The 55,286-nt window shown below is 62.0% G+C and carries 59 protein-coding genes and 1 pseudogene (2 of these 60 running past the window's edge); 29 read left to right on the top strand and 31 right to left on the bottom strand.

Features of this window, described 5'->3' with window-relative positions; genetic code table 11:
- The 5 genes from cydB to AYM40_RS36440 form a co-directional block, all read left to right on the top strand.
- Positions 1 to 543 carry the final stretch of a cytochrome d ubiquinol oxidase subunit II gene (cydB, locus tag AYM40_RS36420; protein ID WP_063501019.1) on the top strand. It extends 594 nt beyond the left edge of the window, so 543 of the gene's 1,137 nt are visible here — the last part of the coding sequence; the start codon falls outside the window, past its left edge; its stop codon occupies positions 541 to 543.
- 56 nt (positions 544 to 599) lie between these two features.
- A complete protein-coding gene (gene cydX / locus AYM40_RS36425; protein WP_063501020.1) occupies positions 600 to 731 on the top strand; it encodes a cytochrome bd-I oxidase subunit CydX in 132 nt (43 codons plus the stop codon).
- A gap of 330 nt (positions 732 to 1,061) precedes the next feature.
- Positions 1,062 to 2,852, top strand: coding sequence for a PHA/PHB synthase family protein (locus AYM40_RS36430; RefSeq protein ID WP_063501021.1), 1,791 nt, complete (start codon positions 1,062 to 1,064; stop codon positions 2,850 to 2,852).
- Between the two features lie 9 nt (positions 2,853 to 2,861).
- Positions 2,862 to 4,265: a bifunctional enoyl-CoA hydratase/phosphate acetyltransferase gene (locus tag AYM40_RS36435; protein ID WP_063501022.1), complete on the top strand. Its 1,404-nt coding sequence runs from the start codon at positions 2,862 to 2,864 to the stop codon at positions 4,263 to 4,265.
- Entirely contained in the window at positions 4,262 to 5,398 is a 1,137-nt protein-coding gene (locus AYM40_RS36440; protein ID WP_063501023.1) for an acetate/propionate family kinase, read from the top strand. The genes AYM40_RS36435 and AYM40_RS36440 overlap by 4 nt, the downstream gene beginning before the upstream one ends.
- Here AYM40_RS36440 and AYM40_RS36445 read toward each other — a convergent pair.
- A complete protein-coding gene (locus AYM40_RS36445) occupies positions 5,380 to 6,726 on the bottom strand; it encodes an IS4 family transposase (protein WP_063495219.1) in 1,347 nt (448 codons plus the stop codon). The genes AYM40_RS36440 and AYM40_RS36445 overlap by 19 nt on opposite strands.
- A 197-nt stretch (positions 6,727 to 6,923) precedes the next feature.
- Here AYM40_RS36445 and fabI point away from each other — a divergent pair, with 197 nt between their 5' ends.
- Entirely contained in the window at positions 6,924 to 7,697 is a 774-nt protein-coding gene (gene fabI, locus AYM40_RS36450) for an enoyl-ACP reductase FabI (RefSeq protein WP_063501024.1), read from the top strand.
- Between the two features lie 149 nt (positions 7,698 to 7,846).
- On the opposite strand, the gene AYM40_RS36455 is transcribed toward fabI, so the two are convergent.
- The 6 genes from AYM40_RS36455 to AYM40_RS36480 form a co-directional block, all read right to left on the bottom strand.
- Complete coding sequence (locus tag AYM40_RS36455; protein ID WP_063501025.1) at positions 7,847 to 10,201, bottom strand: HAD-IC family P-type ATPase; 2,355 nt, start codon at positions 10,199 to 10,201, stop codon at positions 7,847 to 7,849.
- Between the two features lie 55 nt (positions 10,202 to 10,256).
- Positions 10,257 to 10,706, bottom strand: coding sequence for a CBS domain-containing protein (locus tag AYM40_RS36460; protein ID WP_063501026.1), 450 nt, complete (start codon positions 10,704 to 10,706; stop codon positions 10,257 to 10,259).
- A 240-nt stretch (positions 10,707 to 10,946) separates the two neighbouring features.
- Positions 10,947 to 12,089 carry an ABC transporter permease gene (locus tag AYM40_RS36465; RefSeq protein ID WP_063501027.1) on the bottom strand — a complete coding sequence of 381 codons (1,143 nt, stop codon included), beginning with the start codon at positions 12,087 to 12,089 and terminating at the stop codon, positions 10,947 to 10,949.
- Positions 12,086 to 13,525 carry an efflux transporter outer membrane subunit gene (locus AYM40_RS36470; protein ID WP_420488534.1) on the bottom strand — a complete coding sequence of 480 codons (1,440 nt, stop codon included), beginning with the start codon at positions 13,523 to 13,525 and terminating at the stop codon, positions 12,086 to 12,088. The genes AYM40_RS36465 and AYM40_RS36470 overlap by 4 nt, the downstream gene beginning before the upstream one ends.
- Positions 13,526 to 13,611: 86 nt before the next feature.
- Positions 13,612 to 14,697, bottom strand: a complete 1,086-nt coding sequence (locus tag AYM40_RS36475) for an HlyD family secretion protein (RefSeq protein ID WP_063501028.1) — start codon at positions 14,695 to 14,697, stop codon at positions 13,612 to 13,614.
- The gene (locus tag AYM40_RS36480) at positions 14,694 to 15,401 is read right to left on the bottom strand and encodes an ABC transporter ATP-binding protein (protein ID WP_063501029.1); all 708 of its coding nucleotides are present in this window, start codon (positions 15,399 to 15,401) and stop codon (positions 14,694 to 14,696) included. Before AYM40_RS36480 ends, AYM40_RS36475 begins: the two co-directional genes overlap by 4 nt.
- A 561-nt stretch (positions 15,402 to 15,962) precedes the next feature.
- Here AYM40_RS36480 and AYM40_RS36485 point away from each other — a divergent pair.
- Complete coding sequence (locus AYM40_RS36485; protein WP_063501030.1) at positions 15,963 to 16,451, top strand: hypothetical protein; 489 nt, start codon at positions 15,963 to 15,965, stop codon at positions 16,449 to 16,451.
- A 120-nt stretch (positions 16,452 to 16,571) separates the two neighbouring features.
- Here the strand turns inward: AYM40_RS36485 and AYM40_RS36490 are convergent, their stop codons facing one another.
- Complete coding sequence (locus AYM40_RS36490) at positions 16,572 to 17,120, bottom strand: hypothetical protein (protein ID WP_063501031.1); 549 nt, start codon at positions 17,118 to 17,120, stop codon at positions 16,572 to 16,574.
- Positions 17,121 to 17,458: 338 nt separating this feature from the next.
- Here AYM40_RS36490 and AYM40_RS36495 point away from each other — a divergent pair, with 338 nt between their 5' ends.
- Positions 17,459 to 18,040, top strand: coding sequence for a lipocalin family protein (locus tag AYM40_RS36495; protein ID WP_063501032.1), 582 nt, complete (start codon positions 17,459 to 17,461; stop codon positions 18,038 to 18,040).
- Between the two features lie 215 nt (positions 18,041 to 18,255).
- Here AYM40_RS36495 and AYM40_RS36500 read toward each other — a convergent pair whose 3' ends face one another.
- From AYM40_RS36500 to AYM40_RS36540, 9 genes are all read right to left on the bottom strand, one after another.
- Positions 18,256 to 18,906 carry a BON domain-containing protein gene (locus AYM40_RS36500; RefSeq protein WP_063501033.1) on the bottom strand — a complete coding sequence of 217 codons (651 nt, stop codon included), beginning with the start codon at positions 18,904 to 18,906 and terminating at the stop codon, positions 18,256 to 18,258.
- A gap of 275 nt (positions 18,907 to 19,181) precedes the next feature.
- Positions 19,182 to 19,796, bottom strand: coding sequence for a LemA family protein (locus AYM40_RS36505; RefSeq protein ID WP_063501034.1), 615 nt, complete (start codon positions 19,794 to 19,796; stop codon positions 19,182 to 19,184).
- 64 nt (positions 19,797 to 19,860) lie between these two features.
- Positions 19,861 to 20,367, bottom strand: coding sequence for a TIGR01841 family phasin (gene phaP, locus AYM40_RS36510; protein WP_063501035.1), 507 nt, complete (start codon positions 20,365 to 20,367; stop codon positions 19,861 to 19,863).
- 44 nt (positions 20,368 to 20,411) lie between these two features.
- Positions 20,412 to 21,101, bottom strand: a complete 690-nt coding sequence (locus AYM40_RS36515; protein ID WP_063501036.1) for a CBS domain-containing protein — start codon at positions 21,099 to 21,101, stop codon at positions 20,412 to 20,414.
- A 220-nt stretch (positions 21,102 to 21,321) separates the two neighbouring features.
- Entirely contained in the window at positions 21,322 to 21,588 is a 267-nt protein-coding gene (locus AYM40_RS36520) for a hypothetical protein (RefSeq protein ID WP_063501037.1), read from the bottom strand.
- A gap of 51 nt (positions 21,589 to 21,639) precedes the next feature.
- Positions 21,640 to 22,680 carry a zinc-dependent alcohol dehydrogenase family protein gene (locus tag AYM40_RS36525; RefSeq protein WP_063501038.1) on the bottom strand — a complete coding sequence of 347 codons (1,041 nt, stop codon included), beginning with the start codon at positions 22,678 to 22,680 and terminating at the stop codon, positions 21,640 to 21,642.
- A 268-nt stretch (positions 22,681 to 22,948) separates the two neighbouring features.
- Positions 22,949 to 23,695 (bottom strand): beta-ketoacyl-ACP reductase, encoded by a 747-nt coding sequence (locus AYM40_RS36530; protein ID WP_063501116.1) that lies wholly within the window; start codon positions 23,693 to 23,695, stop codon positions 22,949 to 22,951.
- 256 nt (positions 23,696 to 23,951) lie between these two features.
- Positions 23,952 to 24,410, bottom strand: a complete 459-nt coding sequence (locus AYM40_RS36535; protein ID WP_063501039.1) for a universal stress protein — start codon at positions 24,408 to 24,410, stop codon at positions 23,952 to 23,954.
- 74 nt (positions 24,411 to 24,484) lie between these two features.
- Positions 24,485 to 24,820 (bottom strand): hypothetical protein, encoded by a 336-nt coding sequence (locus AYM40_RS36540; protein ID WP_063501040.1) that lies wholly within the window; start codon positions 24,818 to 24,820, stop codon positions 24,485 to 24,487.
- 399 nt (positions 24,821 to 25,219) lie between these two features.
- Between AYM40_RS36540 and AYM40_RS36545 the strand changes: the two genes are divergently transcribed.
- Positions 25,220 to 26,344 carry a PAS domain-containing sensor histidine kinase gene (locus AYM40_RS36545; RefSeq protein WP_063501041.1) on the top strand — a complete coding sequence of 375 codons (1,125 nt, stop codon included), beginning with the start codon at positions 25,220 to 25,222 and terminating at the stop codon, positions 26,342 to 26,344.
- On the opposite strand, the gene AYM40_RS36550 is transcribed toward AYM40_RS36545, so the two are convergent.
- Entirely contained in the window at positions 26,310 to 27,140 is an 831-nt protein-coding gene (locus AYM40_RS36550; RefSeq protein WP_063501117.1) for a potassium channel family protein, read from the bottom strand. The two genes, AYM40_RS36545 and AYM40_RS36550, sit on opposite strands and share 35 nt — an antisense overlap.
- Positions 27,141 to 27,493: 353 nt before the next feature.
- Here AYM40_RS36550 and AYM40_RS36555 point away from each other — a divergent pair, with 353 nt between their 5' ends.
- Positions 27,494 to 29,098, top strand: a complete 1,605-nt coding sequence (locus AYM40_RS36555; RefSeq protein ID WP_063501118.1) for an oleate hydratase — start codon at positions 27,494 to 27,496, stop codon at positions 29,096 to 29,098.
- 58 nt (positions 29,099 to 29,156) lie between these two features.
- Here AYM40_RS36555 and AYM40_RS36560 read toward each other — a convergent pair whose 3' ends face one another.
- The 10 genes from AYM40_RS36560 to AYM40_RS36605 form a co-directional block, all read right to left on the bottom strand.
- Positions 29,157 to 30,002 carry a F0F1 ATP synthase subunit gamma gene (locus AYM40_RS36560; protein WP_063501042.1) on the bottom strand — a complete coding sequence of 282 codons (846 nt, stop codon included), beginning with the start codon at positions 30,000 to 30,002 and terminating at the stop codon, positions 29,157 to 29,159.
- Positions 29,999 to 31,567: a F0F1 ATP synthase subunit alpha gene (locus AYM40_RS36565; protein WP_420488529.1), complete on the bottom strand. Its 1,569-nt coding sequence runs from the start codon at positions 31,565 to 31,567 to the stop codon at positions 29,999 to 30,001. Before AYM40_RS36565 ends, AYM40_RS36560 begins: the two co-directional genes overlap by 4 nt.
- The gene (locus AYM40_RS36570) at positions 31,554 to 32,303 is read right to left on the bottom strand and encodes a F0F1 ATP synthase subunit delta (RefSeq protein WP_063501044.1); all 750 of its coding nucleotides are present in this window, start codon (positions 32,301 to 32,303) and stop codon (positions 31,554 to 31,556) included. Before AYM40_RS36570 ends, AYM40_RS36565 begins: the two co-directional genes overlap by 14 nt.
- Positions 32,304 to 32,312: 9 nt before the next feature.
- Complete coding sequence (locus tag AYM40_RS36575; RefSeq protein WP_012427417.1) at positions 32,313 to 32,561, bottom strand: F0F1 ATP synthase subunit C; 249 nt, start codon at positions 32,559 to 32,561, stop codon at positions 32,313 to 32,315.
- Entirely contained in the window at positions 32,558 to 33,256 is a 699-nt protein-coding gene (locus AYM40_RS36580; protein WP_063501045.1) for a F0F1 ATP synthase subunit A, read from the bottom strand. Before AYM40_RS36580 ends, AYM40_RS36575 begins: the two co-directional genes overlap by 4 nt.
- Entirely contained in the window at positions 33,253 to 33,531 is a 279-nt protein-coding gene (locus AYM40_RS36585; RefSeq protein ID WP_063501046.1) for an ATP synthase subunit I, read from the bottom strand. Before AYM40_RS36585 ends, AYM40_RS36580 begins: the two co-directional genes overlap by 4 nt.
- Entirely contained in the window at positions 33,524 to 33,841 is a 318-nt protein-coding gene (locus AYM40_RS36590; protein ID WP_063501047.1) for an AtpZ/AtpI family protein, read from the bottom strand. Before AYM40_RS36590 ends, AYM40_RS36585 begins: the two co-directional genes overlap by 8 nt.
- Positions 33,838 to 34,296 carry a F0F1 ATP synthase subunit epsilon gene (locus tag AYM40_RS36595; protein WP_063501048.1) on the bottom strand — a complete coding sequence of 153 codons (459 nt, stop codon included), beginning with the start codon at positions 34,294 to 34,296 and terminating at the stop codon, positions 33,838 to 33,840. Before AYM40_RS36595 ends, AYM40_RS36590 begins: the two co-directional genes overlap by 4 nt.
- Positions 34,293 to 35,771 (bottom strand): F0F1 ATP synthase subunit beta, encoded by a 1,479-nt coding sequence (gene atpD, locus AYM40_RS36600; protein ID WP_063501049.1) that lies wholly within the window; start codon positions 35,769 to 35,771, stop codon positions 34,293 to 34,295. Before atpD ends, AYM40_RS36595 begins: the two co-directional genes overlap by 4 nt.
- A gap of 157 nt (positions 35,772 to 35,928) precedes the next feature.
- Positions 35,929 to 36,441 (bottom strand): flavodoxin family protein, encoded by a 513-nt coding sequence (locus AYM40_RS36605; protein WP_063501050.1) that lies wholly within the window; start codon positions 36,439 to 36,441, stop codon positions 35,929 to 35,931.
- 306 nt (positions 36,442 to 36,747) lie between these two features.
- Here AYM40_RS36605 and AYM40_RS36610 point away from each other — a divergent pair, with 306 nt between their 5' ends.
- From AYM40_RS36610 to AYM40_RS36650, 10 genes and pseudogenes are all read left to right on the top strand, one after another.
- The gene (locus tag AYM40_RS36610) at positions 36,748 to 36,987 is read left to right on the top strand and encodes a hypothetical protein (protein ID WP_063501051.1); all 240 of its coding nucleotides are present in this window, start codon (positions 36,748 to 36,750) and stop codon (positions 36,985 to 36,987) included.
- 36 nt (positions 36,988 to 37,023) lie between these two features.
- Entirely contained in the window at positions 37,024 to 38,484 is a 1,461-nt protein-coding gene (locus tag AYM40_RS36615) for an MBL fold metallo-hydrolase RNA specificity domain-containing protein (protein ID WP_063501052.1), read from the top strand.
- A gap of 33 nt (positions 38,485 to 38,517) precedes the next feature.
- Complete coding sequence (gene arcD / locus AYM40_RS36620) at positions 38,518 to 39,999, top strand: arginine-ornithine antiporter (protein WP_063501053.1); 1,482 nt, start codon at positions 38,518 to 38,520, stop codon at positions 39,997 to 39,999.
- A gap of 29 nt (positions 40,000 to 40,028) precedes the next feature.
- Positions 40,029 to 41,246 (top strand): arginine deiminase, encoded by a 1,218-nt coding sequence (locus AYM40_RS36625; protein ID WP_063501054.1) that lies wholly within the window; start codon positions 40,029 to 40,031, stop codon positions 41,244 to 41,246.
- A 38-nt stretch (positions 41,247 to 41,284) separates the two neighbouring features.
- Positions 41,285 to 42,283 carry an ornithine carbamoyltransferase gene (argF, locus tag AYM40_RS36630; protein ID WP_063501055.1) on the top strand — a complete coding sequence of 333 codons (999 nt, stop codon included), beginning with the start codon at positions 41,285 to 41,287 and terminating at the stop codon, positions 42,281 to 42,283.
- 9 nt (positions 42,284 to 42,292) lie between these two features.
- Positions 42,293 to 43,204: a carbamate kinase gene (gene arcC / locus AYM40_RS36635; protein ID WP_063501056.1), complete on the top strand. Its 912-nt coding sequence runs from the start codon at positions 42,293 to 42,295 to the stop codon at positions 43,202 to 43,204.
- 25 nt (positions 43,205 to 43,229) lie between these two features.
- Positions 43,230 to 43,480 (top strand): annotated as a pseudogene (locus AYM40_RS39700) (SDR family oxidoreductase); the annotation flags it as partial.
- A gap of 139 nt (positions 43,481 to 43,619) precedes the next feature.
- Positions 43,620 to 44,456: a universal stress protein gene (locus AYM40_RS36640; RefSeq protein WP_063501057.1), complete on the top strand. Its 837-nt coding sequence runs from the start codon at positions 43,620 to 43,622 to the stop codon at positions 44,454 to 44,456.
- Positions 44,457 to 44,498: 42 nt separating this feature from the next.
- Complete coding sequence (locus tag AYM40_RS36645) at positions 44,499 to 45,002, top strand: universal stress protein (RefSeq protein WP_063501058.1); 504 nt, start codon at positions 44,499 to 44,501, stop codon at positions 45,000 to 45,002.
- Entirely contained in the window at positions 44,999 to 45,826 is an 828-nt protein-coding gene (locus AYM40_RS36650; protein ID WP_063501059.1) for a universal stress protein, read from the top strand. The genes AYM40_RS36645 and AYM40_RS36650 overlap by 4 nt, the downstream gene beginning before the upstream one ends.
- A gap of 111 nt (positions 45,827 to 45,937) precedes the next feature.
- Here AYM40_RS36650 and AYM40_RS36655 read toward each other — a convergent pair whose 3' ends face one another.
- Complete coding sequence (locus AYM40_RS36655; RefSeq protein WP_335341247.1) at positions 45,938 to 46,462, bottom strand: universal stress protein; 525 nt, start codon at positions 46,460 to 46,462, stop codon at positions 45,938 to 45,940.
- 274 nt (positions 46,463 to 46,736) lie between these two features.
- On the opposite strand from AYM40_RS36655, the gene AYM40_RS36660 reads away from it, so the two are divergent.
- The 5 genes from AYM40_RS36660 to AYM40_RS36680 all read left to right on the top strand — a co-directional run bounded on the left by AYM40_RS36660 (position 46,737) and on the right by AYM40_RS36680 (position 52,258).
- Entirely contained in the window at positions 46,737 to 48,881 is a 2,145-nt protein-coding gene (locus tag AYM40_RS36660) for a CHASE domain-containing protein (protein WP_082855554.1), read from the top strand.
- Positions 48,878 to 49,525, top strand: a complete 648-nt coding sequence (locus tag AYM40_RS36665; RefSeq protein WP_063501060.1) for a response regulator transcription factor — start codon at positions 48,878 to 48,880, stop codon at positions 49,523 to 49,525. Before AYM40_RS36660 ends, AYM40_RS36665 begins: the two co-directional genes overlap by 4 nt.
- A gap of 184 nt (positions 49,526 to 49,709) precedes the next feature.
- Positions 49,710 to 50,141, top strand: a complete 432-nt coding sequence (locus tag AYM40_RS36670) for a response regulator (protein WP_063501061.1) — start codon at positions 49,710 to 49,712, stop codon at positions 50,139 to 50,141.
- Positions 50,134 to 50,916, top strand: a complete 783-nt coding sequence (locus tag AYM40_RS36675) for a helix-turn-helix domain-containing protein (RefSeq protein WP_082855555.1) — start codon at positions 50,134 to 50,136, stop codon at positions 50,914 to 50,916. Before AYM40_RS36670 ends, AYM40_RS36675 begins: the two co-directional genes overlap by 8 nt.
- 310 nt (positions 50,917 to 51,226) lie before the next feature.
- The gene (locus AYM40_RS36680; RefSeq protein WP_063501062.1) at positions 51,227 to 52,258 is read left to right on the top strand and encodes an Acg family FMN-binding oxidoreductase; all 1,032 of its coding nucleotides are present in this window, start codon (positions 51,227 to 51,229) and stop codon (positions 52,256 to 52,258) included.
- A 27-nt stretch (positions 52,259 to 52,285) separates the two neighbouring features.
- Here the strand turns inward: AYM40_RS36680 and AYM40_RS36685 are convergent, their stop codons facing one another.
- Positions 52,286 to 52,561 (bottom strand): DUF1488 domain-containing protein, encoded by a 276-nt coding sequence (locus AYM40_RS36685; protein ID WP_063501063.1) that lies wholly within the window; start codon positions 52,559 to 52,561, stop codon positions 52,286 to 52,288.
- 348 nt (positions 52,562 to 52,909) lie between these two features.
- Between AYM40_RS36685 and AYM40_RS36690 the strand changes: the two genes are divergently transcribed.
- From AYM40_RS36690 to AYM40_RS36700, 3 genes are read left to right on the top strand one after another with little or no spacing between them, the layout of a single operon-like run.
- The gene (locus AYM40_RS36690) at positions 52,910 to 53,203 is read left to right on the top strand and encodes a c-type cytochrome (RefSeq protein WP_063501122.1); all 294 of its coding nucleotides are present in this window, start codon (positions 52,910 to 52,912) and stop codon (positions 53,201 to 53,203) included.
- Between the two features lie 46 nt (positions 53,204 to 53,249).
- Complete coding sequence (locus AYM40_RS36695) at positions 53,250 to 53,624, top strand: DUF3564 domain-containing protein (protein WP_063501064.1); 375 nt, start codon at positions 53,250 to 53,252, stop codon at positions 53,622 to 53,624.
- A gap of 42 nt (positions 53,625 to 53,666) precedes the next feature.
- Entirely contained in the window at positions 53,667 to 54,137 is a 471-nt protein-coding gene (locus AYM40_RS36700; RefSeq protein ID WP_420488530.1) for a hypothetical protein, read from the top strand.
- Positions 54,138 to 54,180: 43 nt separating this feature from the next.
- On the opposite strand, the gene AYM40_RS36705 is transcribed toward AYM40_RS36700, so the two are convergent.
- Entirely contained in the window at positions 54,181 to 54,372 is a 192-nt protein-coding gene (locus tag AYM40_RS36705; protein WP_063501123.1) for a DUF2964 family protein, read from the bottom strand.
- Between the two features lie 290 nt (positions 54,373 to 54,662).
- On the opposite strand from AYM40_RS36705, the gene acs reads away from it, so the two are divergent.
- A protein-coding gene (gene acs, locus AYM40_RS36710; RefSeq protein ID WP_082855556.1) for an acetate--CoA ligase crosses the window boundary here: on the top strand, positions 54,663 to 55,286 show its start. The gene runs 1,353 nt beyond the window's last position; only the first 624 of its 1,977 coding nucleotides appear in the window; it begins with the start codon at positions 54,663 to 54,665; the stop codon falls past the right edge of the window.

Consider the following 55,286-nt stretch of genomic DNA (forward strand, 5'->3'; position numbering starts at 1 on the left):
GCCTCGATAGCGTTGCGCATTGCGTCGCTTGCCGGGGTGGTGTTGTTTCTGATTGCCGGCGTGCTGATCGCAACCATGATCGGCGGCTATCGGATCGTCGACGCGGCGCCGTTCGACACGGTTGCCAACCCGCTGCTGAAGAACGTGATCGGCGCGCCCGGCCTGTGGCTCACCAACTACTCCACCTATCCGTGGATGATCGCGGCGCCAGTGATCGGCGTGCTTGGCGGCGTGCTGGCGTTGGTGCTCGCCAGCTCGCGCTTTGAAAAGAGCGTGTTTATTTCGACCGGGTTGATGATCGTTGGCGTGATCCTGACGGCGGGCTTCTCGATGTTTCCGTTCATCATGCCGTCGTCGCTCGACGAACGCAGCAGCCTCACGGTGTGGGATTCGACCTCGAGCCGGATGACGCTGCAGATCATGCTGATCGCCGTCATCATCTTCCTGCCCATCGTGCTGATCTACACGAGCTGGGTGTACCGCGTGATGCGCGGCAAGGTCACGGCGGCCGCCCTCGAAGAGAACAGCCACTCGATGTATTGAGGCGTTCCGGACATCGCGTCGCGCACGTCACTAACCAGACATCAAAGGAGCACATGATGTGGTATTTCAGCTGGATTCTTGGCATTGGTGTGGCACTTTCGTTCGGCATTATCAACGTGATGTGGCTGGAATCGCGTCGTTTCGATGAAACGGCCGCGCCGCATCCAGCGCCTGCGCCACGGCGATGATCTGAAGCCGCGCCAGAAGCGCGGCCAACCGACTCTCGCAGCTAAGCTGCCGCGCGCGAATAGGCGCCCGTGACTCGCTTGACTCAGATCAATCGCGGCGGCCATCGGAAAGCTACAGTCCTCTACGGAAGCGCTTGCTGCTGCGCACAATCCAGACGGAGGCGCCGCAACAAAGTGCATCAAATCCGTGCACTGAAACACACTTCGCCGTCGGCACCCTGCGTGCCGTGGAGGTTGTCGCACCGGAGGTGCGTTCTATGCCAGAAGCGAGCGCGCCGACACAGCCGTTTCATTGTAAGCCAAGCGCCGTAGAACCCTGAGGAACCTGAAATGGACACCCGCGCCACGCCGGCCATCGCTGAAAATCCCGCGTTTTTTGACAGACCTGCGGTTTCCACCGCCACCGAATCCTTTCGTGCGCTCGATCATGCGAAAGAAGCCATGATCGCGCGCATGACCGGGGGTCTGTCGCCCGCGTCACTACGAGCAGCGCTTGCCGACTGGCTCATTCATCTCGCGGCGGCGCCTGGCAAGCAACTGGAACTGGCGTCGCTGTGCGCCCAGAACGCGCAGCGCATCACTGAATACATGGTTCGGACCGCGCTCGGTTGCTACGCCAAGCTGTTGGCAGAACCGTCTGCAGGCGATAGCCGGTTTCTCGCCGAATCATGGCAAACCGAACCTTACCGGTTCTGGCAACAGGCCTTTCTGTTGACCGAACAATGGTGGAATGTCGCCACCCGTGACGTGCCGGGCACAACTCACCATCATGAGGACGTGGTGTCGTTCAGCGCCCGCCAGTTGCTCGATATGGTCGCGCCGACGAATTTCCCGTTCACCAATCCCGAGGTCTCGCAGCGCGCCGCTTCGACGCTCGGCGTGAGCCTTATCGACGGGGTGCGCAACGCGCTCGAAGACGCGTCCCGGCAGGCGGGCGGCCAGCCGCCGATAGGACTCGATCAGTTCAAGGTCGGGGTCAATCTCGCCGCCACGCCCGGCAAGGTCGTGTTTCGCAATCACCTGATCGAACTCATTCAGTACAGCCCCGTCACCAGCACGGTGCTGGCCGAGCCGGTCCTGATCGTGCCGGCGTGGATCATGAAGTACTACATCCTGGATCTCTCCCCGCACAACTCGCTGATTCGCTATCTGGTCGAACAGGGACACACGGTGTTCTGCATCTCATGGCGCAACGTGGATGCCGAAGACCGCGAACTCGGCCTCGATGATTATCGGCAACTCGGCGTGATGGAGGCGCTCGACGCCGTCTCAAGCATCGTCCCGGACAGCAAGATTCATGCGACTGGCTATTGCCTCGGCGGCACCTTGCTGTCGATTGCCGCGGCAGCGATGGCGGGGTCGGGCGACGACCGGCTGGCATCGGTCACGTTATTTGCCGCGCAAACAGATTTCACCGAGCCAGGCGAGTTGCAGCTTTTCATCGACGACAGCGAAGTGTATTTCCTCGAAAGCATGATGTGGTCGCAGGGCTATCTTTCCGCCGATCAGATGTCGGGGGCATTCCAGCTATTGCAATCAAACGACCTCATCTGGTCGCGCATTGTCCACGACTATTTGCTGGGCGAGCGCGCACCGATGATCGATCTGATGGCATGGAACGCCGATACCACGCGCATGCCGTACCGGATGCATTCCGAGTACCTGCGCCGCCTCTTCCTGAACAACGATCTGGCGTGCGGCCGGTATGAAGTCGACGGCCGTCTGCTATCGATCCGCAACATTCGCGCGCCGCTGTTCGTGGTTTCGACGGAGCGCGACCATATCGCGCCGTGGCATTCGGTCTACAAGATCCACAACCTGTCGGATACCGAAATTACGTTCGTTCTCACCAGTGGCGGCCACAATGCCGGGATCGTCAGCGAGCCAGGGCACGCACATCGCTATTTCCGGATCCATCGCACTGCCGCGGACGATCTGCGCGTGAGCGCTGACGAATGGCTCGCTGCGAGTGCATCGCAGCAAGGCTCATGGTGGCCCGCGTGGGCCGACTGGCTGAAGGCTCTTTCAAGCCCGCAGCGCGTCGCGCCACCCGTTGCCGCGTCCGATGCGCACGGAGGACCACTCGGCGATGCGCCCGGCACCTATGTCTTCCAGCACTGAGGGGCTCAAATGAACGACATCCTGTTGCGCAATCGAACCTTCGACCAGCTTGAAATCGGCGAGTCCGCTTCGCTCGTCAGGCTAGCCGAGCAAACCGACATCGACCTGTTTGCCGCCATGTCAGGCGATGTCAATCCGGCCCATACCGACGCCATCTTTGCATCGGGCGATCTGTTCGGGCACGTGGTCGTGCAGGGGATGTGGACAGCCAGCCTCATTTCGGCCGTGCTCGGCACGAAACTGCCAGGTCCCGGCACCATCTACCTCGATCAGAATCTGCAGTTCAAGCGTCCGGTCGTGCCAGGCGATGTCATCACCACCACGGTTACCGTGAAGGAGAAACGCGTCGAGAAGCACATCGTCCTGCTCGATACACGCTGCACCAACCAGAAGGGCCAGGAGGTGCTGCTCGGCACCGCCACCGTGATCGCGCCGAGTACGCCGGTCGCCTGGGCGCAAACGCTCCGTCCGGATATCGCGGTGCGCCGTCACGACCGGTATGAGGCATTCATCCGCAACGCCCGATCAAGTCCCGCGCTACGCACGGCGATTGTGCATCCGTGTTCGGTGGATGCGATCAGGGCCGCTATCGAGGCACGTGACGAAGGCTTGCTCGATCCGCTGCTGATTGGGCCGGAAGCCAGGATCCGTGCCGCCGCTGAGGCTGCTCACATCAGCCTCGAGGGTGTAACGATCGAAGCCGTCGAGCACAGCCATGCAGCTGCTGCCCGCGCGGTCGAACTGGGCGCCGCTGGCAAGGTCGACGCGTTGATGAAAGGCAGCCTCCACACTGACGAACTGCTTTCCGCAGTGGTTGCATCATCGTCGAACCTGCGAACTGGACGAAGGATCAGTCACGCGTATGCGATGGACGTGCCGGCGTATTCGAAGCCGCTGATCGTCACCGATGCGGCCATCAACATTGCACCGTCGCTGGAACAGAAACGCGATATCTGCCAGAACGCGATCGACCTTTTGCATGTGCTGGGCGTTGAAGTGCCGCGCGTCGCCGTGCTGGCCGCTGAGGAAACGGTTAACCCCAGAATGCCGACGACTCTCGACGCCGCCGCCCTCACTGTGATGGCCGCGCGCGGACAAATCACCGGTGCCCTGGTCGACGGGCCGCTCGCCTTCGACAATGCGATCAGCCTCGCCGCAGCACAAGTCAAGGGCATCAACTCGCCCGTGGCCGGTCAGGCTGACATACTGCTCGTCCCCGATCTGGAAGCCGGCAACATGCTGGCCAAGCAATTGATGTACTTCGCCGGCGCCGACGGCGCTGGCATTGTGCTTGGCGCGCGTATTCCGATCATCCTGACCAGCCGTGCCGACACCCTGCGAGGACGCCTGGCTTCCGCCGCCCTCGCCAAGCTAGTCGCCAGGCATACCCGCGGAGGGCCGGTCCGATCATGAGCACCCCACTCCTGCTTACATTCAACCCGGGCTCGTCGACGATCAAGATCGGGCTGTTCAGCGTCACCGCGGGTGAAGCCACGAGAATCGGCCAGGGCATGATCGATTTCCGGCAGCAGCCGCTGCGGCTCCATCTCAGCAATGGCAGCAAAACCGGCGAGATTCCCCTGAAAGCGGCTGTCACCGAAGATCTGCACGACGTCCTTGACGAGACATTGGGATGGTTTGCCACGCACTTCCCGCTCGACGATCTCGTTTCGGTCGGCCATCGTGTCGTGCACGGCGGCGATCGCTTTGCCGGACCCGTTGCAATCGACGGCGACACGCTCACCGCCATCGCCGAGCTCGTGCCACTCGCGCCGTTGCATCAACCGCAGAGTGTCCGGCTCATCCGCGCCATCCGGCATCTGCGGCCCCATCTCGTTCAGTCGGCATCCTTCGACACCGCGTTTCACCGCACGCAGACAGATCTCGTGCGCCGCTTTGCCATTCCGCGCGAGTTTTTCGACAAGGGTGTCAAGCGTTATGGCTTTCATGGCCTCTCCTATCAGTTCGTGATCGGCCAGCTCGCCCGTCAGTTCCCGCAACTCGCCCGCGGCAAGGTCGTCGCGGCGCACCTGGGCAGCGGTGCGAGCCTGTGCGCCTTCGAAGCTGGCAAGAGTTGCGACACGAGCATGGGCTTCTCGACGCTCGACGGCATTCCGATGGCCACCCGCTGCGGCGCACTCGACGCCGGTGTCGTGCTGCACCTGGTTGAACAGCAGGGCCTCGGCATCAAGGAGGTCGAAAAAATGCTGTATGAGAAGTCCGGCTTGCTCGGCGTCTCGGGTATCAGCGCCGATAGCCGTGAACTGCAGGCCAGTGACCGGCCCGAGGCTCGCGAAGCACTGGCGCTGTTCGCGTTTCGTGTTGCGGGCGAGACTGCGCGGCTCGCGACCAGCCTCGGCGGTCTGGATAGCCTCGTGTTCACGGCGGGAATCGGCGAACATCAGCCAGAGACACGCCGCGCCGTCTGCGAGCGGCTCGCGTGGTTAGATATCGAACTCGATCCCCAAGCGAACAACGGCAACGCACGTCTCATCAGCAGCGCCCGCAGCCGGGTAGCCGCATCTCGTTATACAGAAGTGTCGTAGCCGTCGCGCAAGATCTGGATGGTGCTCACAGCATCCATGACTCGCTGCATGCCAATCCACAACGTCTTCGCGCCCGGTTCACCATCGCTCTTGCGCCCGAGGAATCCACCCAGTGACGCGATCATCCGTATCATCTGGTTCAGTGTCGGTGGTTTTTTCGGACGCGCCTTCTTGCAGAGCACGTGAGCACCATGTATCTCGTCAGCCGCGAAGAATAGCGACGCGTTTAGCTCCGGACACGTTCTGCCCACACGCATGAGCCGTGCAATACGCCACGATACGACCATGTACAGCGCAAGTGCCTTCTCTACCCGTTCCATCTGCGAGAGCTGCAGCGCCTCAACCCGGCAGGCGTTCTTCAGGACATTGAAGAACATTTCTATTTCCCATCTCGCGCGGTACCAGTCGATGAGTTCGATGAGCGCATCCGCATCACCCGCTTCGCGGTTGGTCACAAGACGCCAGATGACTGGCTTTACGCCCGCTGGCGCATCCACCTCATACGCCTCGACGCAGGTGAGCGTGACGCTGACGCGACCGGGCAGCGTAATGCGCTGGCTGCGCAGTTCCTGCTTCACTTCACGTGCCTTCTGGCCACTGCGCCCGGGCAGCACGAAACTGATACGGCCGAGCACGTTACCCGCGTGCACCTTGTCCCACAGCTTTTCTTCGTCCTTCAAGGCACGGTTGTGCTGCGAGCGGATCAGCCAGTCCGCCGGTTCACCCAATTCCTGCGCACGCTGCATGAGCGCCGCGATGTCGCCTTCACGATCGGCCACATACACCAGCCGCGCGTCTGGCAGGGCCCGTGCCTGTTCGGCCACGATCTCATAGCTTTCGATCCACCGCGCACTTTCCCTGACTCCGCCACGCCTGCCGTTTGCATCGCGTGACTCGCGCGCCCACATCCAGGCATTCATCACACCCAGCGGCTCCCGATCCGGTGTCACCGCATAAGTCGCGTGAAGATACATGCCCACCTGTGCTTCATAACTGAGTGGGCCGGCCCCTTCGATGTCCTGACCGTTAAAGTTCAGCTCTGTCGTATCGGCAATGCACAGCACCACCGGCAACGCTCCCATGCGCGCCGTGGTGCGATCCCAATGCGGCTGCATCATGTCGCGCCAGTCGATGCGCTCATTGCCTAGAAAGCGATATGCTGCCATCGTCTCGGCCCAGCCTTCGCACGCGCCCGGAATGCTGGCCGTGGGCCGGCTGGCAAACCGTTTGATCAGTTCCTTCGCGCGCCGGTCTCGCCGTGGATCGCCCAAATCCAGAGTCTCAAATTCTTCGTCCACCCATGCTCCCGCGTCGTTTCGGATCTTCATGCTGAAAATCCGAGAGTAAACGCGAAATCCGCATTGTTAACAACCCCCTTCCGGCTACTTTGCTATCCAACATCGTCTCCGGAACTGTCGATTTGTGTATAACGAGATGGGGTAGCCGTGCTCGTGCTGCCAACCGACGAAGAGCAGATCATCGCCAACGAGGCGGTTTCGGTACTCCATCAGGAAGAGGCGAAAACATGAAGCCGATCATCGATCTGGCCGGCAAACGCGGACTGGTCGTCGGCATTGCCAACGAGCACAGCATCGCCACGGGCTGCGCCACCGTGTTTCGCGCGGCCGGCGCAGAGCTGGCGGTCACGTACCTGAACGACAAAGCCGAGCCGTTTGTGCGCCCTGTTGCACAGGCGCTTGAGTCGTGCATCGTTTTGCCCTGTGACGTGCGCATTCCCGGTCAACTGGAAGCGGTATTCGAGCGGATCGAGAAAGACTGGGGGCGGCTCGACTTCGTACTCCATTCGATCGCCTTCGCGCCGGCCGGCGATCTGCACGCCAGCCTGGCTGACTGCTCGGCCGAAGGCTTCGCGCTCGCGATGGACGTTTCCTGCCACTCCTTCATCCGCATGGCCAGGCTCGCGCTGCCTCTCATGACAGATGGTGGAAGCCTGATGACGGTGAGCTTTTACGGCGCCGAGCGCGCAGTCGAACACTATAACGTCATGGGTCCTGTGAAGGCAGCACTCGAGTCGAGCGTGCGTTATCTCGCTGCCGACCTGGCGGCACGCCGTATTCATGTTCACGCCATTTCCGCCGGCGCAGTCAAGACACGTGCCGCGACCGGCATCGACCACTTCGATGCATTGCTTGACGACGTTCGTGCGCACACGCCGGCGCAGCATCTCGTCACGATCGAGGAAATCGGCCGGATCGCGGCCGTCCTCGCGAGCGACGCAGGGATGACCCTGACGGGCTCGACAATCTATGCAGATGGGGGCTTTCATGTGATGGCGTGACCATGATGGACGAATTCGCCACCGCCCCCTTCCATGATCAGGGAACTCACCTACCGCCTCAGGTGCCGGCACTAACGCCTCGCGCGCGCGTCATTGCCTTAATTGACTCTACAGGAACGCCCATACCTCGCTGAGGCGCCAGCGCCGCCCTACGTCATCTTCAGGCGGCCAAATACGGCAACCTTCACGAGATCCAGGACGAAAGCGAAGGTAGCGGCCGCACCTAACATGACGCCGACCCACAGCAGCGGCAAGGGGGACATCAGTATTCCACGTGTTGCGAGGGTCGCAATGAACAACACGTCGACCACCGAGGACAGGACCAGCCAACGGCCCGGGCAAGAACTCCACAGACGCCGGCGCTCGCGGACCACATACAGGACAGCCTGACCACTGAATGCCAGAATGACGACCGTGAGCGTTTGCAACTGGCCAGTGCCAAGGTCCAGCCAGAACTTGCCAACGGCAAGGAATCCGCTGCAAAAGAGCAGATTGCAGCACGCCAGCACGATACCCGCGATCGTCACATGGTCGATCTGCCAGGCATTGGGCTTCTGCGATGGCCGCACGTTGTCGGTCGTCGACGACATGGCGAGGAAATCGCCCGTGGTCATGAGCACAACCATCAGCATTGGCGTCAGGATTGCGTGGCCGGTCATGATCAGGCCCACCGTCAGGAACAGCATTTGATCAATTTTGCGCGTGACCGACCTCAACATATAAGTGAGGATCCGCTGGAACGTGATCCGTCCCTCGCGTACCGCAGTCACGACGCCGCCAAGGCCCGGCTCGGTCAGCACGATACCTGCCGCGGACTTGGCGACATCGGTGGCCGTCGAGACGGCAATGCCCATTTGTGCCTGGCGCAGCGCAGGGGCGTCGTTTGCGCCGTCACCACACATGCCGACAATATGGCCGCCGCTCTGGAACGCCTTGACGATGCGGAATTTGTCCTCGGGGAACACACCAGCGAAGATCGCATACGCTTCGGCACGCAATGGCTCAGGCTGCAGCCCAGGCGGAGAGACTGCGCCATCGAGCCCAACCGCATGGGCGACAACGGCGGCCGTCGCCGCCGCATCGCCTGTCACCATCACGGTATGCACGCCCATCCCGAGCAGATCCGCGATCAGCCGGGCCGAATCGGCTCTGGGCGGGTCGCTCAACGCAATCAGACCGGCGAGCTTCAGCGCGTCCGGCGCGCCCACGCCGACCGCCAGTACCCGGAAGCCCTGTGCCTGCAGCGCCTGCGCCGCGGCGATCGCTTCGGGTGACGATTGCGTCAGCGCAGTCACTCGCTCAAACGCACCCTTGACAATCCGGATCGCGCGATCGTCCCTATCCGACGCGAGCGCTTCGGACATCTTGTTCGCCGGGTCGAACGGCACAAACCTGATGAGCCTGGGCAGATCCGGCATGGAAGCGCAGCGGGACGCATTGCGGATTGCCGTATCGACCGGATCCTGACCGCCCTCCGAACTTGCCAGCGCGGCAAGTCCGAGGACATGCGCATCATCGAAGCCAGCCATGGCGCGCACCACCGTGACCGCCAGTTCGTTGCGCGTCAAGGTGCCCGTCTTGTCGGCACAGAGAACATCCATGGACGCCGCCTCGTCAATCGCGGACAAGCGCGTCGGAAGAACGCCCAGCTTCGCAAGCACCCTGGCACCCAATGCGGTTGCCAGCGTAAAGGTCGCCGGCAGTGCCACAGGAATGGCTGCCAGGATAGCGGTCAGTGCGAGAGGCACGATCTCGGCCAGCGGCATGCGCAGCGAGGACGCGTAACCGATCTGGACGAGAACGATAACGCCATTGAACATGGCAAGATTTCGCACTACCCGCATCACGGCCCGCTGCTGCGAACTGGGGACGTGGGCGATACGAACCAGCTCGGCGGTTTGCCCGAATTTCGTGCGGCTGCCGGTCGCCGTGACTTCTGCGGCTGCTTCTCCGCGCCGCACGAGTGCCCCGGCGTAGGTCTGCAAGCCCGGACCGCCTTCGATGGGCAGCGACTCACCTGTGAGGGTCGATTGGTCGAGCAGTACCTCCCCTTCGAGCAGGCGCACATCGGCGCCCACAATGCAGCCGAGCGAAACCTTCACGATGTCGCCTGGCACCAGTTGTGCGACCGGCACCGTCGTCCATACGCCGTCACGCCGGACCGGGGTGACCAGTGCGAGCCGCGACTTCAGGGCGTCCAGCGTTGCCTGTGCGCGGTTTTCCTGAAAGAAACCCAAGGCGGCGTTGAATGTCAGGAGTGCGGCAATCACCGCGGCTTCGACATACTCGCCTAGCACCAGCTGCAGGACGATCGCAGCTTCCAGCATCCACGGAACCGGTGCCCAGAATTTGCCTAGCGCGCGGCTCCATGGCGGCGTCGCCGTGTCGGGCATGCTGTTCGGGCCAAACAGTTCGAGCCGGCGCTGCGCCTCTTCGGTTGTCAAACCATCGGATGGTCGATCTTCGAGCACGCTTGTTGAGGTGGTTTCGGGTAAGGAGCTCATCACAAACCGTTTGAGGGTCCTAAAAAGGAGGCAAAGCGAAGTGCGCAACCTGGGCTCATGTGCGCGCCTTTTCTTCAAAAGGCCTCTGCCTTTGGCTAACGAGGCACAGTTCCGACAGTAGCTCGGAGACGACACCCATCATGTCGTCAAGCATCACGATACCGATCAGTTCGTCCGTATCGGACATCACAGGCATCCGGCGCACGCCGTTCAGGCGCATGCGCCGCAGAACGTGCCATGCGTCCTCCCAATCGAATGCCGTGATAGCTGGCGAGGACATGATGTCGGCGACCCACAGCGTCCCCGGATCGAGTTCGCGCGCGAGGACGGACACTACGATATCGCGATTGGTGACGACGCCAACAGGGCGATGACCGGGACCTGCGTCAGTGACCACGGCCAACTCGCCGACGTGATGATTGCGCATGAGCTTCGCGGCATCGAGCGCGCTGGTTTCCGCCTGGCAGGTGATGACGTTACGGGTACAGATGGTGCCTGTGTTCACGACGGTTCTCCTTACATTCCAGCAGGGGTTTTCAGCCACTCTGCGCGGCGCTGGCGCCCACGATATTGCGTTCGATCAACCAGACACGTATCCCCTTGCGCGGCGAAGTCATTGCGGCGATCGAGCGTGATGCGATGCGCCACAATCTGTTTGGCGAAGACGACGGGATCTGAAACGTCGGATAACGCAAGGGAGCCAAAAAATACGAGGCGCCTCAACGGTCGTCTGTCTTTGTGAACGTTATCCCCTGAAAATATCGAACGGCTCGATCGTGAGGACCTTCCGCACGCCGATATAGCTCGAAATTCCGGCAATCAGCACAACCATGCAGAACGCCAGCGCAAGGTTCCAGAAAGTCGTAATGGCTGCATAGTTGGGCACCGAGACCCTGGCGATCGAAATCACCAGGGTGACCAGACCGACGCCAAGTCCATAACCCGTCAGCGCCGTGAAGGTGGCCATGAAGAGGATCATGTACACGAGTTCGTGCCCCTTCGCGCCGATGGCCTTGAGCGCACCGAACTTGTCGAGGTTCTCCAGAATGAAGGTATAAAACGTCTGACCCGAGATCGACAGTCCGACGATAAAGCTGATCACGGTCATCAAGAGGATGTTGGTACCGACACCCGTCTGATACGTGTAGTAGTTCGCAATGCGCTGATTGAACTCATTCTTGGTCAGCGCAAGGTAGCCGAGTTTGGCCACCTGCTGCTTGATGCCGGCAATCGCGGCGTTATTCTTCGCCTGCACCAGGATATAGGAGATCGTGAAGCGCGTTCCCGGGACGTACTGGATCGCCCGATTGTAGGTGGTGTAAAGCGTCGGCACACCGTTCAGTCCATTCGCGGCGACTCTCGCGACGCCCACAATCACCCCGCGGCGGTCGTTGATCTCGAACGCCGTGCCGATCTTCGGATTCTCCAGTTTCGAGAACTCCGAGTCATTCACCACCATGAACGCGTCGTCGGCATAGATATCCAGAATGTGGCCCTGCTGGATCTCCGGACGACCGAACAGGCTGGCATCGTCCAGCCCAACCACATTGACCGCCTGATACCTGCCATCCGCGAGCTTGACCTGCGCACCGCCGATATAGAGCGGCACAGCGTACGCGACCCCATTCATGCTAAGGGTCGCATCCAGCAGGTAGTCGGGCAGCGGAAAGGGGCCCGTCGGCGTATTGACGGCCGGATCCATGATCCACATCGACGCGCCAATATTGGTCACCGTTGAATAGGCGCGGTTCAGGATGCCGGCGAACATCGCGGTCATCTGCATCATCAGGAATACCGCGAACGTGATGCCAATCAGTAAGGCAGAGAACTTCGCCCGGTCGTTGACCAGCAGCTTGAAGCCGATCCGCATGATGCCGCTGTACTTCATGGTCGCTGGCCTCCGCTCGCCTCATCCTGCCCGTTCCACCATCCGCCGCCGAGTGCGACGAACAGCGCGACCGTGTCCTGATGGCGCTGCGCGACGGCCTGGAGATAAGCAATAGTCGTCTGGTGGAGCTGCACATCGGCGACCAGGACGTCCAGGTAGCCGACCGTTCCTGCGCGGTAACTGGCCTGCAGCAGAGACAACGCCCCAACCGCGTCGCGCTGTGCTTCCGCTTGCGCCTCCAGAGCCTGCGCGTCGTATTCGAGTGCCTTCAGCGCGTCGGCGACCTGCTCGAACGCAGCCAGAACGGTCTGCCGATAATTGGCCAGCGACTGCTGGTACGCGTCGATCGCCGCCTTGCGGCCGTACCAGAGGCTGCCCCCCTGAAATAGCGGGATCGTCACCGACGGGCCGATGCTCCAAAACCTGAAGCTGTCCGTCGAGAGATTGCCGAAGCTCCTCCCGCCCGCGCCGTAGGTCCCGCTCAGGCTGATGCTCGGGAACATCGCGGCAGTCGCTACGCCAATGCTGGCACTGGCCACATGCAACTGTGCCTCGGCAGACAGAATGTCCGGACGCTGCCGCACCAGTTCGGAAGGTAAGCTCACGGGAAGGTCTTTGGGCAGCGAGAGCGAGCTCAAGTCAATTTCCGGCAAGCTCGCTTCGGACGGAAACACGCCCTCCAGCGTCGCGAGCAGATGATCCGCCTCGCTGAACTTCTGCCTTAGGGGCGCAAGCGATGCCTGGTTGGTGGCGATCAGACTGCGCACGCTCAGCACGCTCGCATAGGCAGACGTGCCGGCGCGCACCTGGGCTTCGGTGATCTCGAGTTGCTGGTTCTCGAGGCCGATCAATTGCTCCGTCGCGCGGATCTCCGCGGCATAGGCCGCCTGCGCGATGGTGGTGTTCACCACGTTGGCCGTCAAGGTCACGTAGGCAGCCTTGGTCAGGTAGCGCTGGTAGTCGGCCTGGGCCTGCAATCCTTCTACTGTTCGGCGCTTGCCGCCAAACACATCAAGCGCGTAACTGATAGTACCGCTCGCGGTGATCAGATTGAAGACCGTGCCTTGCCCGGTCAAACCGTTCGCGACCGGAGAAGTGCGCTCGCGCACGGCCTCCGCCTGTGCGTCAATCTGTGGAAAGAACACGCCGTAGCCGGCACGCAGGTTGTCCTGGCTTTCGCGCAAGCTGGCCTCGGACGCCTCGAGCGTCGGGTTGTGGGCGAGCGCCTCGTCGACGCTCGCGTCCAGTTGCGCCGAGCCGAACAGGCGCCACCAGTCGAACGGAACCGCGGCACCCGGCGTGAAATGCTGTGTCTTGCTATCCGCGGTGACTGCCGTCGCAGCCAGCGGCTCATGAGTGTAGGCGTGCACGGCGGGCGCCGCCGGGCGGCTGAAATCGGGTCCCACCGCGCAGGCGCCAAGCAAGGCCGCCGCCATCACGCCAGGCAACACCCCGGCCAATGCGCAGCGCCGCGAGACGTGCGGCGTGAGCACCTTAGCGCAGGTCTGGACGAGCGAAGACATTATTTGGACCCGATAAAGACATCGACCAACAGGCCCGGATAAATCATCGGAAGATCTTTCTTCCTGAAGCGGAAAATCACCGGCAACACGCGCAGATCGACCTTTTCCTCGCGTTGATTGGATAGCTCGATCTTGGGCGACACATAGGGCTGCACGCGCACGAACTCCAGCGGCACCTTGATGTCGGTGCCGCGCACCGAGAGTTGTGCCTGGATGTGTGCAGGAGCGGGCAGCCGTGAGACGAGAATCTCGTCGATGTAACAGCGCACCGACAGATAATCCTGCGACGCACCCATGACGAGCAGTGGATCGAATCCCTGCGTGTAAGCGTCGTACACGCCCTGCGACGATACATAGCTGCCGGGCGTTCCGTTGAGCGCCAACACGATTCCATCGGTTTGCGCCCTGACGGTATATTTTTGCAGCAGCGCGCTAGCGGCCTTGTAGGACTGGGTGAGCGCCTCATACTGCTTCTGTGCGTTGCTGATGTCGTAACTCCACGCCCCCGCCCGCGTCAGCTCGTACTGCCGCTGAGCGACTTCCAGCGTGGTCTGCGCCTGGGCGACCGCGTCTTGCGCGGTATCCACCACATCCTTGCTGATCGACCGGTTGTCGATCTGGTAGGAGGCAAGGCGCTTGTCATACTGATCGCGGGCGGCTTTGAGGTTCGACTGCGCCTGATCGACCTGCGCCTTCGTCACCGCCAATGTTTCCTTGCGCGGCTGTGCCTGGAGTTCCTGCAAGGCAACCCACGCCGCCTCGGACTGTGCGTGCAGCTGCTCGGTAGTGGCAATCTGCACAGAATCGTCGATCTTGAGCAAGGGCGTTCCGGCCGTGACCTGTTGACCCTCATGCACCAGTACCTGCGTGATCGGGCCCGACACCTCCGGATAGATATTGACGTTCTGGCCGCCTACCTGTTCGCTTTCGACAATGCCATCCGCGTAGATCGCCGTTGCATACGGGTTGCTCACGGGCGTGAACACGGGCGGTTCAGCCTTGCGTTGCATGCCGAAGACAAAGGCGCCGACCAGTCCCGCCAGGATGCCGAGAACCGAAAGGGCAAAAATGATTCGGGTTCTCATTCTGTGCCCTTGTCGAGACCGGTGATGCGCCCGTCTTCCATATGGATGATCCGGTCAGCGTATTCGTTGATGCGTGCATCGTGCGTTACGATGACAATGCAACGATTCTGATTGAGGATCTTCTCCTTGACGAAGGCAATGATCATCCTTCCTGTGTCGCCGTCGAGCGAAGCGGTGGGTTCGTCGAGAATCAGGATCTGTGGACCACTCACGATCGCACGCGCGATCGCCACACGCTGCTGTTCGCCTCCCGAGAGCTTGACTGGCAATATCTCGCTGCGGTTTTTCAGACCGACGACTTCAAGGCATTTCACCGCGGCCGTGATGGATTCTTTCCAGTCCTGATGTTTCAGGATCAACGGAATCGCGACGTTCTCGGCGCTGGTGAGTCGTGGAAACAGATGGTAGTCCTGGAAGACAAAGCCGATACTATTCAGACGAAAGTCCGCCAGACGGTCGTCGTCCAATGTCCAGAGGTCGTCGCCGTTGACACTCACCGTGCCGGCATTGGGACGCAGGATGCCGGAGATCATGCTGAGCAAGGTGGTCTTGCCACTTCCGGACGGTCCGACAATAAATAACATCTCGCCGAAGTGCGCAACGAAATCCACGCTGTTGACGGCCGTCATCCGCGTGCTACCGTCACCGAACCATTTGGTCAGGCCGGTCGCTACGATGGCTTCGTGTTTCGCTTGGTCAATCATCTCGGGAACCCGTAGCCACTGCCCGCGCCGAATCAGACCTCCGATCCGGCGCCCGCTTTGTCGAGCCATGGGGCGGCGTTTTGCGTTACGTACATGAGTAACTATCGTGTCCGAAAACGAATCCACGCAATTGATTTAGGTCAATTAGGGTCATGGGAATCATTCCACCTCGGGATTCCCTAAGCTCTACGAGCTGGCATCGGCCCGAAAGCAGAACGCCCAGTGATACACGACGCTTTCATTCTTGCGTTAAGAAGTAGCGGCTGTCCGGTTGCGTGCGACGGGCGGCAGCGGTGGGCAGTTGCTGGCCTGCCATCCCGATCTGGCGGACGCTGGCCTGGCATTGCCCCTACCGGGGCATCAGTTTCTCCGTTGATTTGTATCAATCCGCCTTTTCACGGGGCGTCTAATGTGGGATCAACCGACGCAAGAATGCGCTAGTCATGAGGCCTGTGCGCCGCATGGTTTTCTTCACCACTTTCGACGCACGGCCGGACCGATCCTAGCGACCTCGTGGTTCTGTTTCGCTAGCGTGTTCACCGATTTCAGAAGGAGCTCTCCATGTCCCACCGCACCGAAGAAGTTGTATATCTGCTGGACCGCGCAACGACGCTCGACGCCACCGTGCGGGCGCTTGCGCTTGCGCTCGAGGCTCCGAACGAGGACCCGGAATTTGCACTTAAAGGCATCGAGTACAAGGCATTGAGCGACCAGCACGGCTTTACCGTCACGCTGCACGGCCTCACGCTTGTGCCCATCTATGAACACGTGCTGGACCGATCCGGCGAATGTCCCGATCTCTTCGCACGGATTCACCTGTGCCTGCCAGGCGATGGCGGGAAAGCGGGTAAACCCATCGTCAGTCTTCTAATCGCAGACACCGGCGACTATTCGGACGATGGCAGCACCAGGATGGGCTACAGCACGTTCGATGTCACCGGCAAACCCAGCGAGCGCAACCGGTATCGGCTTTCGGTCTCCGTCGCTCAAGCGTTGCAGGCGATTTTGCCGGTGCTTTCTGCGGCAGAGACCGTGTCTTCCTCTGCGTAGGCCGTACACAATCCAGCGGTAGCCGGACCACTGCGGGGAGCACTGCGCGTCGCATGGTTTCTGCGAATGTCATCATCGCGCTCAAAAGCAGCGGTGGATTCAACCGCTCGTTGCCACACCTCAGGGCAGGTGGTCATCGCCGTTTTGCTCGTGGAGCGGGTCAGGGCTCTTCTGGGTTGACCGGAGCACGCCGGAGTCGTCGAAATAGAAATGGAACAACTGATACCACACACCGTCTTCCAGATACCGATAGCTCCATACCTCGCGCTTCATCAGAGGGAAGTACGCGGTTTCCTCGGGCCGTCCGAAGTTGGCGAGTACGTCATTCTTCGTCCATTTGTCGACCTCCGCGCGATAGAATTCGCTCGGTTGCAGCACCTGGCGGACACTGATCACCTTGCCCGTCGCGTCAATGTCCGCCGCCGTGGTCACTTCACCCATCGGCTGCGTCGGCCACATCAGACGTTTCGCGCCGTTGGGCAGGTCGTACACCTCCCGCGGCGGCCCGAGTCTTGCAATGACATTGGATTCCGGTTCGCCAATCTGGAAACCCTGCCAGGGCTGCGCACAGGCGCCCAACGCAAGCAGTGCCGCGCAGGCCAGCCCGCTGCATCTGCGCCTGGCCTGCAGCAATATTGCGCTGTTCGTTATCGGACGATGGAATCTCATGCTGGACTCCGTAAATTGGTTCAGTTCACAGTTTTGACACCCAACGCACAACAAGATTCGACTATGGCTACGTCGGCCGTAACGTCAGTGACAGACACAGACGTCCGTCGCAGCGGCTCTCCGATGACCCCGCATACGGGCGTCCGGTAGACTTCGTAGAGGCACGATCAACGTACGATCTGTGGATATAGCCTGGCACTGCCGGCAACCAGGCCCCCAAGCACGGCCGTCAACACAAGCAGATCGATCCCCAGGCCGCGCTTCCATATAATCGAAATTCCGTTGAAGATCGCAATAAACAGTACACTTCGTGCAAGAATGCCGGACCGGAAAACCCCATGCACAAGTCAATTGCGTGCCTCGCCTCGCTCGTCGCCTGCATTGCCGGGTGCGCGCACAATCCGGCGGTCTCGCCGCATGCGCAAGCGTCCCAGTCGGCATGTGTCGCGGGCCCGCCGATCGATCTGGAGCGGTACATGGGGCGGTGGTACGTGATCGCGGACACGCCGTTTCTGAGCGAGCACGATTATGTCGGCAGCTATGATGAATGGTCACTGCGCAACGATGGAACAATCGACGATAAATATCTCGGCCGGCGTCACGGCTTCGATCAGCCAGCCACGGGAAGCAACTTCGTAGCAAAGGTGATGTCCGGAACTGGTAACACGAAATGGCGCGTCGGACTGATCTGGCCGTTCGAAGTGGTGGTCGTCATCGCGTATGTAGACCCCGAGTATCGTTACACGATCCGCTGCATGGCCGACGGGAACATGGTGTGGGTGCTCTCCCGCACACCGACGATGGATGAAGCCGTATACGCGGACATGCTCGCCAGGCTTTCTGGCATGGGCTTCCATATTGACCGGCTACGCCGGGTTCCACAAAGCCCGGGGCAAATCGGTCTACCCGGTTTTCAGTGAGGGGGTAAACGAAATAGGGTTCGCCAGGACGAAACGCGACGCGGAATCGTCCGATCAAGAGCGCGCCACTACTTCCCGCTGAGACCGGGCAAATCGGCGGACGGACTGCTTCAGCACCTTTCAGCCCGCTCAAGGTTTCCAGGCACGCGTCCCTAACAACTTAAGCGACGCGCATGAAACCGGCAACAAGCGCGGCGCCAGCGAGGCTCGCCGCGTCAGCCGATCACAAGACGGTCGACAACAGCCTTCACGCCAGGCGTCGAACGCGCAGCCCCCGACACGATGGAACGCTCAATGGTCGAACTGAGACGCCCCGAGAGGACCACCCTGCCGTCGTCGACTTCGACACCCACATGCTTCAACTCGCGATCGGTATGGCGCTGGATGGCTTTGCGGATGTTGTATTCGATGTCGAGCGGGGATGCCACGCCACGAATCCTGATGTTGTTCGTCACGCCAGTCACGCCGCGCATGTGGACGATATTTTTCTCGGCCATGTGACTACGGTAACCATCCTCGACTTCTCCGCTCAATGTCACCCAACCCTTCTCGACCTTGATCTTGATCGCATGCTCTTCGAGACCCGCGATCCAGTCGAGAACGGCGCTCACGCTCAAGGCAACGTCCTCGTCAGTGCGTTGTTCAGACTCGCGAAGTTTCACGTCGATGCCGACTACCACCGCGACGACACCGGCGATTCTGAGTGCGCACTTTTCAGCCGCGACCTTCTTCGCATAGTCCGGAACGTGTCCGGTGAGGGTAACGATGCCGTCCACCACGGCGACGCCTATCCCGTTTGCGTCGACGGCCGCGTTGCTCATTAGTTCGTCCTCTACTTCCTGCTTCAGTTGACTGTCCGACTTCATGGAAGTTGTCCTCCAAAATGACCGCGCAGCGTAACAGGAGGCTGCTGCGAGGTTGATTCAGCGCGGCAAGCATCCCGGGATGGCAATTCCTGTCCCAACGCATATGCGCCACATACTCAGCCTATTACGCCCCTGCACGATGCGATTGATCGAGGTCAAGCGTGACGCGATCGGATGGAATCCGCGCCCCAGGCGCGACCTCTATACGCTCACGACGATCAGGGCATCGCGACGCCGCAGTGACGGACGGTTCCGCAAGTGCAGAGCAGTTTTCATCACACTCGCATCGAGCCGCGCAGCGTGCCGAAATCGGTGCGCGGCGGCCGCGTCGCCGTCACGGCGGCAGCGCTGAATTCAGGCCGTTCGTGCAGCGCCAGGATGCGTGCCTCGACCTCATGCGGGAAAGCATTCAGGCTGGCGTTATAGCGGTCGGCTGCCTCGTTGTATGCTTTTTGTGTGACGGCGACCTGCCTGTCAACCCCACCCAGTTGCCTGGACAGCGACCTGAAGCGCGGGTCTTTGTGAAAGGACCTGTCATTGTCGGACTCGACCAGAAGACGCGATAGCGCGTCGCCCAATTGCCGCTGTGCGATCTCAAACCGCTCGAAGGCAACCTGCTCCGCCAGCGCTCCCGGGGCTATCCGGATGCAATCCAGATCGGCTTGCGCGGCCGTCACTGCCGCGACAAGCGTATCGTTTCGATTCGGAGCGGTCTGCACCAGCATGATCAGATCCTTGGCGAGTTCGGCACGCTTCTCATACTGCAGAAGGACATCCTTCAGCGCGGCACTCACCTCGGTATCGTCCACCGGCACGTAGCGAGGCAGGCAGCCGCCCAGCAAAGCGACAGCGACGAGCGACATGACCGTCCATGCGATAATTTTCCTCATGTATCAACCTTGATGCGTGTTAGCTCCGCCGGGCCGATTTGCGCACGCGATATACCAAAGGCCGTTATTCCGTGCGCATCGGCTGTATCGTCTTCTTGTCTGGTCGCCCCTTTTTGCCTTCAGTGGTTACTGTTGCCGCATGCCCGGCGGCGGGTGCCAAGGGCATCGCCGGCTTTGCTGGCACATCGCAAGGCACCCGCGACTGAGTAGCAAGGCTGCCGAGCAGGTCTTCCGAGAAATGCGGCTGCCGGGCTGCGCAACCCGGTCGCTGCGATGCCGAATCCCGCTGAAGATCGCACATGATCTCGAAGAACTGCCGACAGTACGACTGTGTCTGGGCGAACTCGACCGGCGTGAGCAAAGTCGGCAGACAAAGCATTTCCGGCAGATTGTTCGCGACGCAAGTCCGGGCAAGCGCTTCCTGCGTTTCAGCGAGTCCGAACCGGATTGCCTGCAGATTCAACGCGGTCAGCCTCTCGAACGCGTCGCAGGACCGGGTGGTGATGGCGAACAGTTTGTCGAAGCCACTACTTTCCATGCTGAGCCATTGCTCGGGAATGAGCTGAGTCATGACGCCTCCAATCCTGAATGCCGAACCGTTTCGGCCGCTGTCTGCTAAATGCCTGGCATCACCGGATAAGGCTCAGTGTGATCCTCCACGCGCTTGACGCCGGGTATGTTTTGCGCCGCCACACGAACCGCGTCGACGACTTCCTTCGAATGAAAGATGCCCCACAGATGCACGACTCCGCTGGTAACCACGATATTGCGTCCGGCAAAGCTCCACTTCCGGCCCGCCAGTTCGCCCATCAACATGGCGCGAATCTCGGCGTCCGAGAGCGTCACATCCGTTGACGGCTCGTCCGGTACGCTCGCCAGCGCCTGTACAAGATTGGCGCGGCTCACGATGCCCACGAGCTGCGACGCTTTCATCACGGGAACGCGTTTGATGCGCCGCGTCTCGAGAATGCCGGCCACTTCGCCGAGCGGTGTTTCGGGCTGAACGCTCACCACGCCGGGGGTCATCACGTCGCGCACTTTCACCGCATGGGTCTTGATGTAATCTCGTGCTTCGTGGCTCGCGGACCAGAGATCGAGCCACGAAGTTCGCGTGCGCTCCTCGGTGCCGATTTCGCTGCGGCGAAGCAGATCACCTTCGCTGATCATGCCGACGACACGGCCGTCCGGATCCAGGACCGGTGCGCCACTAATGCCGTTGTCGATAAAAACTCTGGCGACCTCTCGCACCGTCATCTCGGGTGTGACCGATATGACATTGCTGGTCATGACATCTGATGCGCGCATGGTAAGCCTCCTGAACAGTTAGGACCTTGAATTCGTGGGACCGGCCCGTCTCGATGGTCAGTATCCGGACGCCGGCAAGCCCTCGTGTGGTTTGAGATTAGGCCGGCACGGCGTCCTGTCGTTTGACATGGATCATCTCGAAGGCCGTTGCGTGCGCCTGTCGATCCATCTGCTGTGACAACGCCTTGCGAAGTGATAGACAGGGAGCGTGTGACAGACATCACTCCGGCCCAACGGCCGATTCGTGCGGCTGAATCGAAAATGTGTTCGACATTTTGAGCCTCACCCACTCCATGCCTTCGCGCAAACCGCCAAGCACGGCTTCGCGCTCCGTGGGAAATACATTGCTGTGGATGAACTCATGTTTGAAGATTCCCTCTGGCGTGTGATGGCTGAACTGGATCGAGCAATTGAAGCCGCCTGCTGTGCGATGTGTGGTTGCGGCGACTGACCAGTCGCCGTCGCTCACGTTACCCGAGATTGTCATGAGTCGCTCCCTGTTGATGCGTCGTCATCGCGGATCGAGTCTTCTCAACGGCTAGGACACCTCGATGATGACTTTCAGCGCATGCGTCTCGGCCGCGCGGCCGAAAGTGTCGTAAGCACCTGCCACATCGTCGAGGTGGAAGCGGTGCGTGACCAGCCGCGCCGGGTCGATGCGGCCCGATCGGACGGTTTTGAGCAGCATCGGCGTGCTCACGGTATCGACGAGACGCGTCGTGATCGCGATGTTGCGATCCCACAGTTTTTCAAGGTACAGATCGGCTTTCACGCCGTGCACGCCGACGTTCGCAATCACGCCGCCGGGCGCAATGAGCGCCTCGCACAACTCGAATGTAGCCGGTATGCCGACCGCCTCGATCGCGCAATCGACCCCCGTCTGCTCCGTCAACGCCATTACAGCGGCAACTGGATCGGCGTGGCCGTTATTGATGCAGGCGGTGGCGCCAAAGCGCTTCGCCACTTCAAGTCGGTTCGCATCGTGGTCGATCATCACGATCTGCGCCGGCGAATAGAACTGTGCGGTCAGCAGTGCAGCGAGTCCGATCGGGCCTGCCCCGACAATTGCCACCGTGCTGCCCGGTTGCACCTTGCCGTTCAGCACGCCGCATTCGAAGCCGGTGGGCAGGATGTCCGAAAGCATCACGAGCGCGTCTTCATCGGCGCCGGCCGGAATCGGATACAGACTCGTCTCGGCATGAGGAATGCGCACGAATTCAGCCTGGGTGCCGTCGATCTTGTTGCCGAGAATCCAGCCGCCGGTGGTGCAATGCGAATATATGCCGCGCCGGCAGTAGTCGCATTTACCACACGACGAAATGCATGAAATCAGCACCCTGTCGCCCGGTTTGAACGCCGACACCGCCGCGCCGACTTCCTGCACGATGCCTACCCCCTCGTGGCCCAGAATGCGCCCCGGCTCACAAGTCGGCACATCGCCCTTCAGAATATGCAGATCCGTGCCGCAAATCGTGGTGCGCGTCATCTTGACGATCGCGTCGCCAGGTGCGGCGAGCTTGGGAATGGGCCGTTCGTCGAGCGATTTCTTGCCCGGACCGTGGTACACAAGCGCTTTCATAGGGGTTGCCTCCGTTGATTGAAACGAGCCTGCTGTACGATCGACTTTAGGCTGGCTCACGCAGCGCCGATTGACATGAATCAAGCGATACGCACCGGCGCTCACGCAGCGGAATGAATGTCCCCCATCAATTTCCACCAACCGCGCGCATTTATGCTGGACGAGCCCTCATTGCTAGCGGGGCCGATTATCTCTCTTCGCCACCTCTCCGGCCGCGGCATACTTGATTGAAGACGCGGGAGGGCCTGCTCCGCCCCCTCCCCGTCTTTCAGCCCATGTGCATGCCACCATTGATCGCGAAGTTCGCGCCTGTGACGAAGCCCGCATCGTCAGAACAGAGAAACGCGATCAGCGCAGCGACTTCGTCGGGCTGTCCGAGCCGGCCCACCGGAATCTGCGGCAGGATCCTCGTCTCCATCACGTCCTTCGGCACGGCCGCGGTCATCGCGGTTTCGAGGTAGCCAGGCGATACGGTGTTGACCGTCACGCCGTGTTTCGCGACTTCCAGCGCCAGCGACATGGTAAAGCCGTGAATCCCGGCCTTGGCCGCCGCGTAATTGGTCTGCCCGAAAGCGCCGCGCTCACCGTTCACCGAGCCGATATTGACGACGCGCCCGAAGCCTTGCGCAATCATTCCGCCGAGCAAGGGCTTGGTCATATTGAACAGCGCGTCGAGATCGGTGCGCAGCACGGCATCCCAGTCGTCCTTGTTCATTTTGGCAAAGGTCGAATCGCGCGTGATGCCGGCATTGTTGACGAGAACGTCGACCGAACCAAATTCATTCAGGACGCGCTCGGCGCAATGTGCGCACGAGTCGAAACTGGTCACGTCTGCTTCGTAGGCGTGGAAACGGCGGCCGGCGTCGCGTTCGCGCATGACCCAGGTTGCGACGTGGTCGTTGCGTTCGGAATGCGACATGGCGACAACCATACCGGCATCGTGCAAGCGCCGGCTGATGGCGGCGCCGAGCCCCCCCATGCCACCGGTGATGAAAGCAACGCGCTTAACCGGCATGGTGTTCTCCTTGTGCGAGTTCCAGGTTCGCTCGATACGCATCAAACTGCGCGGTGCGTTCAGTTGCCATGGTGCCCCTCCAGTCGTGGCCAGATGAATGACATATGCGCCGCGTGGCTATCTCGCGGTCGAGTTCGCAGCAGCAGCCTGTTCAATGTACGCGGCGCTCCCAGAGACCGATTGATGTGTATCAAGCGTGCGACGCTCCGCGGAGAATGTCGAATTCGAACGGCCAGCGCGCCTTCCTGAACGACATTCAGGCACCGGTCCATGTTTCCCTGATCAGCAATACGGGACACGTCGATTGCCGCAGGAAACGCTCCGCGACACTGCCGATCACCATGCGTCGCATGCCGCGTCGCCCATGCGTGCCCATCACGACAAGCTCGGCGCGGAGCCGGGAGGCGCAGCGAGCGAGGCAACTTGCAACATCCTCGCCGATGCCTTGCGTCTCGATGATCTCGGAATCACCCACGACGTCGAGCGCCTGCATCTTTGCGCAAGCCTCGTCGAGGAACCGGCGTCCTACCTGCCGCGCCGTGTCGGTCAGCAGATGTGGATCGCAGGCACCCGCATACGTGAACGCGGCAGACTGGTCCAGCACGTGGACAGCCGTCAGCTTGCCGCCCGACAGTTTGGCGATCCGGATCGCCTCGTTCACCGCATACTTCGACGCTTCACTCCCGTCCACTGCCACCAGAATATTTGCGTACATGACTCCCTCCTAGAGGAGTATCGGGAAGAACAGGCCTCGCGCTGCAACGGACGCAGGCTTGCCCGGCACCGCGTTTAGACCGGGTGTCGGTTGAGTTTCCGCTCAGCGACATCAAATGCGGCCCGTACCGCCATGTTTGGATCGGCGTTCGAGCAATGCTCGATCGGCACGAGATCGCCGTTACGCATGATAAGGTCGAGCCGTGCGTCAAAAACCGGACAGCGGATATCGGTGGCAGGCGCGCCGGCCCGGGCACCGCCCGGCCGTTCACGAATAGCCTCGATCGCCAGGTGGCAACCCGCGATAGACCTGCTGAACCGTTCGAGGCGCACCAGCTGTGTCGCCGCCTCGCCCTCAATCTGCGACGTCCCGGCAAAGCCGAGGTAGACGATTTGCATGCTGACACCCATCTCTGCTCTCCCAGACGTGCCGCGATTTCTCTGGTGAGGCCGGCTCCTTTTCGCGACGTCAGGAAGATCGGCGGTACATCGTTGCCGGCAGCGTCCAACGACGCTGCCGCTCCCACCGCTTCTTTGCGGATTTTCTGATTCATTCGCCGAGCGCGCGTGGGCGCTCTGGCGTACATCTCTTCGCATTCACGTCTGCCCAGTAGCGACGTACGACTGACGGCATGATTGAATAATCGGCGCGAACGGCGTGGGGCAATTGACTTGTGTCAACGCATTTGCAAGCTGCGCGCCGGGCTGCCACACGTTCCGAGCCCTGAGCCTGCTGTCCGCAAACGGCGTAAGCTAGGAGGGTTATGCTGTTCCGCCGACCGTCCGGTGGTCTGTAACGTTCGTCAGGAGATGCCGGTGAATTTCAAATGGAATGATGCGAAACACAAAGCCGGCGCGGTGAACGACTCCGACGTCCCGGTGGAGGACCGCTATCAGTTACTGATCGATGCGGTGCAGGACTATGCGATTTTCATGCTGGATCCGGACGGACATGTGGCGAGCTGGAACAGCGGCGCGCGCAAGATCAAGGGCTATTCCGCTGACGAAATCATCGGCCGCCATTTTTCTGTTTTCTATACACCTGAAGACGTCGCCTCGGACAAGCCCGGGCGTGAACTTGCCCTTGCCGCCGCCCGTGGCCGGGCGGAAGACCAGGGCTGGCGCGTGCGCCGGGACGGTTCGCGCTTCTGGGCCGACGTCACGATCACCGCGGTGCACGATCCATCCGGCGCGCTGCTCGGTTTCGCCAAGGTCACGCGCGATATGACCGAGCGCATGCGGCTGGCAGAACTCGAGCACAGCAGCGAATTGGCGGCGCAGATCCAGAGTACGCGCGAGGACGAACAGAAGCGCATCGCTCGCGAATTGCACGACGACCTTGGTCAGCAGCTGACGGCACTCAAAATGGGCATTGCCGCGCTGGAGGCGCAACTGGCGGCGAGCAACACTCACCCTGCCGCGCTAGCCGCAACGGCCGGACTGCAACAGCAGATCGACGTCATGATGGCATCGCTGCGGCGTCTCGCGTCCAACCTGCGACCGCCCATGCTGGACGACCTCGGCCTGGCCGCCGCTCTCGAGTGGCTTGCCGAGGACTTCACCCATCGCTACGACTTCGAGACCGTCGTCGAAGCCGGTCTCGATGAGGCGAGCTTCACGCCGTCCGCTTCTACGACAATTTTCCGTATCGTCCAGGAAGCGCTGACCAACGTCGCGAAGCATGCAGAGGCGCATCACGTGCTGATTGCGATTTCGACCAGCGCCGACACCTGCACCGTACGTATTGAAGACGACGGCCGTGGCACGCAGCTCGACGATAAGCGCAGGCAGCGCTCATTCGGATTGCTCGGCATGCGCGAGCGAGCACGCCAGTTGGGCGGGTTCGTCCAGCTGGCTAGTGCACCCGGCTCCGGCTTCCGGATTGCCGTTCATCTCCCCCTCAGCGCGATTCAGGCGGACGATCACGCCCGATAGCCCCCTCGTCGACGTGCGCCTGGCTGCCGATACGGCCCACCTCTCTTCGCAGCGCTGCGATTTCCGCCTGCAAGGTCTTGATGTCGCGATGCATTTCACGGCGCAGCAGTCGCTCTTCCTGTTCGACGAAGATCGCCGCAATGCTCGCGAACACCAGCGACAGCAGGCCGTAGCCGAGCAACACCACGAAGGCCGCGAAAACCCGCGATGCCGGCGTGGTCGGCGCCATGTCGCCGAAGCCGACCGTCGCGCTACTTTCGAACGCCAGCCAGACGCCCTCCGCATAGCTGTGCACGCTCGGTTCGAGCCAGTAAAAGCCCGCGCCCGCCGACGCCAGCAGGACCGCAGCAATTGCCAACAGCAAAAGTAAGCGATTGGGCGAGAAAAACGCCCGCACCGACATGGCGATGCGCGCCGCCACGAGTCCCACGAACAGAATGCGCAGCACCCATTCGAGCGACGACCACGTGGACACGCCCCACGCGACGCTAGCCGCCGCGCCCATTGTGATCAACAGGTCGTAACGGTTTCGCATGAGAAACCGCCTGGGATGGCGGCTCAGACGGGCCATCCAGGCGAGCGAAACGGCGAACCCGGCCGCCATACAGGCGTAGAGCGCCCTGCCCGCCGGATGCAGCATCGGCAAATCGACGGCCAGTTCGAAGTAGAAAGCGGGAATGGCGAGCAGGCTGAATCCCAACAGCACCCACTGTAGCCAGCGCCATGCACGCACCGCCCGCGCGTTGTCATGGGGATCGACACCGCCGAGGCCCGCAATGCGAAAACGCTCGTTCATTTCGCCACCGAATTCGAGGTTAGGACGCTGATTGACCACGCGGACGACGCCCTGTGCTGGACCCGCATATGGACGTGCTATCAGGTGTCCTTGATAAGGATCACAAAACAGCGAAATGCGCCGGACCTGCGCTGCATGAGCGTCCGCAACGAATGAGGGCCCCCAGCTTCCGCCTTGATAAAAAAGCGCCGCCGCGATCGCTACTTGATCCAACTCAATCGGAACGCCGACACGGCGGGTATGTTGGAACATCGTCCACCCTACGCCCCGGGCCGGTCCGATTGCCTTCGGACAGCGGCGAAAATCAAAAGGAAATCGACGTGCAAAACCTTGACCAGACTCACACACCCACTCTGCGCGCCGACGCCGACTTCAACGGCCACCCGCAAGAGAGCTGCAAGTTCTATCTCATCGGCGGCGGTATCGCTTCGTTAGCGGCAGCGGCGTTCCTGATTCGCGACGGGCATGTGCGCGGTTGCGACATCACCATTCTGGAAGCACTCGACAAACCCGGCGGCAGCCTGGACGGCGCCGGCACCGCTGAAGGCGGCTACGTCGTACGTGGCGGGCGCATGCTCGAAAGCAAGTATCTGTGTACCTATGACCTGTTCTCATCGATTCCGACGCTGGATGACAGCAAGAGCGTGACGCAGGAGATCTTCGACTGGAACGAGACAATCAGAACCTCATCGAAGTCGCGGCTCGTCAGAAACGGCAAACGCGAAGACACGCCCGAATATGGGCTCGACGAAAAACATCTGCTGGCACTGGGCCGTCTGTCGATCGAACCCGAAACAATGCTCGGCAATAGCCGGATTTCGGACCACTTCGACTCGTCCTTTTTCGAGACCAATTTCTGGCTGATGTGGTGCACGACCTTCGCTTTTCAACCGTGGCATAGCGCGGTCGAACTGCGGCGCTATCTGCTGCGCTTCGCGCATATGTCGGCCGGGTTCAACCAGTTGCACGGCATCATGCGTACGGTCTACAACCAGTACGACTCGATGATCCGGCCATTGCGCCGCTGGCTGGACGACCATGGCGTTGCGTTCCGGCCGGACACCCGGGTCACGGATCTGCTGTTCGACGAAACCGGTGAGGAAAAGCGGGTGTGCGGCATCGTCTGCGAGACCGCGCATCAGCGTCTTGAATTGCCGGTAGGGTCGGCAGACAAGGTCATCGTCACGCTCGGCTCCATGACAGCCGCTTCCAGCCTGGGTGCCATGGACCGCCCCGCGGCTTTGACCCGCACCGACGACACCGGCGCCTGGCGCCTCTGGAAAACCATCGCCGCGAGCCGCCCCGAGTTCGGCCACCCGTCCGTCTTCGCGGATCACGTCGACGCCTCGAAGTGGCTGTCGTTCACCGTGACCTTGCGCGACCCGACCCTGTTCCGGTTGATTCGCGACCTGACCGGCAATGTGCCGGGTGAAGGCGGTCTGATTACCTTTCCGGAATCGAGCTGGCTGGCGTCGATCGTGTTGCCGCATCAGCCGCATTTCATCGACCAACCCGCGGACGTGCAGGTGTTGTGGGGCTACGGCTTAAGGATCGACGAGCCCGGCGATTTTGTCGGCAAACCCATGCAGGTCTGCACCGGTCGGGAGATCCTGACGGAGATGCTTGGCCATTTGCGGGTGGAGGCGGAGTCTGCCCGAATTCTCGAACACGCCAACTGCATCCCCTGCCTGATGCCATTCATCACGAGCCAGTTCCTGCCGCGCAGCCGTGGCGACCGGCCTGCCGTGGTGCCCGAAGGCTGGCAGAATCTCGCCTTCACCGGGCAGTTCTGCGAACTGCCCAACGACGTCGTGTTCACCGTCGAATACTCGGTGCGCTCCGCGCAGAATGCGGTGTATGCGCTGCTCGGACTTAATCTCGCAGCGCCCGAAGTCTACAAGGGCCAGCATGATCCCCGGGTCGTCTACAAGGCATTTTCGACGCTACGGGACCGTTAGTCCGTGCCGTGCAGCGCGCGGCTGACGACTCGGCCGGCGCCGCAGGAGGCATCGGCGCTCAGACGGCGGTACCTGCACTCGCCGCCAGTTCCACAATATCCGCCGTGATTTCATCCTGACGGACCTGGCGGTAATTCTGCGTCAGAGCTTCGATCGTCTCTTTCACATTGGCGCGCGCGGCCAGCATGGCACGCACGCGCGCTTCATTTTCCGCGGCGAACGAGAGCATCAACGCCTCGCACAACTCGACATAGACATACGCTTCGACCAGTCCGGCAAGCAGGCGGTCTGAAGGCAAAGTGAGCAACGGCGGCTGACTGCGCCGCACGACCTGAAAACGCGAAAAATCAAACGGAATCAGGCGATGCTCGACGATCTCGCTATGGGCCGCGATGCCTGGCACCGCGTGGATGACCGAGACTTCGGTGACCACCCGTTGGTCGAGACGGAGATAAAGTGCATCGGTGATACGGCTGGCGAGTGCGGGCACATCGTCGGCATGGGAGGCGGCCGGCGAACGCCAGGCAAATGCGAGGCGACGTTCGTTTGCCGCGATCTCGCCGCGTGTGCCCACGAGCAGACACTCGCATGGCGCCGCCGCGAGTCGGGACTGTACGCGGTCGAGGATCTGTTCATTGAACGAGCCGACGAAACCCTGCTCCGCGCACAGTGCGATGACGAGCTGGGTGCCGCGCTCCGGCACACGCATTGGCGCCCCGGCACCGTGCGCGAGTACAGCGCCGATTGCGGCACCGACTGTCGAAGCCGAAGAACGGATGCCGGGCAACCGCCGTTGCGCTTCGCGCGAGCGGGCTGCCGCGATACCGCGCATTGCCCCAATCACGGCGTCGAGTTGCCGGGCAGTGGCGCTGCGCGATTCGATTTCGCTGAGTTTGCCGCTCATCGCGCACTCCCGGTGCCCGACGTGCCGCTAGTGGCTGAGGGCGTCAACTGCTGAACAAGTTCACGAACCGTGGCGACCAGCGCGCGCTGTACATCGGCGTTAAACGGGGCGGATGGCGAGCCCGCGTGCGCTTTCGCCAGTTCGGATTGCACGCGCTGGCTCTGCAGTCGTGCGGCCAATTGCGTTCGCACCTGGACAACGATCCCGGCCGGCGCCGCATCGAATACGCCCGCCGACAGTGCGGTGAGCAGCGCGATCTCGTCGACGGTACGCAGAGCGCTGAAGCGCGGTTGTGCAATCAGCGCGCGGATACGTTCCCCGCGAGCGATCTTGCCGGCGACACGCGCGTCCGTCAGACCGCCGAAGCGGCTGAACATTTCCAGCTCGAGGAACTGCGCGTAATCGAGGCGCAGGCGGCCCGACACCTCGCGTAACGCCGGATGCTGCGCCTTTCCACCGACACGGCTGACGCTCAAGCCCACATCGACGGCCGGCCGCTGGTTCGCGGCGAACAGTCCGGCATCCAGCACAATCTGGCCGTCCGTGATCGAAATGAGGTTGGTCGGGATATACGCGGACAGGTTGCCCATGTCGGTTTCCGCAATCGGCAGCGCAGTCAGCGAGCCGCCCCCCAGTTTTGCTGACAGCTTCGCCGCACGCTCGAGCAAGCGGGCATGAACATAGAAGATGTCGCCGGGATAGGCCTCGCGTCCCGGCGGTTCGCGCGTCAGGAGCGCCAGTTCACGATGCGTCGCAGCATGTTTGGTGAGATCGTCGATGACGATTAGCGCGTGCTGTCCGCGATCGCGAAAGTACTCGGCAATGGTGAAGCCCGCGAACGGTGCGATCCATTGCAGCCCGGGCGCGGACGAAGCGGCGGCGACGACAAAGATGCAGCGCTCGGGGGCGCCGTACTGACGGACGGATTCGATCACCCGCTGCACGGCGGTCGTGCGCTGGCCAATCGCGACATACACGCAGATCATGTCCGACTGCTTCTGATTGACGATCGCATCGATGGCCAGGGCGGTTTTGCCGGTGGCCCGATCACCGATGATCAACTCCCGCTGCCCGCGGCCGATCGCGAACAGCGCATCGACGAGGATCACACCGGTTTCGACCGGCTCGCTGACCAAGTCACGCTCGATGATCGCCGGCGCCGGCCGTTCGACTGCCATGCGCGTCGCCGCCACGATTGGCTCGTCACGGTCGAGCGGCCGCCCGAGCGGGTCGATCACGCGCCCGAGCAGCCCTTCTCCGACCGGCACCTCCAGCACGGTGCCGGTGCGTGTCACGCGCGCGCCCGCCTCGACCGCGGTCCCGTCGTCCAGCAGCACGACGCTGATCAGGTCAGCGTCCAGCGTGTGGGCAAAGCCCGTCGCGCCACTGTCGAAATGGAGCAGTTCATTGAGGGCCGCGTCCGGCAGGCCCGAGACAAACGCGATGCCGTCGCCGCACCGCTCGACCCGTCCGAGCGTTTCGGCGTATGGGGTCACAGCGGTGCGGGCCAGCGTGTTGCGCTGCGCCGCGAGCCACGGATCGTCGACCATGTCAGCTGGGCACATGCTCGCTACCCAGCAGCGCCGCCCTGATCTGCGCGAGATCGGCCCCGAAGTTATTGCGCACCACGGCGTGGGCGGCCCGCAGTTCCAGCCCGGCAATCAGTTGCGGATCGACCTCGACCTCAAGAGACACCGCCCGGTTCAGGCACGCTGCGAGCACAGTGCGGCAATGTTCCAACTCCTGCGGACTCGGCGCAAGCGGCGCGGCTAGCGTGAGCGCCACGCCGTCTGCGCCGAGCTGCGCGCGGACCGGCTCGGGGAGTTGTGCAATGGCGTCGGCGAGACCGTCGATGAAGCCGCTCACGCGCACGTTCTCCGGCAGCTTCGCGAGCAGCTTTGCCGCGATGTCGACGGCGAGCTGGGTGGCCCGGACTGCGACGAGTTTGTCCTGTTCGACACGCGCGGCCTCGGCTTCGGCGTCGGCGGCCGCGCGCAGCCTGTCCGCATCGGCTTGCGCGGCAGCCAGTAAGGCGGCCTTTTCCGCCGCCGCGTCCGCGGCCACCGCTTTCATGGCGTCGCCACGCGCGGCGACAAGCTGCTGCGTCTCGCGAGCCGCTGTGTCGCGCTCCAGAACCGCCGCGCGCTTCGCCGCGTCGGCGTCCGCGATCAGCGTCTGCGCCGTCTTCTGGCGCTCGGCGATGATCCCCGCGACCGGGCGGAACAGGAACCGCGCCAGCAGCCAGATCAGGACCAGGGCATTGATCGTCTGCAGCGCGAGCGTCGACCAGTCGATTCGCATGACCGCCGCCTATTTCACGAACGGGTTGGCAAACAGCAGGAGCAACGCGATCACGAGGCAATAGATCGCCATTGTCTCGATCATGGCAAGCCCGACGAATAGCGTGCGAGACACGGTGCCGGCCGAGTCGGGCTGCCGCGCGATGGCATCCATCGCGGCTGCGACGGCGCGGCCTTCGGCAAGCGCCGGGCCGATCGCGCCGAACGATACGGCGAGCGCCGCGGCGGCGATGCTGACGATTTCAATGAGGTTATTCATGAGGCTTCGCCCTTTTTCACACTAACGGGATGATGGGTATCGCTGATCGCAGCACCGATGAACACCATCGACAGAACGGCAAAAATATAGGCTTGCACGGCGCCCGTAAGCAGGTCCAATGCCATCAGCGGAATGGGGACGAGCAGGCCGGCGAGCGAAAGAATGATGCCGATTACGAACACACCGCTCATCACGTTGCCGAACAGGCGCACCACGAGAGAAAACGTCCGCGTGATCTGTTCGACGACGTTTAGCGGAATCATGACCCAGCTCGGTTCGGCAAAAGCAGCGAGGTAGCCCGCCGTGCCGCGCGTACGAATGCCGTAGAAAATCGTCGCACCCAGCACGATCAGAGCGAGCGCGGCATCCGTCTCGAGGTGCGCGGTGGGCGGCGTCACACCCGGCACCAGGGCGGACCAGTTGGCGATCAGCACAAAGAGGAACAGTGTGCCGATCAACGCGCGATAGGTGGCGGGACCGGTTTGCATGGTGTCGCGGATCTGCTGATCGATCGTCTCGACCAGCAGCTCCAGCACGGTTTGCACCTTGCCCGGCGTGAGCGACAGGTTGCGGGTCAGCCAGGCGGACACCGCGGTCATCAGGATGATGATTGCCCAGGTCGCGATCACGGGCTCAGTGATCGAGAGCGGACCGAGATGCAGGAGCGGCGCGGTGGCCAGCGGCGAAGCGGTCATGGCTGGCCTCCATGGCGCCGCATTACGATGGCGCGTGCGAGCAGAAAGCCGGCCATTCCGGCAAGCAGCGCCAATGCGCCGACGTGCGCGAGCAGGAACAGCAGCGCGCCGGTGAGCGCGAAGCGGGCAAGCTGTAACGCCAGCGCCGCGGCCGCGCGGCCCTCGGCGAAGAGCGGCCAGTTCCAGCGCAGCGACATGAAGTGCCACGCGCCGGACAACGTGCCGAGCGCGAGTCCCATGGACAACTGTGCGATCAACGGTAGCGGACTAGTCATCGCGGCCCCGTTGCTGACGATGCATCCATTTCCATGCCGACCAGAAACCGATCGCAGCGCCGACCATCAGCAGCGGTGCCGAGAAAAACACGCGCGTGCCGAAGGTCCGGTCCAGCCAGTGTCCGATCGCGAGCCCCATCAGGGTCGGCAGGACAATGGCCCACCCTAGGATGCCAATCTGGCCGAGCCTACTACCCAGCGACGGCTCCGGTTCAGCGCGTCCGCGCGAATCGAGCTCGGCGGCCTGGCGAGCCGCGCCGGCCATCCTGTCGTCAGGCGGTTTGCGCTCGTCGATCTGGTGTGGATTCATCGTGGGTTGGCTCCCATGCCGGGTCCGTCGGCACCGTCGGCGCCCGGGCGCGGCCGTAGATAGCGCAACATCTGACGCACGGCGCGAGCATGCAGCTGCAATTGCTCGACACGGGCACGCCGCGCCGCATCGTCCTCGTCGGCATGACGGCTGCGGACCCCCGCTTCCAGATTTTCCAGCGAATCGCCGGAGATTGCTTCGCGGCAGGCGATTGATATCTGAACGCCGCGCGATACCAACAATACGCCGCCATCCACCGCGCAATAGCGCGTCGTACCGTCCGCGCAGGTCCAGCGGACCACCGACGGCGTCAGCAGCGTCACGAAATCGGCATGTCCGGCGCGGATGCCGAACGAGCCGCTTTCGTCTTCGGCGCGCAGAGACACGATCTCGACAGCATCGAACCATACCCGCAGCGGCGTCGCCACAGTCAGGGTCAGCGGCGCGGCGCTCATTGCACTGGCTCCACGCCGCGCGCCGCCACGTCCTGCGAGGCGGCAGCCTCTTCCTTGCGACGGCCTTCGTCGAGTGTGCCGATCATGTAGAGCGAGCTTTCCTGCCATGTATCACACTCGCCGGCGAGAATCGCCTTGCAGCCGGCGATCGTGTCGGCGACTGCCACGGAGCGGCCTGCTTCGCCCGTAAAGGCTTCGGTCACGGCAAACGGCTGGGTCAGGAATCGCTGCAGGCGCCGCGCACGCCCTACGAGGGCGCGGTCTTCGGCACCCAGTTCCTCGATACCGAGCAAGGAGATCACGTCCTGCAGCTCACGGTAGTGCTCGATGATCCGGCGCACCTCGGTCGCGACTGCCGCGTGTTCCTCGCCGACCACGAGCGGATCGAGCAGGATCGAAGACGACGCGATCGGATCGATGGCGGGATACATGCCTTCGGCGGCCATCGAACGGGACAACACGACCATGCTGTCGATATGCGCGGCAATCGCGGTCACGGCAGGGTCGGTGAAATCGTCGGCGGGCACGTAGACGGCCTCGATTGCCGTGACCGATACGTCGCCGACCGACACGATGCGCTCCTGCAGACTCGCGACTTCGCTCGCCAGTGTCGGCTGGTAGCCGACTCGCGAAGGCATGCGCCCCAGCAGGCCCGACACCTCGGCGCCCGCCTGCACGAAGCGAAACACGTTATCCATCAGCAGCAGTACGTTTTGCCGGCGTTCGTCGCGGAAATACTCGGCGATCGTCAATGCCGTAAACGGCACGCGCCAGCGTGCGCCAGGCGGTTCGTTCATCTGGCCGTACACCAGCACCGTGCGCGCCAGCACGCCCGACGTGCGCATGTCGAGCAGCATCTCATGCCCTTCGCGCGAGCGTTCGCCAACGCCTGCGAACACCGAAATCCCCTGGTAGCGCTCGACCATCGCATGGATCAATTCCATGACCAGGACGGTCTTGCCGACGCCCGCACCACCGAACATCGCCGCCTTGCCACCCTGGGCGAGCGGCGCAAGCAGGTCAATCACCTTGATGCCCGTCGAAAACAGCGTAGTGGCGCCGGTCTGCGCGGCGAGCGGCGGCGCTGCACGATGAATCGGACGGCGCTCGATCTGCGCGGGGAGCGCCGCGCCGTCGTCACGGGTCGCGCCCGTGACGTCGAGCAGCCTGCCGAGCACCGCCTCGCCGACCGGCGCCTCGATGGAACCGCCACAGGCTTGCACGCGAGCGCCGCGTCGCAATCCCGCCGTCGATTGCAGCGCCAGCGCCCGCACCGTTGTTTCGCTCAGATGGGCTTGAACTTCGGCGAGAACCGGCGCGAGATCGTCCGGCAGGATGAGGAGCGCGTCGTCGATGGCCGGAAGCTGATCAGCCGCAAACCTGACGTCGACGACAGCACCCCGCACAGCGACAACGCAGCCGTCGCTTACGGCGGGCTGTCTCGCTGGCAAGGGTGCTGTTGAATGAGTCGACATATCGAGGATTCCTTGCGGCCGCTTTTTTGATAGTCGCACGATACCGCCCCAATCGACCGATAAATTGACTTCCATCAAACGTATGAGAAATGACGCCTCACGATGCCTAAGCGAGAGGCCGACTATGCCACGCCCATCGTTACGAAGTGTCGACGGATCAGCACGCCCATTCCAGATTTCGGGATTTGGCGATGTGCCGCTTAAGTCCGCTGACAAAAGCCGCAAGCGCGGTGTGTGCGCCGTGATGAACCTCGCTCGCAGTGACTTTGCATTCGGCGACGGCCGGCTTGCCCACAATCTGCTGCATCTCATGCAGCGCTTTGTCAGCGCCTCCTCCACCGAAGCTGCAAAAGAACGCCACTTGCGGCAGCTGTGCCCGGTTCTCGATGAGGTAAGAACGCACCGGTGCTGATACCGAACTCGCCCACACCGGCGAGCCGATGACAACGAGGTCGTACGCCGAGACGTCCAACCCCGCCGGTACGATTTCAACGTGCCGCTTGCGGATGGCATCGAACAGTGAGCGCAGATAGCCGCCAGGCCCGTCACGATCGCTGCAATCGCAGATCTCTTCAAGATCGGCGGCCAGCATCTTTGCGAGCGCCGACGCGAGCGAACGCGTGGTGCCGGTACGCGAGTAATACACGACAAGAACCTTTGCTTCGGGCATTTCCGATCTCCTGACCGCACACCGCAGTGCGCTCACATGCGGGATTCGCAGTGCATGGCACGAGCATAGGTGCGGTTGGGCGCGTTCTCATGATCCATGTCAAGCGATGAACTTGAGCGTCATTACCACGCCATGGCGTGTAGGAAATCCCTGACAAGAACGCAGGACGCCCTACGCCAAGCTCAGCGCGACCTGATTTCTATCGGCCATGCGCTGACCAATACTGAATTTCAGGACAGCAGCAATCGAAAACCCTCGCGACACCCTCGATAAGCGCGCGGAGGTTGACCTGTAAGGAGACCGGCCATGCCGAACGATACTTTTTCCGTCCGTGCCACAGCGCTGGCTGGACAACCGAAAGAGGCACGCAACGCCGTCAGTGAATTCGATGAAATTCTCGCGCTGGCCCGAGAGTCCGGAATGCTGATCACGCTGGACGGACAAATTGGCCGCGAGAAGTATCAAAGCATCGCGGGCTCGCTGCACGCCTTCAAACGCTTCGCTGAAGCCCTCTGCAACAACTTCGGCCAACGCGCTGCAGTGTGACGGGCGTGCGGCTCATCCGCCAAAAGAGGTGAAGCAATGAAGCTGACTTTTCTAGGTGCGGCAGAAACCGTCACCGGCTCGAGGTATCTGCTGGAGGGAGCCGGCCTTCGGGTGCTGATCGACTGCGGGCTTTTTCAGGGCACAAAGAATCTGCGCCTGCTTAACTGGAGCGCGTTCCCGGTTCCCGTCGAATCACTCGATGCCGTGATCCTGACGCATGCCCACCTGGATCACAGCGGTTATCTGCCAGTCCTCGCGCGGATGGGATATCGGGGACCCGTCTATTGCACCCGTGGCACCCGCGACCTGTGCGAAGTGTTGTTGCGCGACAGCGCCAAACTGCAGGAAGAAGAGGCTGCTTTCGCGAACCGGCATGGATTTTCGAAACATCATCCGGCGCTGCCGCTATACACGCTCGAAGACGCCGAAAAGGCGCTGCAGCTGCTCGTGCCACGCGAGTTCGATGTCCCGAAGCAACTGAACGAGCAAGCGTGCTTCCGGCTGTTGCCGTCCGGGCACATTCTGGGCGCCGCCAGCGTCGTGGTGTGCATGGAAGGCAAGGTGATCGCCTTCTCGGGCGATGTTGGCCGTCCGAACGATCCGATCATGCGCGCGCCCATGCCGCTTGCGCACGCCGACTATCTGGTAGTCGAGTCCACCTACGGGGATCGTCTGCACGAGGCCGCCGATCCGGCCACCGAACTCGCCGACATCTTCGCGCGCACCTTCCAGCACGGTGGCGTGGTCGTGATTCCATGTTTCGCGGTCGGCCGTGCACAATCCATTCTTCACTACATCGCTCGCCTGAAGGCATCTGGCCGGATGGCCAATGTGCCGGTGTTTCTCGACAGCCCGATGGCGTCGAGCGTCACGCAGCTGTACCGGCATCATGTGGGCGAGCATCGCCTCACGATGACCGAAGCCAACGCGATCAGCAGCGCGGCCGAAATGGTGCGTACCGTCGACGAATCCAAAGCCGTCTCGGCCCGCCACGGTCCGATGGTAGTGATCGCCGGCAGCGGGATGGCAACGGGCGGTCGGGTCGTGCATCACCTGAAGGCGTTCGCACCCGATAGCCGCAATACGATCGCGCTGGTCGGCTATCAGGCGGCCGGCACACGTGGCGCCGCGCTTGCCGCCCATGTGCCCGAGATCAAGATTCACGGCGGCTATGTGCCTGTGCGGGCTTCGGTCGTCACGCTATCGTCGCTGTCCGCGCATGCGGACTACCACGAACTAACAACATGGCTTCACTCCATCTCAGTGCCGCCGGAGCGAACGTTCGTCACCCACGGCGAGCCTGCCGCCGCTGACGCGCTGCGGCGTCATATCGAAGAAACGCTTCACTGGCGCTGCGAGGTACCCACCTACCTCGAATCCGTTGAACTGCCCGGATCGGCGAGCGATGCAGACATTCATCCCTGCGCGGCAACGGCGATGTCCGACCCTGAAATGGCTGATCCAGATCAATCGGCCAGCCGTCCCGAAGTGAGCTAATCAACATATCTTGAAGAATAACGAGGGCATGTCATGAAGAATCTAGCGGATTCATTGTCGGGACCACCTGTGTCCGGAGCGGCCACCCAGACGAAGGCCTCGACGGCGAAGCCCCTGCGGCTCGGCCTGCTGACGGCGCTTGTGATCGGGTCGATGATCGGCAGCGGTGTGTTTTCACTGCCGCAGAACATGGCATCGGGCGCCGGTGCCGCCGCAGTGTTGATTGGTTGGCTGATTACCGGAGTGGGCATGTTGATGCTCGCCTTCGTCTATCAGACCCTGACGACGCGAAAACCCGATCTCGACAACGGCATCTATGCGTATGCCCGCGCCAGTGCCGGCGAATTCGTCGGCTTCAACTCCGCATGGGGCTACTGGGTCAGCGCGTGGATCGGCAATGTCGGCTATCTCGTCATCGTGTTCGGCACACTCGGTTATTTCTTTCCGGTATTCGGCGACGGCAACACACGCGCCGCGGTATTGGGCGCGTCGATCGTGCTTTGGATCATGCATGCGGTGATTCTGCGCGGCGTGCGCAGCGCGGCCGTTCTCAATGCGATCACTACGGTGGCCAAGGTCATTCCTTTGCTGCTGTTCATTCTGCTCGCGCTCGCGGCATTCAGAAGCCATATCTTCACGCAGGACTTCTGGGGCAGCCCGAAGCTCGGCAGCGTGTTCACGCAGGTCAAAAGCACGATGCTGATCACCGTATGGGTATTCATCGGCATCGAGGGGGCAAATGTGTTTTCGGCCCGCGCGCAACGTCGTCAGGATATTGGGCGCGCGACCCTCCTCGGTTTCACTGTGGTGTTGCTGTTGCTGATGGCGGTATCGCTGCTGTCGCTTGGCATCGTCTCGCAGAGCGATCTGGCCGCAATGAAGAACCCGTCGATGGCTGGCGTGCTCGACAAGGCCGTCGGCACCTGGGGAGCGGTGCTGATCAGCATCGGGCTGCTGGTGTCGGTAGGCGGTGCGCTGCTCGCGTGGACCTTGCTGGCTGCGGAAACGCTATTCACGCCCGCGAGCGGCGGCGTGATGCCGGCCTTCCTCGCCCGCGAAAACAGCCACGGCGTACCCGCCAATGCCCTTTGGGTGACGAACGGGCTCGTACAGCTGTTCCTGATCATCACGCTGGTGTCGAACGCGACGTATCAGGCGTTGATCTCGCTCGCGACCTCGATGATCCTGGTTCCTTATCTCTTCTCGGCTGTGTACGCGACCCGGATTGCCATGCGCGGCGACGGCTACGCGGTGACCGACACCGTCCGTGGCCGCGACATGCTGATCGGCGCGGTCGCAAGCGTCTACTGCTGCTGGCTGCTGTATGCAGCCGGCCCGAAGTATCTGCTGCTTTCCGCTCTGCTCTACGCACCTGGCGTCCTGCTGTATGGCTGGGCAAAACACGAACGCGGCGCACGTCTTTTCAAGCCCTTCGAAGCCATCATTCTGGCCGCGCTGATCGGACTCGCCGCAATCGCCGCCTGGCTGCTGTCAAGCGGCGCGTTAGGCCTGTAAGCCGCCATTCCATTACAAGGAGAACCTCTATGGCACTCGGCGTCATTTCCGAGGTCGGCACCTTGCGCAAGGTCATGGTCTGCCGGCCCGGGCTCGCCCAGGCGCGCCTGACCCCGGCCAATTGCCGCGAACTGCTGTTCGACGATGTATTGTGGGTTTCGCAAGCCAAGACCGACCACTACGCGTTTGTCAGCGCGATGCAGGATCGCGGCATTGAAGTGCTCGATATGCATGACCTGCTCGCGGACATTCTGCAAGGCCAGGACGCACGCGACTGGGTACTCGAACGCAAGCTGTCGTCAGGCACTGTCGACCTGGAACTATCCGCGCAACTGCTGCCCTGGCTCAACGAGATGAAAGCCGACGAGCTCGCCAACCGGCTGATCGGCGGGATCGTGCGGGCCGAGCTGCCGTTTGAGCCCACGGGCTTGCTGGCGAAATGTACAGAGCCTGCCGGGTTTCTCCTTCCGCCGTTGCCCAATACGCTCTTTACCCGCGACAACAGTTGCTGGATCAACGACGGCGCCGTACTCGGCTCGATGTACTGGCCCGCGCGCCGCCAGGAAACGCTATTGAGCGCCGCGATCTACCGCTTTCATCCGCTTTTCAGCGGCGGCACGCGCATCTGGTGGGGCGGCCCTGATGTCGATCACGGTGGCGCTACGCTGGAAGGCGGCGACGTCATGCCTTTATCGCGCGACGTCGTGCTGATTGGCATGGGTGAGCGCACGTCGCCGCAGGGCGTCGCACAACTCGCACGATCTCTTTTCGCACATGAATCGGTGAAACATGTAATCGCCGCGCAGTTGCCACGTTCGCGCGGCGCGATGCATCTCGATACGGTGCTGACCTTCTGCGACCGCGACCTGGTCACGATCTTTCCGGAAGTCGTCGATGGCATTCGCTGCACCAGCCTGCGCCCGTCGCAACGGCCACACACGCTCGATGTCCGGCCCGAGACCGCATCGTTTCTCGATGTCGTCGCCCAGGCGCTAGGTCTTAAAGAACTTCGCACCGTCGCCACCGGTGGCGACACATGGGAGGTCGAGCGCGAACAGTGGGACGACGGCAACAACGTGATCGCGCTCGCGCCAGGCGTCGTGGTGGCCTACAACCGCAACGTCTACACGAACACGCTACTGCGCAAAGCCGGTGTCGAAGTCATCACGATTCCGAGCGGGGAACTGGGGCGCGGGCGCGGCGGCGGACATTGCATGACCTGTCCGATCGAACGCGATCCCGTCTGACACTCCTCCTGCCTCCCATATTTCAAGGACCACACGCCATGGCATTCAACCTGCGCAACCGCAGCCTGCTAAATATGCAGGACTTCACCCCGCGCGACATCCGTTTTCTCCTCGACCTCGCCGCCGAACTGAAGCGCGCCAAATACGCCGGCAACGAAGTCGCTCGGCTCAACGGCAAGAACATCGCGCTGATTTTCGAAAAGACCTCGACCCGCACGCGCTGTGCGTTCGAGGTTGCCGTGCACGACCAGGGCGGCCATGTCACCTACATCGATTCGGCGAGCTCGCAACTTGGCCGCAAGGAGTCGCTCAAAGACACCGCGCGCGTGCTCGGCCGGCTCTACGACGGGATTGAATATCGCGGCTTTCACCAGAGCGTCGTGGAGGATCTCGCGAAGTATTCGCATGTTCCCGTATGGAACGGCCTGACCGACGAATTCCATCCGACCCAGGTACTCGCGGACCTGCTGACGATGCAGGAATTTGGCGAAAAGCCACTGCACGAGCTGTCATTCTGCTATCTCGGCGACGCCCGCTTCAACATGGGCAATTCACTGCTGATCGGCGGCGTGCAGATGGGCATGGATGTGCGTATTGCCGCGCCGCGCGAACTGTGGCCCCACGACGACCTTGTGGAACAGATGCGGCGCCTTGCGGAACGGACCGGCGCTCGCGTGACGATCGTCGACGATCCCCATGAGGCAGTGAGCGGCGCCGACTTTGTCTATACCGACGTATGGGTTTCGATGGGCGAGCCGGTGGAGGCCTGGGGGCCGCGCATCGAGCTCCTGCGGCCATACCAGGTCAATGCCGCGTTGATGAAAGCGACGGGCAAGCGGCGCACCCACTTCATGCATTGCCTACCCGCTTATCACAATCTGGAGACCGAAACCGGCCGGCAGATTCACGAGCACTTTGGTCTGTCCGAGCTCGAAGTCAGCGATGAAGTCTTCGAATCGAATGCGTCGATTGTGTTTTCGCAGGCTGAAAACCGCATGCACACGATCAAGGCGGTACTCGTGGCGACACTTGCTTAAGGAACCATCATGCGCATTCTGATCGCACTGGGCGGTAACGCGCTGCTTCGACGTGGCGAGCCGATGACGATGTCCCACCAGATCGCCAATATCCGTCGCGCCGCACAGCAGATCGCGCGGCTTGCCGACGGCAATCAATTGATCGTCGCGCACGGTAATGGACCCCAGGTCGGCCTGCTGGCGTTGCAGGCCGCCGCCGCGGGTGCGGCTGGTGCGGCGCCGCTGGATGTGCTCGACGCCGAGTCGGAAGGCATGATCGGTTATCTGCTCGAGCAGGAACTGGCTAATGCCTTGCCGCCCCAACGGCAGGTGGCGACGCTGCTGACGCGCGTCGAGGTCGACGCCGGTGACCCGGCTTTTACTCACCCCACCAAACCAATCGGTCCCGTTTACACAGAGGCGGAGGCCAAGCGTCTGGTCATCAGCAAAGGCTGGAGCGTCGATCAGGACGGCGATGATTTCCGCCGCGTCGTCGCGTCGCCGAAACCGCGACGCATCGTGGCGCTTCAGCCCATTCACTGGTTGCTCGACCACGATACCGTTGTGATCGCAGCCGGGGGCGGTGGAATTCCGGTCACGGTCGGAACCGATGGGCGGACTCGCTGCGGCGTCGAGGCCGTAATCGACAAGGATCTGTGCAGCGCGCTGCTTGCAGCGGACGTGGACGCCGATCTGCTGCTGATCGCGACCGACGTGGACGCAGTCTATGCCGACTGGCACACGCCCTGCGAAAGCGTGCTGAGCGAGGTATCGGTGGCGGGACTTCGCTCGATGTCTTTCCCTGCCGGCTCAATGGGGCCGAAGGTCGAGGCTGCGTGCGAGTTCGTCTCACGCACTGGCCGGCCGGCAGTCATCGGCTCGCTCGACCGCATCGAGCAGATGGCAAACGGTACGGCAGGTACGCGTGTCGTGCGCGCGTAAAGAGCGTTCGGCGATCGGTTAGCTCGTGATGGGACCGGTGAAGGCCGCGCTCGAGTCGAGCGTCCGCTATCTCGCCGCCGGTGCGCTGAAAACAAGAGCCGCATCGGGTATCGACCACTTCAACGCGTTGCTTTCGAGATGCAGCGCGCGCCCGCGCAGCATCTCGTCACGATCGAGGAAATCGGCTGGATCACCGCCGTTCTCGCGAGCGACGCAGGCATGCTGTTGATTGGCTCGACCGTCTACACGGACGCGGGTTTTCATGGCATGGCCTGAGCACGGATTGCCGTCGGCGCATCCAGATGAAGTCTCGCGCGCTACCGCGCCGTTGATCTGAATCAATGTCAGCGACTACCTGGCTCCTAGACTCAGATCACGCGTTCATACGCCACTCACCCACTTCTGGAGCGTTGCAATGACCTACAAGACCATCGTCGTTCACCTGGATACGAGTGAGCGCGCGCACCCCAGGCTCGAACTCGCGCTGCGGCTCGCCAAGCAATTCGATGCCCATCTGACCGGCGTGTTTGCCGTGTTCTCGCCCGATCCGCGCTCGCTCTACGTGATGGCCGGAACCGCCGAATACTACGCTACGCACGAACAGCTGCGCGAAGAACGCCGCGGCGCGCTCGAACGGCTCTTTCATGCGGAGCTGAGCCGGGCCGAGGTTGCCGGCGAGTGGATCACCGCCGACGCCCCGGCCAGCCTCGCCGTGCCGCATCGCGGCCGGTGCGCCGATCTGATCATCGCCAGCCAGGATGATCCTGGCGATCCGGAATCGTACGTCGGCGATTTTTTTCCTGAAAACCTGATCATGTCCGCTGGCCGGCCGGTGTTGCTGGTGCCGTACGCCAGCAACGTCACGTCGCCCGGTGCGCACGTGATGGTCGGCTGGGACGGCAGCCGCGAAGCCACCCGTGCGGTACACGATGCGCTGCCGTTCATGCGCGCGGCGAAGACCTCCACGATCGTCACAATCAACGGCGCGCGTGACGAGCCGCGCCCGCGCATTCCGGGCGCGGACATCGCGACGCTCATCGCGCGGCACGGCGTCAACGTCGAGGTCAAGGATATCGAATCCTACACGGACGCGTCCATCGGCGAGGCGCTGTTGTCGCAGGCATCCGCGATCGGCGCAGATCTGCTCGTGATGGGTGCGTACGGGCACGCTCGCTGGCAGGAACTGGTGATGGGCGGAGCGACCCGCACGATCCTCAAATCGATGACCGTGCCGGTACTGATGTCACATTGATGAACCGAGGCTTCGAGTCAGGTCCATTCAGGAGAGTTCACCATGTATCAACAGATTCTGGTTGCCGTCGACGGCAGTGAAACGTCCGCGCGTGCCCTTGACGCAGCATTGCAACTCGCGCGCGATGCCGGCGCAAAACTACAACCCCTTTTTGTCGTTGACGTCCCCATGCTGGTATATGACACGCCCGGTTCCGACCTGACCCATGCCCGCAATGCACTATTGGAGCGAGGCGAAAATGTGATCAAAGACGCAGTCGCGCGCATGAAGCGGGCCGGCGTGCAGGGCACGCCGCGCATCGTCGAAACCGACCTGGCGGGCGACGACATCGCGCATTGCATACTGCGCGCGGCAAACGATTTCAAGGCCTGCCTGGTGGTAATGGGCACGCACGGGCGACGGGGCTTCCAGCGACTGGTGCTCGGCAGTGTGGCCGAACGTTTTCTGCGCATCTCGCAGTGCCCGGTGCTAATGATCCCGGCGCACAGCGCCAAACCTTCGGCAAACGGCGCGCAGACAGTCGAATCAATCAAGGAGCCGTCATGACCTGCAAAACCCTACTGGTGCATCTCGACGACAGCACCCTTAGCGCCGCGCGGACCGAATTCGCACTTGAACTGGCCGGCCGGCACGACGCGCATCTGATCGGCCTGTATGTGGTTTGTCAGGATCTGACACAGCCGATGTTTCTTCACGGCGAACGCGCATGGGTCGCGGCTCTCGAAGCGCAACGCCATGCCAATCTCGAAAGCGCGCAAGCGCGTTTCATGGCGGCAGGCGAACGAGCCGGGCGCAGCGTGGAATGGCGGGCACCGGGCGGGCCTGCGGTGGAAACGGCGGTCCTGCACACACGCCATGCCGACCTCCTGATCCTCGGTCAGTATGATCCCGACGACCCTTCGTCCTATATCGCACACCATTTTGTCGAGGACGTGCTGATGAGCTCAGGCCGCCCCGCCATTGTGCTGCCCTATGCCGGGACTGTCCGTTCGTTTGCCGAAAACGTGCTGATCGCGTGGGACGGCGGCCGCGAGAGCGCCCGGGCCATGGCCGATGCGTTGCCGGTGATCAAACGCGCGAAATTCGTCACCGTGATGACCGTGCAGCGACACCAGGGTAACGAAGCGCCAGCTGGCATCGACGTCGCCGGCTGGCTCGAACGGCACGGCATCCAGGCGGGATTTTCGGCCGTGCCCAAGGTGGTCGGCGTCCCTACAGGCGCAATGCTGCTGAACATGGTTGCCGATCGTCATATCGATCTGCTGGTGATGGGCGCGTACGGACATGCACGCGCACAGGAACTGCTGGTCGGCGGCGTCACACGGACCCTGCTTGAGTTGATGACCGTGCCGGTGCTGATGTCGCATTGATCTGACAAGTCACGAATTGCGCGAAAAAAGCCCTCGTGCAAATTAAAGCGCCCGGTTTTCAGGGCGCTTCTTTTTTGGGCCTCGGTTTCCCGGGCGCGCCCCCCCGCCCGATTACAGGTACGACGGTATTTCGTCCATGTCCCGTTCGCGTCGGACCAGCAGAACGGGCATCCCGGCACGCCGTAAAAATGCTTCGGCGACACTACCGAGCAACACCCGCCCGATGCCATGACGCCCATGCGTGCCCATTACAACGAGATCGGTTTCACACTCTTCTGCGACGCGGCAGAGGACCGTGACGATGTCTTCGCCATACGCGTCAATCGTCCGGGTTATTCCGCGCACGTTGCACTGTTCGAAGAGCGCGCGAGCGTCTTCGAGCGTCGCCATCGCTGCTTCAGCGGCCGCTGTACCGGTTGCCTGCTCCTCGACCAATCCCGTTCCTACGTCGACCATTTGCGCAGCATGTTCGGCGACAAATATCACCACCACCGTCGCCTGTGCGGCTTGGGCGATTTTCAGCGCTTCTTCGAGCGCGAGTTTCGCGGCCTGTCTGCCGTCGATTGCTACGAGAATCCGTCTGTATATGACCTCCTCCTTGAATTCGCACCCGTCCCGAACGGGCGTGGTGATCAGGCGGCGACGAGCTTTCAGTCTGCGGTTCGCAGATCGGAATGCGCTTGACGATGACCAAGCGCCAACGGCTCGCTGTCTGCACACATTCGTGTACGGCGCGGCTCCCATGGTGAGTTGGCTGCATACTGGCACGATCCGTGCAAACCGCGCACAATAGGCAGCGCACGCGTTATGCCGGTTGGTCGCAATTAAAGAAAATATTAGTGACTTTCCCTGATCCGCGCCTGCGCCATCAGCCAGCGCTGCGGATTGCCCACCATCCAATGAGGCGCACATGCCCTTTCGCGGTAAGATGCCATTCGCCCAAAAGTCGCTTTCGCCCGTGCGGGTTGTCCCGCCTGAGCGGCGTCCCATGCTTGTCGCGGCGGGTACATTTGCTATCGTCGTTGTTGCTGCGCTCGGTGCGTGGCGCTGGGTCGGCGAGCAGTCATTACGCGCTGCCAACGGCCGCTTTGATCAGAATACTGTGCATATCACCGCTGACCTGCAGCGCGAGTTCGCCATCGGCGAATCGCTTCTGCGCGGCGCGCGCGGCTTGCTCTCCGCCGCGCCAGCGGCCGATGCCGACACCTGGCGCCGATATGTCGCGCAACTCGATCTGGACGGAACGTCGTCCGTGGTGCGCGCGCTTGGCTATGCTGAAGTTGACGCCGCAGGTGTTGCCCGCCTGACGGGCGGCATCGGTAACGTGGCCGGACAAGCCGCCACGCCACAACCGGTCGCGCCAGTTACCCAGATAGCGCCGGCCACCGTCGATGCGATGCCAGTCGGCTACGACCTGGCTAGCGCACCCGCGAGCCGTACGGCGTTGCTGCACGCCATCGATACAGGGGCAAGCGCGCTCAATGCGGACGCCGCGCCGTCCGGCGATACCGACTCGAACCCTCACTCGCGTCTTTACCTCTATGTTCCGGTGTATTCGGACGCCGGATTGCCGCCAACGCCACAGGCGCGCCGTGCGGGCATCAAGCGGCTGCTGGTAGCGGCTCTGGACACCGACCGCGTATTCGATAACGCCCTCGCCCGGCAACGGCGCATTGATCTGCAGGTATTTAGCGGAACCCCTGCCACGCTGCTTTATTCGTCCGCCGTGGGAGACGACGACCAGCTGGAGACGGCGCCTGTCATCCGTAGAACCGAGGTCTTGCGCGTCGGCGGTGTACCTATCACGCTGTCCTACAGGACGAGCGGCCGCTATCCGCGAGCCGAGGACGAGTTTGCAGAAACCACGGTGTTGATCGCCGGCGTTGCGGCAGCATGCCTGTTCAGCGCCATGGCCTTCCTGATCGTCAGGAGGCGCAGCGCCGGATCAGCCGCGACGAGCGAGGCGCGCAGCCAGTTGAACCTGAACGAGGCACGGATGATGGGGATCATCCGCTCATCGATGGAAGCGATCATCACAGTCGACGAACGACAGAATATCGTCATCTTCAATCCCATGGCTGAACAGGTTTTTGGATGCACCGCAATGGAAGCGGTGGGCGCCTCGCTCTCGCGATTCATTCCCGAGCGCTTTCGCGCGGGACACGAGCGGCATGTCGAACAGTTCGGCGTGACCGGTGTTTCCGACCGGCAGATGGGCAGGCAGCGTGTATTGTTCGGCTTACGGAGCAATGGCGAAGAGTTTCCGATTGAAGCGTCGATCTCGCAGATCCGCGACGGCGATGGCAAGCTGTATACGGTCATGCTGCGCGACATCACCGAGCGGGTCAAAGCGGAAAATGCGCAGCGGCAAGCGCGCGAGGAACTACGCGAACTCTCGGCGAATCTGCAGAACGTTCGCGAGGAGGAAAAAACCCGCATCGCACGCGAGCTGCACGACGACCTTGGGCAGCAATTGACTGCCCTCAAGATGGACATTTCTTCGGTCGAACAAGACCTTGAAACCACGGCTGAACCGCGCCTGCTGCAGCAACTGCGTGGGATGCGCCGACTGATCGATGCGACGGTCGCGTCGGTGCGCCGGATAGCGGCCGATCTGCGCCCGGTCATGCTTGACGATCTCGGTCTGATTCCGGCGATCGAATGGCTCGCCAATGACTTTACAAACCGCTACGGCATCGATGTGGAGCGCCGGATCGAAGTCGGCGACACCAGCTTTACACCGACGGGCGCAACGACGCTATTTCGTATCGTGCAGGAAGCGCTAACCAATGTCGCCCGGCATGCGGAAGCGACGCTCGTCACGCTGACGTTGCACGTCGAAGGGGGCGTTTGCGTGTTGCAGATCGCGGACAACGGCCATGGCGCGAACCGCTCGCCCACCTCCGGCGACAAATCGTTTGGCCTGCTCGGTATCCGCGAGCGTGCACACATGCTGGGCGGTACCGTCGAAATTCATACTTCCAATGACAAGGGCTTTGCGCTGACCGTGACCTTTCCGGTACTGGCGGTGCAACAGCAGGAGATGCAAACATGATTCGAGTGCTAATCGCAGACGATCACACGTTGGTGCGTGACGGTCTGCGGCATATCCTGCAAGGCGCAAGCGGCTTCGAGGTGGTCGGCGAGGCCAATGACGGTGTCAGCACGATAGCGCTGGCCCGCTCTAACGCTGCCGACGTGCTCGTGCTCGATCTGTCGATGCCGGGCCGAAACGGCGTCGAGCTGATCAAACAGATCAAGGAGGAAAAGCCGGCGCTGCGCATTCTCGTGCTCACCATGCATGCGGAGCAGCAATATGCGGTACGCGCCTTCAAAGCGGGGGCATCAGGGTATCTAACCAAGGAAAGCGCCAGTGCCGAACTGGTCACCGCGGTCAGCAAAGTCGCATCCGGGGGCGTCTACGTGAGTCTCGCGATGGCCGAACGTTTTGCACAGAGCCTGAACGAACCCGCCGACACGTTGCCCCATCAGCGTCTCTCCGACCGTGAGTTCGATGTATTCCGCCGTATCGCCGCAGGCCAGACGCTCACCGAAATCGCCACGGAGTTGTGTGTCAGCAGCAAGACGGTGAGCACCTATAAAACGCGCATCCTCGAAAAAATGCAGATGCCGCACGAAGCCGCACTGGTGCGTTACGCGCTGCGCCATAAGCTGCTCGGGGAAGACGACGAGATCTAGATCGGGCGGCACACCGGCAGCCGGACCGGATTCAATCGTCACATCAATTCGCCCACTCACGCGGCGACATCCACCTCGACTTTCGCCGCGTGTAGGAAATTCCCTACACGCCTTCGCGCTCGCCTACCCGAAGTTCGTTCACCGCCGATTTTAATTTGAGACAGCGCGGCCGATACTTCGAGTCATGAACTCAAGCCCGTCCCAGCAAGCACTGCGCGTTTTCCTCGTTGAAGACATGATCCCGATCAGACAACGGATGGCAGCGCGCTTCGGCGCAATCGACGGTGTGGAGATTGTCGGCGAGGCAGAGGAACCCGCCGCCGCGCTCGCCGGTATCGACGCCACCGGAGCCGACGTCGTCGTCGTCGATTTTCGCCTGACCGGCGGCACCGGTATGGAACTGCTGCATAGCCTCGCGCACAGCACATCGCCGGTGATAACGATCGTGCTGACGAATCATTCGAGTGCCGGGTTCAGGCAGGCATGCCTCGCGGCCGGCGCGCAGTACTTCTTCGACAAGACGAGCGAATTCGATCTCGCATGCGAGACGATCAAGCGGATTGCCCACGGGCACAGCGCACGTGGCCTCAACTACACAGGAGCACATCATGTCTGACGTCGCCGAATATTCTGAAATCATGCCGCTGCAGCGTGTCCCACTGCCGGCCTCAGGCCATTCCGCGCTCGCGCCGTCAGTACCGGTCCGCCCCGCCGCACGCTGCTCGAGCTGCTCGCTGCGCTCGATCTGTATGCCACAAGGGTTGACGAAAGCTGAACTGGAGCGCATGGAGTCGCTGATGTGCGTTTCCCGCACGATCAAAACCGGTGAATCGCTATACCGCGCCAACGATTCATTCCAGAGCATCTATGCGGTCCGCGCCGGCTCGTTCAAGACCGTCGTCATGCATCGCGACGGCCGGGAACAGGTCACCGGTTTTCATCTGGCCGGTGATTCGCTCGGTCTCGACGGCGTCTGCTCAGGGCAGCACAGCTGCGACGCGATCGCCATCGAGGACAGCAATGTCTGCATCATCCCGTTTCATCTGCTCGAAGTCATGTGCCGCGAGGTGAAGGTGGTGCAGCAGCACGTCCATCGTCTGATGGGCGGCGAGATCGTTCGCGAGGCGACACTCATGATGCTGCTCGGCACGATGTCCGCCGACCAGCGGGTCGCCGCCTTCCTGTTGAACCTGTCGGGAAGGCTCAAGACACGCGGCTACTCGCCGGCCAGTTTCAATTTACGCATGACACGCGAGGAGATCGGCAGCTATCTCGGGATGAAACTCGAAACCGTCAGCCGCATGTTTTCGAAGTTCCAGAAAGACGGCCTGGTCGACACGCATGGCAAGCAGATCAGGATTCTTGACCTCGAAGGCCTCGCGCGCGTGTAGTCCCGGACATGAAATGCACGCTGCCAGACGCAGCAGCTTCGGTTGACAAGGCGTTTCACGAGCGAACAACCTTCGGAAGAGGCGTGTTAAGGCGGCGCAGTTAGCCGCCTTTTTTTCGCGCTCGTGCAGCGTTTGACGGATCGATAGCACCGCGGTTCCGTCATTTATTTAACCGCAGTATCACCAGCAGCGCTTGATCTGAGTCAAGCCATGCATAAGGCCATCTGACACGATGGCTTAACGACGTGACCCGACAACCGGCAGCGCATGCCCGGATCGGTCGATCCGGAAAAAGCGCAGGAGGCCCCGAATGAACGCACTTCCCCAGAACACGGCTTGGTCCATCGACGAACATCAATTGGATCCGAATGCCGGCATCGAAGAAAAACTGCGGTTTGCACTGCGATACGCAGTGCTGGCGCCATCCAACCATAATACGCAACCGTGGCACTTCATCGTCGACGGTGACTGCGTCACGTTGTGTGCGGACCGTATGCGGGCGCTGCCGGTGGTCGATCCCTTTGACCGCGAGCTGATCATCAGCTGTGGCGCGGCGCTGTTCAATCTCCGCGTCGCGCTGAGCCGCTTCGGTCTGGCCTACGCGATTACGCTGTTTCCCTCGCCTGCCGACGTGGACGTGCTGGCGCATCTGCGGATCCTGCGCGATAGCCATTGCGACGCCAGCCTTGCACCGCTATTCGACGCCATGCCTCGGCGCGTCACGACGCGTGAAACCTTCGCTGACGAGCCCATCCCGGTGGAACTCCAGTTGCGGCTCGAGGAAGCGGGCGCCGCCGAGGGCGCGGATATCGTCTGCGCCGGGAACGCGGTCATCCGCGAGCGCCTGGCCACGCTGATCGCTGAAGCCGATCAGGCGCAATTCAAGGATCCGCGCTTCAGGCGCGAACTCGCGAGCTGGATCCATCCGAAACGCAGTCAGGATGGCATGCCTGCATTGTCGCCGGGCATGCGTGCCGTGCTCGATCTCGCGGTGCCCCTGGTAGGTTCGGTGATTCGCACGTTCGACCTGGGGGGCGGCATGGCGGCCGCCCATCACACGCTGGCCGCCGGCTCGCCGCTACTGCTGTGTATCGCCACCGGAGCGGACGATGCCGCAGCGTGGCTGGCGGCGGGTCAGGCGCTTGAACGGGTGCTGCTTACCGCCGCTGACGAGGGCATCACGGCGTCCTATCTGAATCAGCCGATCGAAGTGGCTCCACTGCGCGACACATTGCGCGCCGCCCTGAATCTGGACGGTGTGCCGCAATTGCTGTTGCGTATCGGCCGCGGCCGGCAAGCGCCTCATTCGCCGCGACGTCCGCTTGCCGAAGTCGTGTCGTAGGAACGAAGCGACCCACGGACGGCCGCTTCAGTCGCAAAAGCGGAAGTAGCCGCTATGCAGCATGACCGGCTTGGCGCCCACTTCGTCCAGCAACCGCCGCGCCGCCTGTTCGATCGGATAACGATGAGTATCGAACGCGGCGATCAGGTCGTCTTCACGTAACGACGGTGCGCCAAAGTGATCTTCGAGCGCCTCCGCGGTAATCGCGCACTGAACCCGCACGCCGCCGATCTCCGCCGGAAAGGCGATGACCAGATCGCGAGCGCAATATTCCGGACGTTCCTGGGGAAAATGAATATACATGACCGCAGCCTGAAGAAGGCGTGGCTCTTAAGAGGCCGTCACACGAGCGACTGAAATGGCCGCGCGGCAAAGCGAAGAGAGTGCCGCCACGCGTGGCACCCGTCTGTGAACAGAATAGGCCTCGTTTGCCGGTCACCCAATTTTCGCCGGCGATCAGGCTTGACTCAGGTCAAATGGCCTCTTGCGCTCGGCACAGGAAAGCGGACGTCCGCGCGTATGAGAAAGGCGATTGATTTGAATCAACCGCGAGAGCGGCACCGACCCTACACTGAACTCAGAACCTGTCCTGGAGCGTGTCTCGTGAATGCCCCTCACCCGCACTATCTCACTGCAAGCACACTTGCGCTGTTGCTGGCAGCAAGCGGCGCAGCACTTGCCCAGTCCGAGCCGACGGCACTCGTCGATCAACAGCATTGCATGTTCTGCCATACCCGGGACGCGCCTTTTCTCGCACCTTCGTTTCAGCAGATTGCGGACCGTTATCGCGACGTGCCAAACGCCAGTGTGATGCTCGAGCACAAGCTGCGGCTCGGCGGCAAGGCCCACTGGGGCGACATGTCAATGCCGCTGCCCGCGGATCGCGGCGGCCCGTTGACACCGGAAGATGCTCACACGTTGGTCCAGTGGGTGTTGAGTCAATAGCCACCCAGTTCGTTTGCACATGTTCCTGAAATGTACGGAGAATGTCATGCGCCTCACCATCCACCTCGACACGTTCGATCGTGTCAATCCGATGGCATTCGCCATCCTGTGGCTCGACGATGAAACACGTCAATGGTCACGCGAGGGTCATATGGGGCTCGAACTGCCCGAATGGGGTGCCTTGCACGTCGACTGCGGCAACACGCTCGTCTGCGGACCGCACGATTCGACGCCCTGCTGCGTACTCGAAGGGCTTGATCTGAACGCCACGTCTGGACCATTCGAGGGCGAGACCGGACGCGCACAATGGTGCTCGGATGCGAGCAGATCGTTGATGACGGGACACTGGCACGTGCAATGTGTCGACAACGAGAACACTGAGCCGGAAGACGGCATCTTCGCCGCCGACGATAACCCGTAAGCGTTGTCGACACTGCCACCAGCATGAGGTGCAACCGTGGGAATGATTGCCAATCTTGACGGCGTGCGTCATGCGTACGGACTCTGCTTCGTGCGTGCTCCCTGGGCCTATTTCACGCGCTTGGCGCTCGACCAGCAATGGGGCGATGGCTGGGAGCGCGCGCCTTATGAACGGCACGCCGCGCCCCCTTACACCGACAGTCCCGAGCAGGTTCTGACCGTTGCCTTCGATGGTCCGCTGTATACGCCCGATCTCGGCTACGACGGCAAGGAGCGCAGCGTCAACGAAATCAATCGCGGCGAGACGCCGTGGCTACGCACGCAAAGTTTTGTCGGCAACGCACCGATTCACATCATGGCGGGCATCACGCTCGAGTCATTTGTGGAGCAGGTTGAACTCGCGGGCGGCCACGTGTTTGCGCCGCTCGGCTGGGGCGCTTTGCGGCTCGAACCGAGAGAGCGCGCGGCATCATCAGATACGCCGACTCCGGCATGCGGCACGGTCAAAGCCTGAAGCGGGCAACAACAACGTAGGCACACGCGTCACGCGCGAAGGGCTAAGTGTCGTCTGCGGTCGTTGGCATCAGCAGGACGACGAAACTGGCGACGCCGGCAACCAGTGCCAACGCGCCATAGTGGATAAAGGCTGGACTGTCGAACAGCAAACCGCGGATGGTTGCACCCAAACCCGCCAATGCCATAAAAACGGCCACCGCCGCCAGAATGATTCTGGGTTCTGCCTGGACCATCATGTCCCCCTATGCACAGAGCACGCGATTCCGTACCCGCGTGACAATCGCCAACAGTCAATGATGAACTCATCATCGCCCCGCCGGAAGTATTGCGATTGATTTGCATCAAGCACCGGCCGCTCTCCCCTCAGTCCTTCCCTTGATGTGTATCAACCGCCCGATCGGGCGTGCGGTCATAGTTGACCTGCACGCACGCATCTGCACCACGGCCATCAAGAGCCTTCCTTCAAGCGACTCGCCGTTTCAGGCCTCGCCCTATCCTTGACTTTTATGTGAGGAGACACTGGATGTCTACCATCGGGCTTAATCAACTCAACACTACGACGCCGCAAATCCCCGCGCTCAAGCACGCAAGCATCGACGGCATGGAGGCTTACCATGCGCTCGTGGCCGAGGCCGAGCGCGATCACGAAGCGTTCTGGGCGCGGCTTGCCAGAGAGCATCTCGAGTGGCGCCGGCCATTCACGAAAGTCCTGAACGAGGCAAACGCGCCGTTCTATCAATGGTTCGAAGACGGCGAACTCAACGCGTCATACAACTGCCTGGATCGCAACCTCGCCAACGGACTGGCCGGCAAAACGGCCATCGTGTTCGAGGCGGACGATGGCAAGATCAGGCGCGTCACTTATCAGGAGCTCTATCACCGCGTGTGCAGACTCGCCAACGCGCTGCGCGCGCGCGGCGTGAAGAAAAGCGACCGGGTGGTGATTTACATGCCGATGTCAGTCGAAGGTGTCGTTGCCATGCTGGCGTGTGCACGCATCGGCGCGCCGCACTCCGTCGTGTTCGGCGGCTTTTCCGCCAAATCGCTACATGAACGGATGGTCGATGTCGGCGCGGTGGCCGTGGTGACGGCCGACGAACAGATGCGCGGCGGCAAGCCGCTGCCGCTTAAGACAATCGTCGACGAA

It is taken from the genome of Paraburkholderia phytofirmans OLGA172, assembly GCF_001634365.1.
Classification (GTDB): domain Bacteria; phylum Pseudomonadota; class Gammaproteobacteria; order Burkholderiales; family Burkholderiaceae; genus Paraburkholderia.

What these genes read in the sequence shown, in the direction of transcription:
- cydX (WP_063501020.1), top strand. Translation starts at nt 600, where the DNA reads ATGTGGTATTTCAGCTGGATTCTTGGCATTGGTGTGGCACTTTCGTTC.
- AYM40_RS36430 (WP_063501021.1), top strand. Translation starts at nt 1,062, where the DNA reads ATGGACACCCGCGCCACGCCGGCCATCGCTGAAAATCCCGCGTTTTTT.
- AYM40_RS36435 (WP_063501022.1), top strand. Translation starts at nt 2,862, where the DNA reads ATGAACGACATCCTGTTGCGCAATCGAACCTTCGACCAGCTTGAAATC.
- AYM40_RS36440 (WP_063501023.1), top strand. Translation starts at nt 4,262, where the DNA reads ATGAGCACCCCACTCCTGCTTACATTCAACCCGGGCTCGTCGACGATC.
- AYM40_RS36445 (WP_063495219.1), bottom strand. Translation starts at nt 6,726, where the DNA reads ATGAAGATCCGAAACGACGCGGGAGCATGGGTGGACGAAGAATTTGAG.
- fabI (WP_063501024.1), top strand. Translation starts at nt 6,924, where the DNA reads ATGAAGCCGATCATCGATCTGGCCGGCAAACGCGGACTGGTCGTCGGC.
- AYM40_RS36455 (WP_063501025.1), bottom strand. Translation starts at nt 10,201, where the DNA reads ATGAGCTCCTTACCCGAAACCACCTCAACAAGCGTGCTCGAAGATCGA.
- AYM40_RS36465 (WP_063501027.1), bottom strand. Translation starts at nt 12,089, where the DNA reads ATGAAGTACAGCGGCATCATGCGGATCGGCTTCAAGCTGCTGGTCAAC.
- AYM40_RS36470 (WP_420488534.1), bottom strand. Translation starts at nt 13,525, where the DNA reads ATGGCGGCGGCCTTGCTTGGCGCCTGCGCGGTGGGACCCGATTTCAGC.
- AYM40_RS36475 (WP_063501028.1), bottom strand. Translation starts at nt 14,697, where the DNA reads ATGAGAACCCGAATCATTTTTGCCCTTTCGGTTCTCGGCATCCTGGCG.
- AYM40_RS36480 (WP_063501029.1), bottom strand. Translation starts at nt 15,401, where the DNA reads ATGATTGACCAAGCGAAACACGAAGCCATCGTAGCGACCGGCCTGACC.
- AYM40_RS36485 (WP_063501030.1), top strand. Translation starts at nt 15,963, where the DNA reads ATGTCCCACCGCACCGAAGAAGTTGTATATCTGCTGGACCGCGCAACG.
- AYM40_RS36490 (WP_063501031.1), bottom strand. Translation starts at nt 17,120, where the DNA reads ATGAGATTCCATCGTCCGATAACGAACAGCGCAATATTGCTGCAGGCC.
- AYM40_RS36495 (WP_063501032.1), top strand. Translation starts at nt 17,459, where the DNA reads ATGCACAAGTCAATTGCGTGCCTCGCCTCGCTCGTCGCCTGCATTGCC.
- AYM40_RS36500 (WP_063501033.1), bottom strand. Translation starts at nt 18,906, where the DNA reads ATGAAGTCGGACAGTCAACTGAAGCAGGAAGTAGAGGACGAACTAATG.
- AYM40_RS36505 (WP_063501034.1), bottom strand. Translation starts at nt 19,796, where the DNA reads ATGAGGAAAATTATCGCATGGACGGTCATGTCGCTCGTCGCTGTCGCT.
- phaP (WP_063501035.1), bottom strand. Translation starts at nt 20,367, where the DNA reads ATGACTCAGCTCATTCCCGAGCAATGGCTCAGCATGGAAAGTAGTGGC.
- AYM40_RS36515 (WP_063501036.1), bottom strand. Translation starts at nt 21,101, where the DNA reads ATGCGCGCATCAGATGTCATGACCAGCAATGTCATATCGGTCACACCC.
- AYM40_RS36520 (WP_063501037.1), bottom strand. Translation starts at nt 21,588, where the DNA reads ATGACAATCTCGGGTAACGTGAGCGACGGCGACTGGTCAGTCGCCGCA.
- AYM40_RS36525 (WP_063501038.1), bottom strand. Translation starts at nt 22,680, where the DNA reads ATGAAAGCGCTTGTGTACCACGGTCCGGGCAAGAAATCGCTCGACGAA.
- AYM40_RS36530 (WP_063501116.1), bottom strand. Translation starts at nt 23,695, where the DNA reads ATGCCGGTTAAGCGCGTTGCTTTCATCACCGGTGGCATGGGGGGGCTC.
- AYM40_RS36535 (WP_063501039.1), bottom strand. Translation starts at nt 24,410, where the DNA reads ATGTACGCAAATATTCTGGTGGCAGTGGACGGGAGTGAAGCGTCGAAG.
- AYM40_RS36540 (WP_063501040.1), bottom strand. Translation starts at nt 24,820, where the DNA reads ATGGGTGTCAGCATGCAAATCGTCTACCTCGGCTTTGCCGGGACGTCG.
- AYM40_RS36545 (WP_063501041.1), top strand. Translation starts at nt 25,220, where the DNA reads ATGCCGGTGAATTTCAAATGGAATGATGCGAAACACAAAGCCGGCGCG.
- AYM40_RS36550 (WP_063501117.1), bottom strand. Translation starts at nt 27,140, where the DNA reads ATGAACGAGCGTTTTCGCATTGCGGGCCTCGGCGGTGTCGATCCCCAT.
- AYM40_RS36560 (WP_063501042.1), bottom strand. Translation starts at nt 30,002, where the DNA reads ATGAGCGGCAAACTCAGCGAAATCGAATCGCGCAGCGCCACTGCCCGG.
- AYM40_RS36565 (WP_420488529.1), bottom strand. Translation starts at nt 31,567, where the DNA reads ATGTGCCCAGCTGACATGGTCGACGATCCGTGGCTCGCGGCGCAGCGC.
- AYM40_RS36570 (WP_063501044.1), bottom strand. Translation starts at nt 32,303, where the DNA reads ATGCGAATCGACTGGTCGACGCTCGCGCTGCAGACGATCAATGCCCTG.
- AYM40_RS36575 (WP_012427417.1), bottom strand. Translation starts at nt 32,561, where the DNA reads ATGAATAACCTCATTGAAATCGTCAGCATCGCCGCCGCGGCGCTCGCC.
- AYM40_RS36580 (WP_063501045.1), bottom strand. Translation starts at nt 33,256, where the DNA reads ATGACCGCTTCGCCGCTGGCCACCGCGCCGCTCCTGCATCTCGGTCCG.
- AYM40_RS36585 (WP_063501046.1), bottom strand. Translation starts at nt 33,531, where the DNA reads ATGACTAGTCCGCTACCGTTGATCGCACAGTTGTCCATGGGACTCGCG.
- AYM40_RS36590 (WP_063501047.1), bottom strand. Translation starts at nt 33,841, where the DNA reads ATGAATCCACACCAGATCGACGAGCGCAAACCGCCTGACGACAGGATG.
- AYM40_RS36595 (WP_063501048.1), bottom strand. Translation starts at nt 34,296, where the DNA reads ATGAGCGCCGCGCCGCTGACCCTGACTGTGGCGACGCCGCTGCGGGTA.
- atpD (WP_063501049.1), bottom strand. Translation starts at nt 35,771, where the DNA reads ATGTCGACTCATTCAACAGCACCCTTGCCAGCGAGACAGCCCGCCGTA.
- AYM40_RS36605 (WP_063501050.1), bottom strand. Translation starts at nt 36,441, where the DNA reads ATGCCCGAAGCAAAGGTTCTTGTCGTGTATTACTCGCGTACCGGCACC.
- AYM40_RS36610 (WP_063501051.1), top strand. Translation starts at nt 36,748, where the DNA reads ATGCCGAACGATACTTTTTCCGTCCGTGCCACAGCGCTGGCTGGACAA.
- AYM40_RS36615 (WP_063501052.1), top strand. Translation starts at nt 37,024, where the DNA reads ATGAAGCTGACTTTTCTAGGTGCGGCAGAAACCGTCACCGGCTCGAGG.
- arcD (WP_063501053.1), top strand. Translation starts at nt 38,518, where the DNA reads ATGAAGAATCTAGCGGATTCATTGTCGGGACCACCTGTGTCCGGAGCG.
- AYM40_RS36625 (WP_063501054.1), top strand. Translation starts at nt 40,029, where the DNA reads ATGGCACTCGGCGTCATTTCCGAGGTCGGCACCTTGCGCAAGGTCATG.
- argF (WP_063501055.1), top strand. Translation starts at nt 41,285, where the DNA reads ATGGCATTCAACCTGCGCAACCGCAGCCTGCTAAATATGCAGGACTTC.
- arcC (WP_063501056.1), top strand. Translation starts at nt 42,293, where the DNA reads ATGCGCATTCTGATCGCACTGGGCGGTAACGCGCTGCTTCGACGTGGC.
- AYM40_RS36640 (WP_063501057.1), top strand. Translation starts at nt 43,620, where the DNA reads ATGACCTACAAGACCATCGTCGTTCACCTGGATACGAGTGAGCGCGCG.
- AYM40_RS36645 (WP_063501058.1), top strand. Translation starts at nt 44,499, where the DNA reads ATGTATCAACAGATTCTGGTTGCCGTCGACGGCAGTGAAACGTCCGCG.
- AYM40_RS36650 (WP_063501059.1), top strand. Translation starts at nt 44,999, where the DNA reads ATGACCTGCAAAACCCTACTGGTGCATCTCGACGACAGCACCCTTAGC.
- AYM40_RS36660 (WP_082855554.1), top strand. Translation starts at nt 46,737, where the DNA reads ATGCCCTTTCGCGGTAAGATGCCATTCGCCCAAAAGTCGCTTTCGCCC.
- AYM40_RS36665 (WP_063501060.1), top strand. Translation starts at nt 48,878, where the DNA reads ATGATTCGAGTGCTAATCGCAGACGATCACACGTTGGTGCGTGACGGT.
- AYM40_RS36670 (WP_063501061.1), top strand. Translation starts at nt 49,710, where the DNA reads ATGAACTCAAGCCCGTCCCAGCAAGCACTGCGCGTTTTCCTCGTTGAA.
- AYM40_RS36675 (WP_082855555.1), top strand. Translation starts at nt 50,134, where the DNA reads ATGTCTGACGTCGCCGAATATTCTGAAATCATGCCGCTGCAGCGTGTC.
- AYM40_RS36680 (WP_063501062.1), top strand. Translation starts at nt 51,227, where the DNA reads ATGAACGCACTTCCCCAGAACACGGCTTGGTCCATCGACGAACATCAA.
- AYM40_RS36685 (WP_063501063.1), bottom strand. Translation starts at nt 52,561, where the DNA reads ATGTATATTCATTTTCCCCAGGAACGTCCGGAATATTGCGCTCGCGAT.
- AYM40_RS36695 (WP_063501064.1), top strand. Translation starts at nt 53,250, where the DNA reads ATGCGCCTCACCATCCACCTCGACACGTTCGATCGTGTCAATCCGATG.
- AYM40_RS36700 (WP_420488530.1), top strand. Translation starts at nt 53,667, where the DNA reads ATGATTGCCAATCTTGACGGCGTGCGTCATGCGTACGGACTCTGCTTC.
- AYM40_RS36705 (WP_063501123.1), bottom strand. Translation starts at nt 54,372, where the DNA reads ATGGTCCAGGCAGAACCCAGAATCATTCTGGCGGCGGTGGCCGTTTTT.